This is a genomic window from Pseudanabaena sp. UWO310, assembly GCF_006861605.1.
GTDB lineage: Bacteria > Cyanobacteriota > Cyanobacteriia > Pseudanabaenales > Pseudanabaenaceae > Pseudanabaena.
The window spans coordinates 1-55,138 of record NZ_SELU01000036.1; the positions used below are offsets into that span (position 1 = coordinate 1).

The following is a 55,138-nucleotide window of genomic DNA, read 5'->3' on the forward strand; positions in this document are numbered from 1 at the left end:
CTCTGGTGCAGGCTTCAAGTCTTCCTTTTTCTTCTGGTGTCATTTGCTTGGACGGGTTAATTTGTTACTATTTTACAGCTCTTTTCCCTTAAGTATTTATACTTAGTGCCTAATTGGGATGCTCCCATTGGCGATCGCTTGTTGGTTGTCATATTTGTAAAGGCGATCGCTTAAGTCTCAAGATTTATATTGGCGATCGCTTTTTAGTAATAATTAAGGCGATCGCTTCTTGGTTGTTATGCTTGTAAAAGCTAATACTAGTATTTAACAAGATCTGTCTGTAAATCTTTCCCAATCAATATTTTTATCGATCTATATTAGTCCTCCAATTGTAATACCTCAGTAATGGCACGTTACGCTAAAGCTAACGCATACTACTGGACTTTTACCAAACTTAAGGTTGATTATGTCAAAAGAATACATATTTTCTCATACACTTAGCGACAAGCTAGGATACCTTAGTCCAATTGCCATATCTAGTTGTGGTCAATTACTTGCAGTTGGTTGCTCTGATGGATTTGCTAGGGTTATAAATGTCGCAACATCAAAAATTATTATAGAAGTCTCGCCTTCTAATTTCTCAGCGCCACTTTTGGAAGTTATGCTCACTCCTAATGGCAAGACTTTTGTTACATCTCACGACAACATTAGAATTTGGGATGTTACCACAGGAGTAAAAGTAAAAGAATTTAAGATTCCGCGATCTGTTATTACTCATCTTGGAGTGAGTCATGATAGCAAATATCTTATTGGAGAAGGTGGTGGATACAAAGAGGTTATGATAATTTGGGATTTAATAAAGAAGAAGAAAATCTTCCAATCTGGCTATGGGTCTGGAGTTAAGCATCCTGTGATTTTACCTAATTTTACAAAAATTATTACAAGACGTTGGCAAAATCAGTGCTTGCAAATATTAGATTTTGTCACTGGAGAAAGACAAGTTACTTTTCCTGATAGCTTTGCCGCAGGAATTATTTCTGTAGACAATAATGCTGAATTCCTTGTTGCAGGTTGTACTGCTTCAATTAGAGTCTGGAATTTATCAACGGGAGAACAAATTCGAGTAATCCATAAAGCTCCTTTTACCGATCTTGTTATAGTTACTCCAAATGGTGCAACCATTCTGAGTAAAGGCTATCATGGGAAAGTAATTATTTGGGATATAAAAACAGGAGACAGATTATGTGAACTTCAAAATCATACTGGTGAATTACGCAACATTGTTACAAGTCAAGATGGTTCAACTATCATCACATCTTTTACCGATGGAATTGTTCAAGTATGGAAACAGAAAATCTCTTCAACAATTAATTGAGCAGATATTAACATAGAAAGAGTTCATGAAATGAAGCGCACCAAATAAATCTATTTGAAATACATCCTATTATTCCAGAGATCTCCATCCAAATAAGCCAGCTATTCTCTCAAACTAGTGAGCAATCCTCTGAACTATCGATTAAGTCACCTCAAGCATCCTTGAAATGATAAAATTCCGCAATGATCGACAACATCTGTAAATTCTTAGCGGAAACCTTCCCCACCGACTTTGCCAGTTGGCTGTTAGGGGAACCCATAGTAGTGTAGGATGCATTCATGAAATGAAATGCACTAAATAAATCTGCTTGGAATCTATCCTAATTACTCCAGAGATATTCATACAAGTAGGTACTAGTTATCTAAAGCGCGATCGACATATTTGCGCTTTTTTTGTTAGCATGAAATAGGCATTTCAGAATCTATCTCCCATTAGCCGACCATTATTGAAGTAGGGTAATGGAGGACTATAATAAAAAAATTATGGAAAATAGTATATATCTACAAACTTTTAAAGATAAGTTTGCTAACGAAAGCAAAATATTAATCCAATCAGGATTAATATTTGAGGAGGATGACATGGATTTATTCCCATGCAGTAAAGATGAAGTCCTTGAGCTTGAAAAAACACTCGGATTCTTTTTGCCTCTAGCGTATAAAGAGTTTCTCCTTTGGGGAGGACATCAATCTGCTTGGTTTCTTGTAGGTGAAGATTGTTTTTTTAAAAATATTCTCGACAACCAAGAGTTAGCTCTTGAACTATTGGAAGAGAACAAATTCCCTAAAGAGCTACCAAAAGATGCTTTTATATTCACTTCACACCACGGGTATGAGTTCGATTTTTTTGAGGTTTCTCAAGGAGACAATCCACCCATATATTGTTACTCAGAGAGTTCCAATGAATCTTTCTTCAAATTAATATATCCTAGCTTTACAGATTATCTTATTGAGATTCTTGAACTTTCGGTAAAATCAATCAGATCCTACGGTGGTTCTCCCTTTATGAAAAATATCATACTATCCCCTGACGAAGAATTTAATGTCTTTGATGAAATAAAGTAGCGTAGGGTGCGTTTATGAAATGCAACACACCAAATAAATCTACTTGGAATCTATCCTAATTACTCCAGAAAGATTTTGAAACTGTCTAAAGTATTGAGTTGAGTAACTAGAATAAGATCTCTTCAGACAACTTCTTATTCATTGACTCTGGAACAATTAAATTATCAGCCATTTCTTTTTTTACTTGCTTTCTAACTTCTAGAGGACTTAATGAAAACAGATAATTAAATATATCCAATCCCCCCCAGATGGCAGCGCACATTAATGCACATTTCCCATCTGCTCTAACAACATTAATATCCGCACCTTTCTCAACTAAGAATTTTACAATATTGAGGTTACCGCTAAGAATAGCGCTTATTAAAAAAGTGAATCCATCTTCTAGTTCGTAATTAAGATCTATACCTGCATCAATAAAAGCTGACATTATATCTATTCTTAATATTCTTATTGCATCTTGAAATGGGGTACTTCCTACTCCACAATACATATCTACACCTGCATCTAGTAGGATTTTTACAATTTCAATATTGCCAACCTCAACAGCATGTTCTAGGGGAGTTTTAGCCCAATCACCTATATGGTGTATATCTACACCACTTTCAATAAGTATTTCAACTTCTCGAATTTGTCCAGTATGTATCGCATTATGAATTGTTGACATTTTTAAAACCCAAATTTAACGTGAGTTTGACGGAGTAATAGCGTAGGATACGCTCATGAAATGACCCGCAGCAAATAAATCTACTTGGAGTCTATCCTAATTACTCCAGAGATGTTCATACAGGTATAGGAATGATGCTCGCAATCTGCTCTAAGAGCTTTTGAACTAAGGCTTGAGTCGTTCTCAATTGCCTATGAGGATGATAAAATTCCGCAATGATCGACAACATTTGTAAATTCTTAGCAGAAACCTTCCCCACCGACTTTGCCAGTTGGCTATTAGGGGAGCCCATTGCCTTTACCAAACTCGAACCGTCGGAACTATCCGTCCAACCAATTCGGGCAGATTCAGTTATATTTCTGAAATCATTAAGAATGATACTCCATATAGAGTTTCAGACCGATCCAAACAAAAATATCCCCTTCCGCATGACCGATTACCTATTGAGATTGCATCGTCAATTTCCAGACAGGGACATCTATCAAGTTGTGATTTATCTCACACCCAGCGAATCAAACCTTGTTTACAAAACCACATTTAACCTTGGCGGACTAAGCCATCAATTTAACGTCATCAGGCTTTGGGAACAACCCACAGAAATATTTCAGCAATACCAAGGACTACTACCCTTTGCCACCCTCTCACAAACCGATAACCCCGAAGAAACCTTAAGACAAGTTGCTCAGCAAATCGAACAAATTAGCGATAAACAAGTACAGGGCAACATCGCCGCATCGACCGCTATAATATCAGGTATAGCCCTGAATAAAGAAATCATCCAAAGACTTTTAAGGAGCGAAATCATGAAAGAATCAGTAATTTATCAAGAAATATTGCTAGAAGGTGAAGCAAAAGGTTTAGCCAAGGGCAAAGCTGAAACTGCACGACAAATCGCTATAAACATGATTCGCTCCAACATTTCTGTGGATTTAGTTGCCCAATTCACAGGACTAAGCCTCAAAGAAGTCCAAAAGCTTCAAAAATTTTCAGCAAAAAAAGCTCAACTACCAAAGTCAGCTAAAACAAAGCGATCGCCTAAACCATAATCATTGTTAATCAAGGATTTATCAATGCCAAAGGACTTCAACTATCCTGTTCAATACCAACGCGCTTGGCTATGATAAATGGCAAAATTTAATTATTACGATCGCATTGCTCAGAACTACGACCAAATGCTCTGGTTAACAGAATCAGTTACTACAGAGATCGCCGATTTTATGGTGAATTTAGTTGAGTCAAATCCTGACACTTCTTTTTTGGAAGTAGGAGTTGGTACTGGCGTGAATGTTTTACCACTGTCAAGCGTGGCTATGCGGTGACAGGAATTAATGTTTCTCAAGAAATGCTCAATCAGTTTCGTCAAAAATTGCCAGAAGTGCAATCACATCTAAAATGGTAGGGAGTGTTGGCTTTGCGACACCAGTTCCCTGAATCCCACCTTTAGATCCCGATTTTCTTCCTAAATAAAAATAGACTCTAACTCTCTTACATAATCTACAACTATAGTATTTTGATGCTAATCACCGAATTTTCCTCGTTATTTAAGACAAATCCTTTGGTTTTTACTTTATTCTTTCTTGTTCTAGGATTCACGCTGTTTGTTCCACTTTTTTTGCACCTTTACAGAACGGTGAATTTTATTATTCCAAGTGAGGTTCTCTCTTTCCCATTCACAGTTTGCGAAGAAGAGGAGCTTCAACAAATTCAGAACAAGGTGAAAGATTTTATGGAATCTTTATTAGAGAATAATCAGACTAATGAACTTACATTAAGTGAATATGAGTTAAATTCTTTGGCTGATAAAGGTCAAGGCTTTAAAGCTATGGCTCCTAAAAGCAAAACATATAGACACTATACCTTAGAAAGCAATTCCATCACTCTGAAAGATTTAACTTACCCTGATCCTACGCTATATAAGGGATATATGATTACGATCAATTCAATTAAAATCTCAATAGAAGATGGAGAACTGAATGGATCTTTAACTCGTATTTCTCAGAACGACAGGAAAATCTTTTTTGGAATAAGTGAGAAATGGAATGGTTCGCGGATATTTCGTGACATTTTTTATACCAACGGATTAGATGAGATTGATAAAATTGTCAGCAAACTTGAAAGTATTCAAATAGAAGAAAAGTGTATTAGATTTATCCCCAAACGGCTTGCTCCACAATCGCCAGAATAAAGGTTAGGTGCGTTACATTAATTAAGGAACACAACCCAACCTACAAGATCGGCGATCGCACTATTGAGTTTCTTTACATTACAATCCTATGGATGCTGTTGGCGCATATCTGAAGAGATCTTTGAACAGGCGATCGCTGAATTGGAAATTTTTTGCATCGAGCGCTATGGTTCCCTAGATCTAGAACAATCGTCCACTGCTAAGTTTGAAATATGGGTGTACAGAAGACTTTAACTTCACCTTCAAGGATAAGATACAGTGCTTTGCCTTTAGCAATACTCCCATGTGTTGTCTAATTGATAATGATAATAGAGTTTTCGGAATAATTCATTAGCAATATCAAATCGATACAAAATATCTTTTTTATTCAAATAAATCTTTGTTATTCAGGAGACATCATCACAGAAAAGTTATATGTAATAATCATTACATCAAATCTACGGTAATTCGACAAACAAACCGTAGTATATTTGCATAACATTTACCATACGCTAAAAATCTTCTATGACTGCTTTACACCTTTATTTCGCCAAAGCTTCTACCTTTGCTCAGCGCACTCGCGTAGTTCTCTTAGAAAAAGGTATCGAATTCACCTCAACTGACGTTGATTTCCAGAATAAATCCGCCGAATTCCTCAAGGTTTCTCGCTATGGTAAAGTCCCTGCTATTGTCCATAACGGATTTGAGATTTATGAATCGGCAATCATCAATGAATATTTAGAAGAAGTATTCCCCGAACCTGCTCTATTACCTAAAGATGCTGGTCAAAAGGCGATCGCGAGAATTTGGATTGACTATGCAAATTCTCGCTTTGCCCCTGCCTTTGTGAAGCTATTGCGCGGTAAAACCGTAGAAGAGCAAGAGCAAGGACGGAGAGAATTTATTGAAGCCTTACTGTACATTGAGCAAGAAGGTTTTGGTAAATTCTCAGGGGATGGAGATTACTTCTTTGGTGAGCAGTTGAGCTTAGTTGATATCAGCTTCTATCCTTGGTTTGAGCGTTTACCAGTCATCGAACATTTCCGCAAATTTGAACTTCCCGCCGAAACTCCTCGAATTCAAAAATGGTGGACAGCTCTCCGCGATCGCGAATCAATCAAAGCAGTTGCTAATTCCCAAGAGTTCTATTTAGAGCGTTTTGCAAAAGCTCTTGGTGAACCTGCTCCTGCTGCCAAGTAATACCAATTTCCAAAATGGCAACGCCATTTTGGAAATCTCAAAACTTTACTGGGGTTGTTTTTTAATTCACTGAAGTGTTGGCTCATTTCAGTGAATTGGTATAAAAAAGAGAAAGGAAAAATGAGTTTAGAATTACATCTCACTGGTAAAACGGCGATCGTTACTGGCGGTAGTGCAGGTATCGGATTAGCGACGGCAAAGGGACTATTTAAAGAAGGTGTGAATGTGGCGATCGCCGCCCGTAATCCCGAAAAGTTAGACAAAGCGGTTCAGGAAATTAGCGCACTTTCTGATGCTGGCAATAAAGTCATTGCGATCGCTGCTGACATCAGCCTAGCCGAAGGTGTGGATAAAGTCGTTGCCACTACGCTCGAAACCTTTGGGCAAATCGATATCTTGATTAACAATGCAGGTTCTGCAAAGGCAGGAAATTTGCTAGACATTGGTGATGATGTCTTTCTAGATGCATGGAATCTCAAATTACTGGGATATATCCGCCTTGTGAGAGCCGTGATTCCCGATCAGATTAAGCGCCGTGATGGTCGGATCGTCAATATCATCGGCGGAGCAGGTCGGACGGCTCGTCCAAATTTTCTTCCTGGTGGCACAACTAATGCGGCTTTGCTCAACTTCACCCGTGGCATTTCTAAGGAACTAGCTCAGCATAATATCCGCATCAATGCCATCTCCCCCGGATTAACGGAAACCGATCGTGCCAAGGATCTCGCGGAACAGCACGCCAAACTCGCTAATATTTCCGTTGAAGAATATCGAGCGCAAGCTGTGAAGTCAATTCCTTTAGGTCGCATCGCCCAACCAGAGGATATTGCGAACTTAGCTTTATTCCTAGTATCAGATTTAGCTGCTTCGATTACAGGTACAGAAATTCTAGTTGATGGTGGACAAACATCAGGAGTTTAGTCATCGAGCCAAAAAGTAGGGAACTGCTCCACTTCCTTACTTTTTATACCAATTTCCAGAAGTGTAGTCACACTTCTGGAAATTAAAAAAACTTGCTGGTTGATCTTTTCTAAAATCCATGTTAGCTTAAACCTCATAAGCCAATCGACTTACCGTAGTTTTATTAAAAGACCCATTATTTACAAGGGTTTTGGGCTGACAGTAATTAGATTAGTTTTTTAATTTCTTTCAAACTAGATAGATTGTTCTATTTAAATATCACTTAAAATTTATGACTGAAACATTAACTATCACTCAAAACGCCCTACGCCCAGTCAGCAAAACGGGATTAGAAAATTTGGCAGCAAATGCTAAAGCGAACCCAAATGTCATTAAATCGATCAAGGTTAAAACCGTTTGTGAAGGTCAATTTCGCAATTTAACCTATGTGCGCGACTTGCCCGAACATGTAATCGATGAACCACCTAGTTTACTTGGTCAAGATACTGCCCCTAATCCATCAGAAGCAGTTCTAGCCGCGCTAGGATCTTGTTTGTCAGTGGGAATTCATGCCAATGCGATCGTGCGGGGAATTACTCTCACCAAATTGGAATTGGAACTCGAAGGCGATATTAATATCACGGGAGTTTGGGGCATTGGCGATCTTAGCGAAAAGCGCTTGGGATTCACCGATATCCGCGCCAAGGTGATTCTGGAAGGGAATGCCAGTCGTGCTGAATTAGAAGATTTGGTTGCCCATTCTAATCTCTGGTCGCCAGTTGCCAACACACTCCGTAATCCCGTCAATCTTGATGTAGCTCTAGCTGAATAGAACTTACTATTAAGAACTTGCAGCCAAGAACTTGCTGTCGATCGCCATATTTCATCCCAAATTCTTCTCCAAATATTTGACCTATGCAGGCTACTTTACCGCTAGCGTTTGAAAAGGTTTCCAGTCCACCCAGCTTTTCCGAAAACATAGCCCCCAGTCCTTTGCTTACGGAACTGCAAGCAATCATCACCCAAGAACTTGCTCCATTGGTACAGCGTATCGATCAAGAAGGATTATATCCTCGCGAGTTTATGCACCATGTCGGCGCGTTGCAAGGATTTGGGCAGGCTGTTTCGACCAAGTTTGGAGGAACAGGGCATGGATTGAAATCAGCAATTCAAGTCATCGAGGCTATTTCCGCAGAATGCCTCTGTACAGGATTTATGGCTTGGTGTCAGATTGCCTGTACTTGGTATATGCAAAACAGCAATAATTCCTATTTGCAGACTCAAATTCTACCGAAAGTAGCGAAGGGAGAAATATTGGGTGGTACAGGGCTATCCAATCCGATGAAGCACTTTGCAGATATTGAGAAAATTGCCCTGACAGCAGAACGAAAATCGGGTGGTTATGTTCTCAATGGGCTATTGCCTTGGGTTTCTAATATTGGCTCTGGGCATCCCTTTGGCATTGCCGCGAAGTTAGCCAATCGCGATGATTATTTAATGGCGATCGCCTCCGATCAATTTGCAGGATTAACCCTGCGGCAGAATGCCCACTTCATTGCTTTAGAAGGCAGTGGTACATTTAGCTGTCATTTCCACGATGTGTTTATTCCCGATGAATGGATTTTGGCAGCACCTTGTGAAGAATATGTAAATAGAATTCGCCCAGCCTTTATTTTGACACAAGTAGGTATGGGCTTAGGTTTAATCGCTGACTGCATCAATACCATTGAGCGCTATCAATCGCGATTAGGTCATGTGAATGTTTTTCTCGACGATCAAGCCGAGGATCTTGCTGCCAAATTAGCGATCGCTCGTCGTCAGACCTATGCTTTAGCAGATGAACTAAGTCAGCCCGATGTCCAGATTACCCCTGATTTATTAAGAGAAGTCATCAAGCTCAGAATCGCAGGTTCAGAATTATCCCTCAAAGCGGCTAATGCTGCCATGCTCCATGCGGGAGCGAGGGCATATCTGCATGGTTCGCGTCCTGCGAGACGATTACGGGAAGCTTATTTTGTGGCGATTGTCACCCCTGCAATTAAACAACTCAAAAAGATGTTGCATCGTTTGGAGCAGGGAAATTTACAAGTTGCTGGCAAATTGCTGGAGATGCCCTATGAGTAATGCTTTTACCGCATCATTAAGTAATGGAACATTGAGTAATGGAAATTTAACAGGTTCCGATCTGCCGCTTCTCTCAGTACAAAATTTGCATAAGCAATATCAGACGCGGCGCGGCTCCTTAACTGCTTTTGCTGATATTAGCTTAAATGTGGGATTGGGTGAGGTGGTCTGTTTACTGGGAGCCAGTGGTTGCGGCAAGTCATCTCTGCTAGCAGCGATCGCAGGTTTACAGCCAGCCGATCGCGGTGAAATTTACTTGCAAGGTGATCGCTTAAATAGCAGCCATCCGCAAGTGGGCATAGTTTTCCAAGATCCTTGTCTCCTGCCTTGGTTGAATGTGGCTCAGAATATTGCCTTTGGGCTAAAGCTGAAGCAGATGCCAAAAATGACGAAACCTGAGCTAAGGAACCGTATTTCCGAAGCGATCGCTCAAGTTGGTTTGCAAGGTTTTGAGCGGAGCTATCCCCATCAACTTTCAGGCGGGATGGCGCAGCGGGTTTCCTTAGCCAGAACCCTCGCCCGTCGTCCTCAATTATTGCTGCTCGATGAACCCTTCAGCGCCCTTGATGCGATTACCCGCCTCGATATGCAGAATTTGCTGCTATCCATCATTTCTCAACAACAAACAACGGTGCTAATGGTCACCCATGATATTGATGAAGCGCTTTTAGTAGGCGATCGCGTGTTATTGATGGCGCGTCACCAGATCCATCGGGAATGGTCGATTATTCAACCAAAGCCCCGTGTGCAGCAAGCGCATCTTCTTTCAGAAATTCGCTTCGAGATTTTAGAATCCCTATCCACAGTAATGGGTAGTCCATATTTGTAACTTTCATAGGAGATTTAACGATGACTTGGAATAACATTTGCGATTGCTGCGGTATGAGTCGGCGCGACTTCTTGAAACTGACAGGTTTATTCTCTACTTCCTTAGGTGTCACCCTAGCCACCAGTGGCTGTCAGTCTAACCCCACTCCCACCGCTTCCACACCCACTTCTAGCAAAGTTTCTGCTAGTCCTGTCAGTGCTAGCGGAAGCGATCAACCCGTCAAGATTGGCTATTTACCAATTACCGATGCTTCGCCTTTACTGATTGCCCATGCGCGTAAACTCTATGAAGCCGAAGGTTTAACGGTCGAGCAACCTCGCCTCTTCCGTTCTTGGGCGCAAGTAGTGGAAGCATTTCTCGCCCGTCAGGTGAATGTGATTCATGTGTTATCACCAATTCCCATATCCCTCCGTTATGGACGTAAATTCCCCACCAAAGTCGTAGCTTGGAATCATACCAATGGTTCGGCGCTAACCGTCTTACCAGAAATCGAAACCGTCAAGAATTTAGGTGGACGTACTATCGCCGTTCCCTTTTGGTATTCTATTCATAACGTGGTATTGCAACAGATACTCAAAAAGGAAGGATTGAAAATTACTCGCAAAGCACAGGATGCGGCGATCGCTGAAGATGAAGTAAATCTCGTAGTACTGCCGCCTTCGGATATGGTATCGGCTCTAGCGAATAAGTCCATTGGCGGCTATATCGTCGCTGAGCCATTTAATGCTGCTGCCGAAAATCTCAAGACTGGTAAAATCCTGCGATTTACGGGGGATGTATGGCAAGATCATGCTTGCTGCGTAGTGGCTTTTCATGAAGAGGACACGACCCAAAAGAAAGAATGGTCGCAAAAAGTAGTCAATGCAATCGTCAAAGCACAACTCTGGATTCGGGATAATCGTGAAGAAACCGCCCAGATTTTATCGAAGGAAGGAACTGGTAAATATACGCCCCATCCATTGCCCGCGCTCAAGCGTACCCTTACCTACTACGACAAAGAAGTCTATGGCAAACAAGGCGCAATTAAACATCCCGATTGGCAGAACAGTCGCATCGATTTCCAGCCCTATCCCTTCCCATCCTATACGGAAGAATTAGTACGCTTGTTAAAGGATACGCAAGTGGAAGGAGATATCGCCTTTTTGCAAAACCTCGATCCCAAGGAAGTTGCCAAGGAATTAGTCGATGATTCCTTCGTCAAAAATGTGCTGCAACAGGTCGGCGGCTTAAAAGCCTTCGGTTTAAAGGAAGATTTCTCGCGTTTAGAAACTATTTCTATTTAGAAACTATTTACTATTTAAGAATTTCTTTCAGTTTTCAAAAGCCCTAAGAGATCCCCCCCAGCCCCCCTTGTAAAGGCGGGGAGAATTTTCTTCTTCCCCCTTTACAAGGGGGATTGAGGGGGATCTAGATAATCTCTGCAAGGTTCCTAGATTCTCCTCCTTTTTTCTACCTATGACATCCACAATTCAACTTACAAAACCTGCATTGCGGGTTAAATTACCCTTGCCGCTCTTGGGTTTAGCGATCGCCTCCTTAGTCTGGTGGCTATGGACAACTCCCCTTTGGCATAGCGATCCGACCCTCGCTGATTTCTCCCCCGAACGCACCTTTGCCGCTTTAGTCCAGTTATTCAGCAAAGGAACAATCATTCCCCATATTCTTACCAGTCTGCGGCGAGTATTTGTGGGCTTAGCTGTAGCGATCGCTGTTGGCGTACCGTTAGGAATCTTAGTGGGTGTGTCCCGTCCCTTAGAAGAAACCACTTCCGCCCTATTCCAATTCATTCGGATGATCTCGCCATTGTCTTGGATGCCTGTAGCGGTGATGGTTTTAGGCATTGGCGATCTGCCTGTATATTTCCTGCTATCGATCGCGGCGGTATGGCCTTTAGTTTTAAATGCTTCCGCAGGTGTACTTGCCGTCAATCAGCGCTGGTTGCTCCTGTCTCAAAGTCTCTGTGCGACAAGATGGGAAACCCTGACACAGATCATTATTCCTGCAATTATCCCCCATTTGTTAACAGGAGTACGTTTAGCGATCGGGATTATCTGGCTGGTGCTGGTTCCTGCCGAAATGCTAGGAGTGAGTGCAGGTTTGGGCTATTACATTCTTGATACTCGTGATCGCCTATCCTATTCCGAACTAGTTGCTGTGATCTTAATTATTGGACTGATTGGCTATGCCCTAGATAGTGTGCTACGGTTTGCTTATCAACAATGGACTCATCGCAACTAAAATATCTACTAATTTAATAGACAAGGGGCTTAAGCCCCTTGTCTATTGCTAGCCACTTAAATCTATAGAAAAATCTTGTATTTTATGGTGAATCTAAAACGTACCCGTGAAGATGTTCTTTATAACGTAATTGATTTAGTTCACCGTCAAGGTTTTCACTCCACAGGATTAAAAGAATTACTCTCTAGTAGCGGCGTTTCATCGGGAAGTTTTTATAATTACTTTCACTCGAAAGATGAATTAGGTCACGCCCTGATTGACTTTAAGTGGCATAAACTCAAAGCATTACTATTTGGAACTCCACAGCCCAATGCGATCGCCCAGCTTTTTGCCATGATTGACCAACTCGAAAAAATCCATCAAGCGGAACAACCCTGTGCAGGTTGTTTTCTCGGTAATCTAATCGTGGAATTAGTGGAGCATGATTCGAGCTTTCGTCCCCATTTAATCGAAGTATTTGATGAATGGCAGCAGGAAATTGCGCGATTACTCCATGCGGGTAGCTCGCAGCTTAAAACAAAAGTTGATCCTGATCGCTTAGCGCAACAATTACTCAGTGCGATCGAGGGAGCATTACTGCTTGGGCGTTTATATAATAATCCTGAACGTTTACAGCATTGTCTTGATGGCTGCCGCGATCTATTAACAGCATCCCTCCGATAATGATTTTGTGAAATGATTTTGTGAAAATCCATGATTATCAAAGCTGTTTCTTATCTATCACCAAATCTATTTTGGTATTACCAAGCGATTACCGAGGCTATTTTCCGCAACTGTGGTCTGAAAATCGAATTAATGGAAGCAACAACCGATCCACTGGATGACCAATTACTACAGCATGATCACTGGGATCTCATGTTTATCTGCGGATTGCCCCTAATCCGCCATAATCGCATAGCAGTAAAACCATTGCAGTTATTAGCTGCGCCTGTCATGTTAGGCGATCGCTATGAAAATCAGCCCATTTACTTCGCAGATATCGTTGTGAATGCAGCTAGTAATTTTAAGCGGTTTGAGGATTTGGCAGGAACGAGATTTTGTTATAACGATCGCGGTTCTAATAGTGGATATAATCTGTTGCGTTATCGCTTATTATCACACTCACATCACCAAGAAACAGCCTATTTTAGCGATGTTCAGCAATCTGGTTCCCATCAGCGATCGCTTCAGTGGATTGTGTCAGGATTAGCGGACTGTGCCGCTATTGATAGCGTGGTAATGGAGGCAGAATTACGCCAATTCCCAGAATTAGCCAAATCCTTGCGAGTTATTGAATCAATGCGATCGCCCATGCCTCCGATCGCTGTATCATCGCGCTTGGCTCCCAGTTTAATCGAACAGATGCAAAATACTTTATTCAATCCCGATCCAGATTTGCAAGCAGCCATGACAATGGCTCAAGTAAAGCGCTATGCAAAAGTAACAGCACAGGATTATGAACCTATTGCTGTTACTTTTGATGCAGCTATGCAGTTGGGCTATGAGGCGATCGCTTGAGAATGGTGATAGCGCGAGTAGCGATCCTGCTGGATCAAGGCTTCGCGATGAGCATCCTCATAAATCTGCACAAATAACTTTCTTTGTGTATTACTACCGCCCACCTCATGCAAGCGATGGAGAAGGGGCTTTAATTCTTTGGTAGTTTTTTTCCAGTCATAGAGCGCATAGGCAATGAGTCCCCTAGCCGCAGGTAGAGCCACTTCTTGCCAAGTCGTTTGTAAATAGGGTTGAACTCTATGGGCATAGGCTTCCATGCTAAAGAGCATTTCTCTCGCAAAGTCCAGACGATTAGCACGGGCTAGGGCATAGATATAGTGCAAATCTTGAAATGGAAGTGCATGTTCATGGAGGCGATCGCGTAAATAAGGAGCAATTTGTTGCCAACGCTCACCAACATCAATTCCTAATAGTTCTAAACGCAGCAATAGGGAAATTGCTCCTACTTGATCCTTAGGAGTCGATTTACGCGCCTTACCCCAAATATGATGATCATAAATGGATAGAACCCGATTAATCTCGCCTCGTGATAGATAGAAGAGTGCAATATGCCACCAATTATGGGTATAAAGCATCGAATTGCAATTTTCCCAAGTATCAGCAAAACTTTCCATCCATTCAATGCCCTCTTGATAACGTCCGCGAGTTTCCATCACATGGGCAACGGCATGTTGAGCCCAAGGATCATGGCGATTGATATCTAGGGCAAATCTGGCAAGGCGTTCTGCTTCGTCAAGGCGATCGCTTTGTTCAAGCCCAAAGGCAAGCATTCCCATTAGATAATGATTGCCCGCATTGGCATTGAGTACGCTACCAGCAATGCAAGTTAAACCCGATTTGTCACCCACATAAAAGTAATGATATTGTCCCTGTTGTACAGCTAACAAATCTTGAGGATAGCGAGTGACTATTTCTTCGCAATAGGCGATCGCCCGATCTATTTTTTTCTGAGCCCATGCTTCCGTTGCTAAAAAATGTAATCTTTCCCGTTCGTTGGCATTGCCAATATTATTTCTAGCCTGTTCTAAATAGGGAATTGCTTGCTGAGCATCACTCGCATTTTCTTGGGTGAGATAATACGCCGCTGCGAAGGTATTTGCCAAAACAGATCGCGAATCTGCGTCCAATGCTGCCAAGATGCTCGACTCAGCTTGATTGCCATAGCATAAACATTGTTCTGTATATTGATTAATTGCAGCGATCGCTATTTCAGAAACAGTGGTTATATCAAGTCCTTGAGCATCTTTAAACATAAGTATTGTCAACCTCTAAGGTTGCAGTCACGATTAAATATATTTACCAAAATAATCTACGGTATTTTGACGTGTTTGCAGTAGATTAAAGTAAGTCAATAATGAAAGTCAAGTAACGTAGAAGACATAAGCAAATTTGCGACAAATTATCACTTATCCCAATTCACTGAATTGAGCCAATAAGTCAGGACATCAAACCCAATAGAGAGTGGCGGCGCGAAGCGCCGCCACTCTCTATTGGGTTTGATGTTTGTCTGAATATAGATATCGCCAAATGTACTGGGACATCAACCCCAAGAATTAATTGGCGGCGCTTCGCGCCGCCAATTAATTCTTGGGGTTTGATTTGTCCTAATTCAAGTGACTGTAGCTATAAAAAACAAACCCAGCAAGGTTTTGAGATGCCCAAAATGGCGTTGCCATTTTGGGCATTGGTAAGTAATTCGGCATCAGTAAACTTAAAACCTAGAAGAGCGTAACGCCCACTTAGCGGACGTTACGCTCTCTGGTTTTGGGTTTTAATTATGCTCAACTGTTTATTACTCTCGGCAACCCGTGAATTTTGTTTGTAATGAATTAGAAAGTATTGTATCGTATTAAATACGGTATCTTGGTAGGGATACCGTATTTAATATTTTAGTTTACTAAATACTCCTTAAACGATCGCCATCCAGCCTTTGCTCCCAGCCTGCATAGCCATATCGTTCACTGCTGTTACCTACCTGCAATTAACTAAATTTATGTGGAATACCCTTGTCACTGACTTTCAAGTTATCTTTGAACGCGATCCTGCGGCTCGTAACTGGTTGGAGGTTTTTCTCTGTTATCCTGGTTGGCACGCCCTAGTTTTTCATCGGATCGCCCATAGCCTCCAACAGATCAAACTTCCCTTCTTACCACGCTTGATCTCTAATCTTGCCCGTCTGTTTACAGGGGTTGAAATTCATCCCAGCGCTCAAATTGGTAGCGGGGTATTTATCGATCATGGCATGGGTGTAGTCATCGGCGAGACGGCAATCATCGGTGATTATGTCACGATTTATCAAGGGGTTACCCTCGGTGGGACAGGAAAAGAAACAGGAAAAAGACATCCCACGCTCGGTCGCGAGATTGTTGTAGGAGCAGGGGCAAAAATCTTAGGAAATATATCCATTGGCGATCGCGTCAATATTGGAGCTGGCTCAATTGTGTTACGAGATGTCCCCGATGACTGCACGGTTGTGGGCATTCCCGCGAGAATCGTACGCCATCGCGGTCAATCTATCAAAGATACGGAACAGCAATCTAATCGCGAACATTTGCCCGATCCTGAAGCAGAGGCAATTAAAGCTTTATTTGAAAGGATTAAGTCCTTAGAAGATGAAATTGATCGGATTAGACATAGCACCGCTGTTTACGAACCTCTAAGTACATCAATGCGCTTATCCGAAGTATCTCATGCCAATTCTCATATTAATCTCCAAGATTTAGAACGACACAACTCTATTTACTCGTCCAACTATCTCATTCAAGAATTCCTTGATGGAGCAGGGATTTAATAGAAATTTCCTGTAAGGTTGATTACTACTGTGGGAGTTGATCATCAACAAAGATAACTCAAAAAAGATAACTAATGTCTCACAGTATACTTACATCCACCTTATCTTTCTTGCTACTGTTAGTTTACAGCGCTTTGTACTCAAACTTGAACCAAGAAATTTTTTGAAAGTGTTGCTTTGCAACACTTTCAAAAAATTTCTTGTCGTTCGTTTGATCGGAAATTGCTGCAAGTTAAGGGCTAATTGCTCCAGTGTGAGGAACAAAAAATTTATATGTCGAAACTGAATAGAATGAATGCGAGAAAATTATTTTTTCTTGCTCCAAAAGTAATTACTGCGAGTTTTGCTGCGTCTACTTTTCTATGTGGTAGTGCCAATGCTGAGACAAAAACTATTGCCATTCAACGCGATCCACTAAGCGATCGCATTGTGTCAGATGCAGATATAGCAAGCGCTACCAGTAATCCTAGCTTAATTGAAAGGGGAGAATTGCACCCCAATGTATTGTCCCAAAATGTCACTTCAGTATCTCAACTTAGCGATGTTCGTTCGACAGATTGGGCTTTTATCGCATTGCAATCTTTAGTAGAACGTTATGGCGTAATCGCGGGCTATCCCGATCGCACTTTTCGCGGTAAGCAAGCCCTTTCCCGCTATGAATTTGCGGCAGGGCTCAACTCGGCTCTAGACAAAATCAATGAAATCATTTCCGCAGGTTTAGCTGATAAGGTAAGTAAAGAAGACCTTGCAACTCTCCAAAAACTTCAAACTGAGTTTGCCGCAGAACTCGCCACGCTGCGGGGTCGCGTTGATGCCCTTGATGCCAAAACAGTCAAGTTAGAAGCACAACAATTCTCTACGACAACTAAGTTACGTGGAGAAGCAATTTTCAGCCTTGCCGCTGCTTCTGATGGTAGCAATGTTCCTGCGGGTAGCGATCGCACCAATACCGTATTCAGCTATCGGGCTCGACTCAATCTCGACACTAGTTTTACGGGCAAAGATTTATTGAGAACTCGCCTGCAAGCTAGTAATACTCAAAACTTGATTGCTCCTGCCTTAGCCAGTGGCAATACTACTCGCCTCTCCTTTGATACGGGTGGTACTACCAATCAGTTCGATCTAAATCGTTTGTATTATCGCTTCCCGATTGGTGATAACTTTACTGCCTATGTTGCGCCAATTGGACAGACAGAGGATATTATCGATCAGCTCAATCCTCTCACCAATGACGGTCAAGGAACAGTTTCACGGTTTGGTCGGCTGAGTCCATTATTGCGAATTGGTAGTGGTGGCAGTGCTAATGCTGATGGCTCGACAGGAAGTGTGGCAGTTTTAGGGTTTGATTGGAAAATCTCACCTCAGGGCAACTTACAAGTTGCCTATTCCGCCAACAATGCTGCCGCCGCTTCAGCAGGTGGTGCGGGTGGTTTGTTTGGGGGATCGACTGTGGCGATCGCTCAATTGGTATGGAAGCCGAGCGAAGCTCTAAAATTAGGAATTGCCTATGCTAATAGCTATCACCAAACCGCTAGCCTCAACTCTGGACTCAATCAGGATTCAATTACTGGTGGCACAATCACTGGTACGAGAGCAAATACGGTTGTTGGTAGTCTTGTTTGGGATATTACCAATAAGATTACTTTCAACACATGGGGTTCTTACGTCTTTGCTGATGCTGTGGGATCTTCTGGGTCGACTACTTTTACAAGCTGGGCGACTGCATTGTCATTCAAAGATGTATTTAATGAAGGCGATCTTGCTGCGATTATTTTCGGTCAACCTCTCTACAAAAATAGTGTAAGCGGCACGGCAACTAAAGGTGTACTTGCGGCTAATGATGCTACTCCTTACCATTTGGAAGCTCTCTATCGTTTCCGCGTTACTAAGAATATTAGTATTACTCCCGCAGTGTATTTTGTATTTAATCCCAACAGTGATAAAACTAATGGTACTGCCACAGTCGGTATAATTCGTACTACCTTCACTTTCTAAGTAATACCAAATCACAAAATGGCGTAGCCATTTTCTGATTTTAAAACCCTTACTGGGTTTGGTTTTCAATTCCCACAAGTGTAGCCACACTTGTGGGAATTGGTATAACGTCAATTCGGGTTAAGCTGGCAAATTTTAAAATCCCAAGAGTAAAAGCCTTGCATAGCAAGGCTTTTACTCTTGGGATTTGAGGAATGGTTTGCTACGCAAACCCTTTCTCAAATCCCACTGCAAATTATCCCGAACTCACGCTAAAACTAGAGAGCGTAACGCTCTCTAGTTTTAAGTTTACTCTTAGCTACTTAGAGTCTCGGAAAAACCCAAGCAGCTTTTTGAAAGTGTTGCTTTGCAACACTTTCAAAAAGCTGCTTGGGTTGGATTTGAGCGCAAAGCGTTGTAAGTTTACTTACGCAATGCGACCACTAAAGCATTAGCAATTTTTGTAAAAACTTGACTGGCTAGAAAATTCCGATCGCTTAAAGTCACAGGCAATCCGCGATCTCCACCTTCACAAATACAGGCATGAATCGGAATTTGTCCTAATAAAGGTGCTTGTAGTTCTGTCGATAATTGCTGACCACCTCCCTTACCAAAAATAAATTGTGAATCCTTTCCATCTTCCGTAAGCAAATAGCTCATATTCTCGACAATTCCCAACACAGGCACGCCCACCTGACGGAACATATGGACACTACGGCGCACATCCGCGATCGCTACCTGTTGCGGTGTCGTCACAAGAATCACGCCACAGATCGGACTTTCTTGCACAATCGTGATTTGAGCATCGCCAGTGCCGGGGGGCAAATCAATCAATAGATAATCTAGCTCCCCCCATTCCACTTGATGAATGAATTGGGTGATGATCTTATGCAAGACTGGTCCCCGCCAAGCAAGGGGATGATCGGGTTCGGCTAATAAACCTACAGACATCACTTTGATGCCATGAGCCTCTAAGGGAATGAAGCGCTGACCATTGGTAGTTTCAATCACTTGAATGTCAGAATGTCCTAATCCCAGCATTTGCGGCACATTTGGCCCATAAACATCGGCATCTAGTAGACCGACCTTTGCCCCTGTAAGGCTGAGGGCTGCTGCGAGGTTGACGGCAACTGTCGATTTACCCACACCGCCTTTACCACTGGAAACAGCTAAGGTTGTGCGAACTTTAGGAATTGTACAGAGTTCAACATAGGTTTTCTTGCACCAGTTTAAATTAGAGAGAGTTGCTATAACTTGCTCTTTTAATTCCAGTTGATGGGAACCGACATAGAGACGTAAATAGACATAATCATCAACGATTCGCAGATTTCGCACCATACCTAAACTTACAATATCATTTTTGAGAATAGGTACGATTATCCGTTTCAATAATTGCGTAACCTCCACTTTACGAAAGTCAGCCAAATCAGTAGACGCAATATTTGCAGAAGTTTCAATCATGAGTTATATGCCTTTAAACGTTGATTGAGAGTACCTGTATGCAACTCAAAAAGATGATTATCGTAGTCGTAAAAATATAGAGAATTACCTTCACCTTCGATACGGCTGCGGCTTTCGCGCATTTCTAAACCTAGAGAATTTATTCGCAACCGATATTTCTCAAAATCGCGATCGCTGATTTTAAAAGCGATATGATTGTAGGTTTTCTCGATTAGTGATTTTCCTTCCATAATTGCAACCCAAATACCATTAATTAGAAAAAACTTTTCTTGGGAAATTGAAAAAGTCTTGTCACCACTGGCATAGACCTCTTCAGCATCAAAAATAGTTGATAAAAAGATGGACATCTTTTCTAAATCGCTAACTATAAAAGTAATGTGACTAATCCCTTCAATCATAAATGTGAACTAGGTTGAGATTTGCGTATCAGCCCCAATTTGCTCAATCTTACTCATAGCGCGTGCCGCCCGAATACTAACTTCGCGATCGGGATCGTCGAGAGCTTGGCGCAGGGCTTGCAATGCATCAGGACTAGCCAGATCGCCAAGGGCGATCGCGGCATCTTTCCGCACATCCGCATATTCATCGGTAAGCGCCTTAACTAGAGCAGGAATCGCGGCTTCACTTTTGTTAGTTTGGTGATCATTCTGGAAAATCTGCTGCAAAGCCTGCGCCGCAAAGCGTCTGACTTGCCAATGCTCATCGGCGATCGCTTCAATGAGTACTGGAATCGCGACACTATCGCCATGAATCGCTAAAGCCTTAGTGGCGTTGCGCCGCACTTGCCAATCGGGATCTTCCCTTAAAGCTTTACTCAAGCTAGGAATGACTTCCTCATCAGCGAGATGTCCCAAGGTCAGGGCCGCTTCACGGCGCACAAAATCAACGGGATCTTGCAGCAGAGGTAAAGCGGTGGGGCTAGTTTTGACTTGATTGAGATAGCGCAAAGTCGTAATCGCGGCTTCCCTCAATTCGGGATGTTCTGATTCCAAAAATGGCAATAAATAGGGTAAAGATTGCGCGTCATGGATCTTGCGTAACAGGATGAGAATATTTCGCTGAAGAGGTCGATTATCTTGGTGTAAAGCATCCAGCAATAATAAGAGTGAATCTTGAGAAACTAGTTCACCTAAAGCCGATAAAGCTACTGCACGAATTTCTTCATCAGGGGAGCCAAGGCTAGGAATTAAGTTAGGAATTACTTTAGGATTAGCAAATTCCCAGAGCGTGGCGATCGCTATTTTTTGGACAGCAGGGCTTTCATCGTTAAGGGCTGTCAGAACCACATCAAGCGCATCTTCATCGCCCAAATGTTGCAAGCTTTTGATCGCAACTAGGCGATCGCTCAGATCGTCAGACTGTAGTAATTCTATCCATTCTTGTAATTCGGGATCGGTTGTAGTCATGGATTTATCTCAATAAAAAGGGAATCTGTACCGTAATCGCACCAGTTGGACATTCTTTTTCGCAAGGCAAGCAGAACCAGCACTCGTCATATTTCATATACGCTTTGCCTGTTTCAGGATTTTTAGCTAAGACATCGAGGGGACAAACTTCAATGCAAGCAACACATTTTTCTAAACACTTCGATTCATCGACAATTACAGGAACATCAATACGTTGTTTAATTAAAGCCATGATTTTTGTTATAGTTTTTTAGAGAGGTTTCCGATTAATTGGATTTTGATCCATGAGCATAGATGAAATAGTTTTCTGTCACGCGCACATCTGCGGTAAACCCCGTATTAACCAGTAGAGTTCGCAGTTCATCTGGTTGATAGAAAATTTTGGCGATCTGGAATTCCCTGCCATCATTAAGTTTGCGAGTTTGATAAATTCCATTTTGGTCATTGACAAGATGATCCTTAGCGCGAGAAGTATAATCATTGCGGGAATCAATGACAAAAATCTGTCCTCCTTTACGAGTGGCAAGATAAACTTTATTTAAAAAGGATTGAAGCAAATCTGGTGGAACGTGGGAAATCCAAAAAGAGAAGAACACTAAATCGTATTCTTGCTCTGGTTCCCATGCGAAAATATCTCGATGTTGATAGGTAACTTTATCTGAATTTAATTTATTCTGATTGATGGCGATCGTTTCCGCAGAAGCATCGATCACCACAATTTTTGTACCAATTTGTAAAAGTTGCTCTGTCCAAATACCTGTCCCAGAAGCCAATTCTAAAACTTGATTGACTTGACCAATTTCCCGTAAAGCTTTCTGAACAATTTCAACTTCAGCAAACCAGCGATCATTAAGTTCCTGTCCGCGATCGTAGCGTCCAATGCGATAAAACCACTCATCATATTCACTGGATCGCGATCGATAGTATTCGATCTGATCGCGAATTAGTTTAGTAGTATCAATTGATATGTTCATTATTTGAATTATAGTGATTTATAAAAATTTATAAAAAGTTAATAATTGTTTGATAGAGAATTGCAGGAGTTTGAATTACTAGCGAATCACAAATATCTAATTATAACTTGATTGCTTATGGAAACATTACTTGTCATAGATTTAAATAAATTTAATCGATAAAATTATTTGTTAATTATCAAGCGTTGCTCGGAGAAACCGATAACCAATATCAAGCTCAGTTAAATTTTTGATTTCACGATATTTTCTCAACCACGCTCCACTATTTAAGTCTTTCTCTAATAAATTTACTCCTTGTACGATTAAATTTTGATCGGATTTTGCAAACGAAGAAATACCAGAACGTACTATGGGATCGAGATACAATTCTGGACGTTTCCAAGCGGCGGCGGCAAACAAATCTAATAAGTCATCAGGTAATAAAAAAGGAATTGCTTCAACTTTTCTCTTGGTATTCTGTTGAATTAAATCTATTTGTTGGTCAAGCGCTAAAAATTGCGAAGCATCATCCCACAAAAATGGAAAATAATCATAAAGCCATATCTTTGGAGCCAATCTAATATCAAAAGTTAGCAATACGATCGCGCCATTTTTAACCACTCGATGCATTTCTTGAAATGCTTTTGGCAGATTAGTAAAGTGATGAATGGCTAAGGTACTAATTGCACCATCAACAGAGCGATCGCTTAGCGGTAAATTTTCAGCATGACCAGTAAACCATTGAAGTTGTGGATGCGCGATCGCTTGCTGTTGCATCACGACAGAAGGTTCGATCGCCTTCACCCAAAATCCTTGATTGGCTAAAGCATAACTATAGTTACCTGTTCCCGCACCAATATCGGCGATCGCACTGCCGTTCGGTAAATCGAGTAGATCGATTAACTGATTGACAATGCGGCGATCGGGAACTCGCGTTTTTGCATATTGCTTACCAATGGAATTGTAAATCGTCATAATCTACCTCACTGCGACATCATAAACTTCTTGACGCACATCTACAGGAATGATATAGGGAGAAACATCGCGTTTAAAGAGAGTCATTTGTCCCGACTCATCCTTCTTTAAATTGACATGACAGAACCATTCATCATTATTCTTCTCTGGATAATCCAACCGATAATGATACAGACCCCATCTTGTTTCCTTACGGAACAGTGAAGCCCTTGCCGCCATCTCTGCACAATCGCGGATGAAATGTACCTCCATACAGCGCATTAATTCATGGGGATCTTGAGCTCCCATAATATCGAGGGTTTCTTGATAGCGATCGAATAGCCCTAAGCCAATCTCCATCTTATTTGTAGACTTTGGCGGTTGCAGATAATCATTCACCAAACGGCGTAATTTATATTCCACTTGGGTATGGGGAACGCCATTAGGTCGCGTTAATGGTGCATAAATCCTTGCCTTTTCTGCTTCGAGAAATTCAGCGTTTGGTTCAAGATGTTCTAAATCCTCGCTGTAATTCATCCCCTCGATTCCTGCAATTCTGCCATACACAAATGCGCCAATCATGTAATTGTGCGGCACACTCGCCATGTCACCCGCCGCGTATAGCCCTGCTACAGTGGTTTCGGCGCGTTCATTCACCCAAACTCCCGAAGCACTATGACCACTGCATAGTCCAATTTCGGAAATATTCATCTCAATTCCGTGAGTGCGATAGTCCTCACCCCGTCCCGCATGGAAGCGCTCACGACTGGGACGCTCATTTGACCACATGATCGATTCAATTTCCGAAATCGTATCGGGATCGAGATGGGTCATTTTTAGCTGCACAGGACCTTTACCAGAGTTCAGTTCTTTCCATACCTCTAGCATCATCTGACCGCTCCAATAGTCACAATTAATGAAGCGATGTCCTTCGGCATTGACCGTATGTGCGCCGAAAGGACCTGCAACATAGGCACAGGCGGGTCCATTGTAATCTTTGATCAGAGGATTGATTTGGAAGCATTCGATATTCGAGAGTTCTGCGCCTGCGTGGTATGCCATCGAGTAGCCATCGCCTGCGTTGGTGGGATTTTCGTAGGTTCCGTAGAGATAGCCCGAAGCAGGTAAGCCCAATCTGCCAGAGGCTCCTGTACAGAGAATCACCGCTTTCGCTTGAATGATCACGAAATCACCGTTACGTACATCAAAACCCACCGCCCCGATCGCTCGACCATTTTCTACTAAGACCCGCGTTGCCATCACCCGATTCGTGACCCGCACCTTATGCCGCTTCACCTGCCGCGCCAAAATTGTTTTTAGATCTTTCCCTTCAGGCATCGGTAACACATATTTCCCAATGCGATGCACCTGCTTGAGATCGTATTCCCCTTGAGCATCTTTTTGGAACTTCACACCCCAACTTTCTAATTCCTGAATTACCTCAAAACCCAGTTTACCTGTCTGATAAACCGTGGCCTGTTCCACAATGCCATCATTAGCGATCGTTACTTCGCGCACATACTGCTCAGGCGTGGAGTTTCCGGGGATGACTGCCGTATTGACTCCATCCATACCCATCGCGATCGCACCACTACGACGGATATTTGCCTTTTCGAGAATCAAGACATCGCGATCGGGATTCGCTTGTTTTGCCTTAATTCCTGCCATAGTGCCAGCCGTACCGCCACCAATGACGAGGACATCAGTGATGAGGCGTTGGGTGTTGATGTTGAGATTGGAGATAGACATGGTGATTGGGAATTGGTGATTGGGGATTTGTCTTATGATTTAGGTTTTCGATCCCCCTCAATCCCCCTTAAAAAGGGGGAAGAAGATTAAAAATTATATTCTCCCCCCTTTTTAAGGGGGGCTGGGGGGGATCTCTGGATATCTTATACAACTGCGATCTTGATACCTCCTTTAGGGGAAAGCGTGACTCCTTTCCGTTGGGGTTTAACGGGTTTGTCTTCGCGTAGTTCCAGATTGTAATGGGAGATAATTGTCGCTAAGACAATCTTCATCTCAAACTGGGCTAGAGCTTCACCGACACAGCGCCTTGCGCCGCCGCCGAAGGGCATAAACTCGTAGGGGGAAAACTGGCGATCGAGAAAACGTTCGGGTTGGAACTGATCGGCATTAGGATATAAATCTTCGCGATGATGTAAGAGATAGATACAGGCTTGTACTACCGTATGCGTATCTAATTTATGTCCCAATAGTGCTATCGGCTCTTCCGTCAATCTGGGAAATGTCAGCATCGCTACGGGATGAATTCGCAAAGTTTCATTACATACTGCTGTTAAATAGGGAAGTTTAAAAATGGCTGTCCAATCGGTGGGATTGTTGACGGTTTTTAATTCTGCCAATAACTTCTCTTTAACTTCAGGCGATCGCTGAATCCAGTACAAAGCCCAAGCCATTGCGGTAGCCGTAGTTTCGTGTCCCGCCACCAACAAGCCCAAAAGCTCATCGCGCAATTCCTGATCGGTCATGCCCTGCCCATCTTCGTCCACTGAAGATAGCAACATTGATAAAATATCGGTGCGGTTAGGATCATGATTTGCCCTGCGATCGGCTATTTCCGCATAGAGAATTTTATCCACCTGTTCCCGCTTCCGTAGAAACTTGCCCCAAGGACTCCATGCACCGAGATCCCTTTGCAGAGCAGGAAAGAAGAGATAGATAGCCCCCAAAGGAGTGGTGGTATTATCGAGCATTGTCGTCAAAAGCTGCTGGAGTTTCTGACGGCGATCGCCTTCGTATAAACCAAATACCGCTTGCAGAATTACCTCTAGGGAAATCTCTTGGGTGATATTTCGGGCTAAAAAAGTCTGCTGAGGCTTAAGGTTATCAAATACCTTCTTAGTGAGGTCAAAAATTAGCTGTCCGTATGTCTGCAACCTTGCCCCATGAAAAGCAGGCATCACGATCTGGCGACGCTTGCGGTGGGGATCGCCATCTAGCCCAAATACCGAATAACTGCCAACGACTGGTTCTAAAATTCTATTTGCACCACCAGGGGCGCTCAATTGTTTGCGATCGCTAGTTAGCACTTGCTGAATTCCTTGCGGATCGACCACAAACACTGAATTTCTACTAAAAACATTAGCTGTAAAGATATCTGGATATTGCTGCCCTGCCTTTTCCAGATAGCCGATGGGGTCAAGCGCCCAGCGAACTTTCTGGATAAATGGCAAAGTTTGGATGGGGTTGATTAATCTGGACATATTTTGACCTCGCGATACAGCTAAAAAAGGGCAATCCTAACGTTTGCCCTTGCCTAATATTACTTCCCATCCCAAACAGCTTCTTTCACCACGATGGGTTGAGGAATTAGCTTGAGTTTGGCAAAGGTATCCGCGATATCTTGCTGCTTTGCAATCACTTCTTCAGTGAGTGGCAAGATGCCATAATCGCGACGTTTTTCTGCTTTTTCGAGAATGGCAGCATCAACGCCAAGGGCAGGAGAGAGAAACTTAGCGATTTCCGCAGGGTTATTCTTGGCATATTCGCTCTCTTTTTTGAGTTCTGCCAAAAATAGCTTCAGGGCTTCAGGATTCTTCTCAATGAATTCCTTAGAAGCTAGATAGTAACCACGATTGGGTGCTAAGCCCTTGGCGCTGGCGAGAACTCTTGCGCCTGTATCAACTTCCACTGCAGCAAGATAAGGATCCCAAACTGACCAAGCGTCAACATTCTTTTTCTCAAAGGCGGCGCGACCATCGGAGGGTTTCACAAAGGAGAATTCCACATCACTGACTTGTAAACCTGCGGATTCGACCGCTTTTACGGCTAGATAATGGGCATTAGCTCCTTTTTGTACAGCTAGCTTTTTACCCTTGAGATCGGCAAGGGTCTGAATTGGCGAATCCTTATGAACGACAATCCCTTCTGCCTCAACACCATAGGGATCGTAGGCAATGTAGCGCACCGTGGAACCCTTAGCGGCTTGAGCAAATACAGGAGGTGCTTCACCCACATAGGCAACATCGATCGCCCCAGCATTTAAAGCTTCTACCATCGGTAACCCCGCAGGAAACTCAGACCATGTGACGGTTCCACCAGTTGATTTAAAGACTGTCTCTAAAGTTCCTTTCCCCTTTAGAGAAAAGAGAACCGTGGCGGATTTTTGGAAGCCGATTCGCAGCTTGCCCCCCGTGGCGCTTGGGGCTGGACTATCAGTTTTTGCTGCTGCGGTTGGGCTTGCAGCGGTAGTAGAGGTAGAAGTGGTAGAAGTAGTATTTGTGTTGTTGCTAGCTTGGGGAGCGCAACCTGATGCAAATAGGCTAGCGCTAATGGCAAATGCTGAGAGTTTCGCAAGCGCTTGAATCGGCAATCGCTGAGATTGTTTAAAGGGAATGGTTTTGAACATTGAGACTCCTCACAACAGGACAGAAAGATTTAAATCAAAATCAATTAGGGAAAAAGGTAGTCCTCAACAAAAAAGGATTTATTTTGGTAAGGATAGACAGCGCAGAGCGTCACCCATCATTTACCTATTTATCACTACCGAAAAAATTAAGATAAAGCAACCATCACCCTCTTCAGGATGAAGCTTTCATTGAAATTTAATATTTTTAGACCAAAAAATACGGTAATTACAAGTATATACCGTAGAATGCCAAAAAGCTAGTTATACCAAATCACAAAATGGCTACGCCATTTTGTGATTTGGTATAATTCACAAAAGTGTTGTCACACATTCGGGAATTGGTATTAAGTATTTGTGCAAATATTTGTGCAAAATAAATTACCAAAACCCGTAAAGTTGCGCTCCATAGGGGCGCAACTTTACGGGTTTTGGTATAAAGCCTCTTTTGCTAGATATACATCGCAAAGTAGTCATTATAAATTTCGGTATTTTTCAAAATAGTGAGTTCTATTTCTTTTTCATCTTGACTAATTGCTAAATCAATCCCAAGATTTGCAACCCCATCTTGAGGAATGAAATCACCACAGTATTCATTAGCAGGAACCGCCTCATTCATCTTTTTCGGAAAAGCAAGATTGAGATTATTCATAATCGTGATGAACTGCTCACGGGTGCGATCGCTAAATCGAGGATTCAGTCGCTTCTCTTCGGCAATCGTCGAGACGGTGCGACCTTGATAATCATGGGCAGGATAGACCAGCGTTTCATCGGGCAATGTAAATAATTTCTCAGTGACGGCATCGTAGAGTGTGCCCGCATCGCCGCCTTGGAAGTCCGTGCGCCCGCAGCCGCGAATAAAGAGCGCATCACCCGTTAACAGGTGGGTATTATTTACCAAATAAGATAGATGGGCGTTAGTATGTCCATTGGTAGCGATCGCCTGAATCGTGACCGAGCCTATCGTCAAAATTTCGCCATCAGCAAGGGATAAATCGGCTTTGAGAACGGCTGCCTTTTCGGGAACTAGGACTTGAGCGCCACGCAGTTGTCGCAGCTTACCTGCACCCGTAACGTGATCGGCATGGATATGGGTTTCTAGGCAATAGCGCAAAGTTAAGCCCAAATCATCGATCGCTTGTAAATCCCGTTCCACTTGTTCTAAAACGGGATCGACCAGTACCGCTTCTCTGGTCTGGCGATCGGCGATGAGATAGGTATAGCTGCTAGTTTCAGGATCGCAGAATTGACGGAAGATTAGCGCTGAATTTACCTGCTGGAGAATATCGCCAATCAGTAGCGGCGTAGTGGGAATAGAACGCACTCGCAGAGGTAGCGATCGCAATAATGTTTCCGCTAGAGCTTGAGCCTGTCCGCGCAACTCAGGAACGGCGATCGTTTCCCAGAGATCACCTTTGCGTGGTGTACCAATGGTATAGAGAATATTTGAAGGTTTATGCGTGCCATTGAGTAAAGCACCATTGGCAGCGGATGCAAGCCCTAAACCAAGGAGATTTGGATGGATGAGATTTTGCGATCGCAAACTTTCCACTAATGGATGATTAGATTTGCGATAGTCGGCTGCGACACCTGTACAGTTAACCACACGATGAACTTGTAAAGTATAGCTGGGCTTGTTTTGAAATTTATTAGTCCTTGCTTGAATTGTAACGGCTACGCCATTTTCGTCTTGTTGCTGATTTTGAATTCGTCCTGCGGCGATCGTCAATTGCCCTGAGGCTAACAATCGGTCGAGAACTTCCGCGACCTGCTGAGCAATGCGATGACGATGCACATCCCAATAGGGAACCGCATGACGCAAAAATCGTTTCTGTTCCTGAAGTGGAAGCTGTTGCCAAACCTTCTGGGTAATTGGACGTAAAGAATCTATGACCGCACGCCAATCATAGCCCTCTGATTCCGCTTTCTTAACTTCCATTCTCAAACATTGCCATAGCCCTAGAGCAGTTTTCGGCGCATTTTCAACGGTCAAAAATGGAGGATAAGGCTTAGTAGCTTGATGTCTTTGTGGTGACAATCCGCGTCGTGATATCGCGTAGATTTTGCCCTTATGGTTCCGCTCATGCAACAACAAAACCATATCCACCATCGTTAAGCCCGTACCGATCAGCAATACATCATCATCAAGATGCAAATCTTCTAAAGCTGCGGTTGACCAAGCATTACGAATATGATCAGCGTCTTGGGGCAAGGCGTTGGGCGAATTTCCGAGCGCTAAGACCACCTTATCCGCAGCGATCGCCCCTTGATGCTTTAGGAAAACTCGCGCTCGTTCTGAACTCGCTGTTTGAATTTTCTCCACAGCAATTACTTCATCGGTTATTCTTTCTAGCTTGATATGATTTGGAGCCGTAGCAAGAGCTTCTTCTAAAACTGATTGAATATACAGTCCATAGACCTTGCGCGGGATAAAGGTACTTGCCGTAATTTCATGCGGAAGGAAGTCGGCTAGTTCGCTGTAATTGTAATAGAGCCAGCGCAAAAAATGTCCCGCATCATTGGGAAAAGCAGTCATATTTCCCGCCGATACATTGAGCAAATGACAGTCTGTATCTGTACTGTAGGCAATACCCTTGGCAATTTGTTCACGGCGCTCAATTAGTTTAATCGCCAATGGTTGCGTCGCCGTTTTTAAGAGATTTACTGCCACAAGTGTCCCGCTAAAGCCACCACCAATAATTGCGATCGTTGCAGATTTAAATTCATTGGGGTCTTTTTGAGTATTGTTTTGAGCCATATCGTTTAACTAGTCGATGATGAAGGTTTAGGAAGCTGCGATGAAATTTTGTGAATTTTTTTCGTAGAGTAGCTGATCAATTTGCCCTGCTGACGGGTATTTAAAAACCGTCTTTTAGCTAAAAAATGCTCTTTTTTTGTAAAAATTGCAAGTAAACCCCAGAATTTAGACGAATGAATCCTGTTTTGACTACGTTAAGTACAGTTAAGTACATAAGTATATAGATAATTACACAATGACAAAAAATCTACGGCTTATACACAACAATTTAGATGTTTATTGGCAAATCATTGACTATTAGTGGGTTTCAGGTCAATTTAATCGTCAAAAACTCATAGTTAAGGCGATCAAAAAGCTTGCTTTTGAGATGTCAAGGTGGTAGTTTTGACCTAGCAATCTACGGCAATTTTATCGGGTTATCGTAGTTTTAGTAAATAAGTAAATCTATCAAAAACTGAACAAGAGTAAAGACTAGGGGTATAAAGGCAATGAGCCAAATTTTGCAAGAGGTATTGTCGGCTAACCAAGCTTATGTAGAAAATTTCGGGGAGAAGGGATCACTACCTTTGCCCCCAAGTCGGCACTTTGCAATTTTGACCTGTATGGATGCGCGGCTCGATCCTGCCAAATATGCAGGACTAGCTGAAGGAGATACCCATGTGATTCGTAATGCAGGCGGACGCGCTAGTGATGATGCCATCCGATCGCTAGTTATTTCTTATAAACTTCTTGGCACAAGGGAATGGTTTGTCATTCATCACACGGATTGCGGAATGCAGTTATTTACCGATCAGACCATTCGCCAGTTACTAGCCAGTAGCCTGAAAACTTCTTCCATTGATGAAAATGGCTGGCATGATTCGGGTGAAGGAGAAGGCTCTAGTGAAGCAGAATTTATCGATTGGCTAACTTTCCCAGACTTGGCGGAGAGTGTCGTCATTGATGTGAAGCGAATTCGCAATCATCCCCTTGTTCCCAAGGAAATTCCCATCTATGGCTTTATCTATGATGTTAAGACAGGTAAGTTGATCGAAGTGCCTGAAGCGACAACGATTGGTAAAGCATCGGTTTAAAAATCAAGAGGTAATCAGAAACATGGCACATAGTGAAGGATTTCAAAAACTAGCGGCTGATGCTAAAACTAGAATTAAGGAGATCTCCGTAGATGGATTAAAGAATCTAGAAGCATCTGAAAAGCCAGTAATCATCGATGTCCGCGAAGAAAGTGAATGGAATGCAGGTCACGCTGAAGGTGCAATCCATCTCAGTCGTGGCATCATCGAGCAGAAAATTGAAGAAGCGATCGCTGATCCCAATATACCGATTGTTTGTTACTGCGGTAGTGGTAATCGTTCGGCTTTAGTCGCAGATTCTTTACAAACAATTGGCTACACCAATGTATTTTCCCTTGAGGGTGGTTTTCGTGCTTGGAAAGAATCAGGACTACCAACCCAAGAGTAGCAAAGTTTTGCTTTGCCAAACTTTGCTACTCTTTACTTTTTTCAAATTCTTTTACTTATAGCTACCGCCAGTCTTGTTAGGACAAAATTAAAACCCAAAATAGTGTTGCCTCGCGGAGCGAGGCAACACTATTTTGGGTTTTATGTTCTGATACAGTGGACGGCAACTATAATTGGTGAGCATAACTATGCCTGAAAATCATCACTTTGAAGCATTACAAATTCGTGCTGGGCAAAAGCCTGACCCTGCTAACAATGCCCGTGCTGTTCCCATTTATCAAACTACTTCCTATGTATTTGATAGCGCCGATTCGCTCTAAGTTTGAGCATCTAGATACAGGCGAATAATCGACTTTCCAAATATCAAGCTCAAACAGTTGATTGTGATTATCTAAATTTAATTGAACGCATACAAGAACTTGATCTTCATCCAGAAACTCAGCTTCAGCCAATGTTTTACCAAGCTTTCTATTTGAATCATTGGTACAGGATATGAAGAGAAGACTGCCCATGCCACCATCATCCATATCCTCAACTAATATGGTATCTAGTGTTGGCACGATTATTTCAGCAATCTTAGAGTTGGTCATAAGTAGAGCTTTTATCAATGATACTTCTTCAACTTCTAGTAGCCGCATATTTCTTCATGTTAAATTTAAACTAATCTCTGAGAAAATGCTCTCAACTTAATCAGTGAGCGCTTTGGTTGATTGGATTTTTCTGCAAACTCATCTAGCATCTTTACTAAATCTATAACTGATTTTTGAACTTCTTCTATGAATTGGAATTTATTTAGAATAGTAGCTTGTTGAGTACCATACTGTATTTTAAGTAGGCTACCCTTGCAACAAAATACAATGTCGTTAGATTCAATAAGAGGATCTACTCTAACAACGTCTTCCAATTTCATACGTTCAATCCCTTCTACAAAAGCCTCAAAAAAAGCATCAAGATATGTGTACTCTTCTGCAACATCTCCCTCGTCACCCGAAATTTTCATATCTCCTATTGGATCATACAAATTTGCTCCTTCGTCTATATCAAGATTCCATTCTATGTATTTCATAACACTTCACTTAATATAGAATATAAAAAGGAATACAGTTTCAATTGCATTAGGAAATCCTGTCAAGCCATCAATGCAAACTATCAAAATATCTTTGCCCCCATGATTGCGAATTTCAGTCACTACTGACAACCAGAATTTTGCATCCTCATTGAGGGAAATCCACATACCGAGTAATGGTCAGGATCTCCTTCTTGAGTAATATCTATTGGCGGTAGCTATAGTTGTTAGCAAAACTTACCATAACTAGCCAATAATCCCAAAATCTATTATATATTTGATTAAATGAACTTACAGCAATTATCGATCAAACGAACTACAAGGAAATTCTTGAAAGCTTTGTAAAGCAAAGCTTTCAAGAATTTCCTTGGTTTGGGTTTGAGCGCAAAGCGTTGTAGATAAGTCCATCAACTATTATCTTAGACTGATATCTTAAGACTGATATCTTAGACTGATCGGGAAAAACTATGAAAATTCTACATGGTACTTGGATTTCTGACTATAGTTCCGATCATAGTAATGATTTTATCCAAACTGGTCATTTTTATATTTGGGTAGAGACGACGGAACCGAAAGCGATCGCCACAAACAAGCGCAAATCATCTAAGACGGCTCAAGCATCAGAGGCGATCGCCAAACATCCTACGAGCATGGATGAATCAGACTTAAAGTCCTTTCTCTATAAAGATCTAGCTATCAAAGATGAGCTTCTAGAGGAGCCAAATAATAAAAGATATGAAAAGAAAAAGATTATCTTTCCTCAATATTTTCTATTGCCAACTAGCGATAATCAACCATTACCATCCCTAGAATCGGCAAGATACTTAGAAATCGAAAGCCCTGAAGATTTTTACTTGCAATACTGGCAAATTGACTGTTATCAGGTGACTACTCCCGTCAAAACTGGTAGTTATCAATATAGCAGAGCGATTAATGTTATCAAGTTGCTGAATGATTTACATTTCATCGCGATCAATAATCTTGCGGAAGTACAACTAGGCTCCGACTTACTATTTTGGTATCACTATACCCAAGCCTTTAAACAGATTATTCTCAAGGAGCAATATATTCCTGCCTTGAAGTATCGAGATCTGGGGGTGAAAGCTACTAAAGGAACCAAAACTTCTGCTAAAACATCTGCAAAGTCCAAAAAAGAAGCAAGTCAAGCCCCAAAATTTGAAATATATCCCGCTTGGGAGATCGTTTCTGAAAAATATGAAGAAGAATTGGGGCAATATGTAGAATATATGCCCCTAGCTTGTGTCTCAGGTTTTAGCGAACCTAATTCTCAACCGTTATTTAGCGATCGCCGCACTCTATTACAACATTTCTCAGAATCATTGCTCCATAGCATTCTCACCAATACTCCATCGACAGCCCAATTTGATAAACAGGTATCTAATTCTTTATTACAGAAATGTCTTGATTTTTCCGATCATCATTTCACCGATCCGATGATTGCTGATGATGCAGCTTTGGAAGAATATCAACAATGGCAAGCATGGCGACAAAAAATTGTTCGTACACAATCGGATGCCGATTTTTATCTCTGCTTTCAACTCCAAGCTCCATTTAACGAAGGGGAGCCTTGGCAATTGCAATTTCAAGTTGCTCCTAAACAAGATCCTTCACTGAAATTGCCCCTAGCCGATTATTGGACAATGACTGCTGCTAAAAAGAAGATAACAGAAAAGCAATTTGGCAAAGAGTTTGAGCAAAATCTATTATTAAATCTTGGCTATGCCGCCAGAATCTACAATCCCATTTGGCAAGGCTTAGAAACCGATCGCCCGATTGGATTAAGTCTAGATCTCGATCAAGCCTTTGAATTCCTAAAAGAATCAGCATGGGTTTTAGAAGATGCTGGCTACAAAGTCGTTGTGCCTGCTTGGTGGACTCCTGCGGGAAGACGCAGGGCAAAAATGCGCCTGAAGGGTTCAGGCAAAAGCGCAGCAAGTTCTAAAACTCAAGCCAAGAGCTACTTTGGTTTTGATCAACTAGTGGAATATCAGTACGAATTAGCGATCGGAGATGAAAGCATCTCCGCCAAAGAATGGGAACAGCTAGTCAATGCGAAAACACCCTTAGTTAAGTTTCGTGGCGAATGGATTGAACTCGATCGCGACAAAATGCAGGAGATGCTCACCTTCTGGCAACAACAGGGACAAGGCACATCGGCAATGAGTCTGATTGAACTAATGAAGCTAACCGCCACTGATCCTGATTGGGAAGTTGATCGTAACAGTACCCTTGCCGAAATGCTATCAAAGTTGCAAAACAAGCAGCAATTTGAACCAATTGAAAATCCACCACAACTAAAGGGAACTCTGCGCGAATATCAAAAACGTGGCGTAGCATGGTTACAATATTTAGAAAATCTGGGCTTAAATGGTTGTCTAGCCGATGATATGGGCTTGGGTAAGACAGTGCAGATTATTGCCAGATTGGTGAATGAGCGAGCCGCAATTACAGAAATTGCCGAACCCACTAAAGCCAAAAAATCAACCAAAACAACAAAATCTAAAACAATTTCTCCTGCCTTTGCATCGATAAACGACATCCCGCCCACGTTATTGATTGCTCCCACATCCGTTGTTGGTAACTGGCAAAAGGAAATCGAGAAGTTTGCCCCCCATTTACGAGCGATCGTCCATCATGGTAGCGATCGCCTACAAGATGCGACCGCTTTTCAAAATATCTATCAAACCCATGATTTGATCATTACTTCCTTTACCCTCATTCGCAAAGATGAAGCTCTATTTAGTGCCGTCAACTGGCATCGGATCGTGATTGATGAAGCGCAAAATATTAAAAATCCCAAAGCCGCCCAAACTAAAGCAATTCTCAAATTAGAGTCCAAACATCGCCTCGCCCTCACAGGTACACCCGTTGAGAATCGCCTCTTAGATTTATGGTCAATTTTCAATTTCCTCAATCCCAACTACTTGGGCAAAGAAGCCCAGTTTAAAAAATCCTTTGAAACGCCAATTCAAAAGAATAACGATCAAATTCAAGCAAGTGTTCTCAAAAAGCTAGTCGAGCCATTCATTCTTAGGCGTGTCAAAACCGATCAATCCATCATCAAAGATCTACCTGATAAAATCGAACAAAAGCTCTATACTAACCTCACTAAAGAGCAAGCCTCTCTCTATGAAGTAGTAGTGAGGGACGTGGAAAAACAACTCAATGAAGTCGAAGGAATTCAGCGTAAGGGATTAATTCTCTCAACATTGCTCAAACTCAAACAAATTTGCAATCATCCGCGCCAGTTTTTGCAGGATGGCAGCGATTTTACGCCAGAGCGATCGCATAAGCTTAGCCGTTTGTCCGAGATGATGGAAGAAGTAATTGCGCAAGGAGAAAGCCTATTAATCTTTACGCAGTTTACCGAAATCGGTGATGCACTAGAAAAATACATCCGTCAAAAGCTGCATTACAACACCTACTACATTCACGGTGGCACAAATCGTGATAAACGCGAACGGATGATTACCGAGTTCCAAGATCCTGAAACGGAGCCTTCGATATTTATTCTTTCCCTCAAGGCTGGCGGTGTCGGCATTACGCTCACCAAAGCAAACCACGTTTTCCACTTCGATCGCTGGTGGAATCCCGCCGTTGAAGACCAAGCCACCGATCGCGCCTTTCGGATTGGACAAAAGAAAAATGTCTTTGTCCATAAATTTATCACCATCGGTTCCCTAGAGGAGCGTATCGATCAAATGATTGAGGACAAAAAGAAACTCGCAGGTGCGATCGTTGGTGCGGATGAGTCTTGGCTCACGGAGCTAGACAACGACAAGTTCAAGCAGCTTATTGCTCTCAATAGGAATGCAATTATGGAATAAGAACTATAATCCTGCTAATATCTAGTCAACCACAAGCAAACATTTATGACGTATTGTTTATGAGCTATGACCTCACATTTTTTAAGATTTCGGGACAAATGCCAAATGAAGAAGGATTTTGTGAAGACGACATTCAAATTATTGGTAGTCCAGAACAATTAAAAGGAGAACTATCCAGTATTCTCCCAGATCTTAACTGGGAATTAGCCTTAGCAGATCATGCCGACTATGCATTTTGGCAGAGTGTGATTACAGATGAGGATACTTGGTATCGTTTCCATATTTCAGCAACCGAACCAACTGTCAATTACTTTACGGTTAGGACTTCACACCGAACTCTATCCAGAAAGTTAATTCCTTTGATCTGTTCTCGGCTTGATCTTGTCGCTTTTGATATGCAAACCGAAGATGTGATCGAAGTAACTATTAAATAGAAATGCAATTATGGATTAGCAGTTGATCTGTAACAAATTATAATCAAAAACTCAAAAATAATATGATTTCACCACCAATAGCAGAACCAATACTTGAAAGCGAAGTTATCGAAACGGATGATAACACCTTGGAGGAAGATCCCCACGAAACGTTACTGGTACTTGGATAACTTTCATAAAAATCATCTTGAAGTATTTGATTCTACTGGCAAAAATCATCTTGGAATAGCCGACTTAGAAGCAAATATTGATGAAACGAAAAAAGATCCAAGTAGGTCAATTGAAATTTAAACAGGCAGAATAATTAATCTTAATTTTTAGTAATAAATCAAGAGAAGCAAAACAATGGCAAAACACAGTCGGACATGGTGGGGGCAAAAATTCATTAGCGCCCTCGAATCTTTCACCGATTCAGGTAGACTCCAACGCGGTCGCGCCTATTCTGGAGACAGTCGCATTCTCCATTTCGATATTACCAAAGGAATCGCCACCGCCACAATTCGCGGTAACGTCAATCCTTATTTTGGAGTTTATAAAGAGCCACACTATGATACTGAAGTAAAAATGACAGCGATCGCAGCGAAGGACTGGACAAAAATCATTGCCAATATGTCCTCCAAGGCAAGCGTAGTCGCTAGATTATTGCTCAATGAAGTTCCCGAAAATATTGAAGATAGTTTTGCCGCCGTTGGCAAACATCTACTTCCCTATAGCAGCAAAGACTTTCATACTGAGTGTTCTTGTCCCGATTACTCCAATCCTTGCAAACATATTGCAGGGCTATGTTACCGACTGTCAGGCGAAATGGATCAAGATCCGTTTTTGTTATTCGAGATGCGTGGTATATCTAAAGAAGATTTGCAAGCAGAACTCATCAAATCACCTCTGGGTAAAGCCCTAGCATCAGAATTAGGCGATCGCAATCTTGAACCAGAAGTAACAACCTCTTACTTCACCAAACCCCAAACTGTAGCTATCACAGAAACTCCTACCCTCAAACAATTTTGGCAGGGACAAAAGCGTCTACCACAGGCGATTCCCTTTGCGGCTCCCGTGAGCGTATCAGCGATCGTCATCAAAAAACAAGGCGATAATCCCGCATTTTGGCATAAAGATAATTCGTTTATCGAAACGATGGAAGAACTCTATGTTCGTGTCAGAACCAAGAATTCATCTTTGTTGTAGAAATTTTCAACCTAAAACTATCCATAAGCTCTAACTTATCATATAGTAATCTTAGAGCAAATAATTGTCTCTTATTTGCTATTAAATTTAAATGAATAAGTATAAATACTTATTCAAGTTAACGCATTTTAAAGGTTTGAGGCTTTTGCTTGGCGCGTTGCGATATATTGAAGGGGTATCTGCTTTGTTAGTTAGCTGTCGTTATGCAAAAATGGTTTAATACTGCGGCACTGGTTTCTAAAGAAGTGATAGATGCTTGTAAGGCTTATTCAGCAAGGATTTATGGCGATTGACTGCAAAACTGTGAAAAGCTTGACTAGCAATACTTTGAGCGACTTATCACTCTTTAACAGTCCAGTGCCAATACTGCTAGTCCCTGTAAGCCTGACATTCATTACATGGTGTCGACTACGGATCGGCTGCTTGAAATAATTGATCAAGAAAACGGCTTTGTTATTCACGCACCACGTCAGACTGAAAAAGCGGTAGTACTAGATAATTAGCGTGTTCAGGGATGATTTGTGAAATCAACGAGTAATTAAAACTAAATAATTACTCATTAAAAATGATTTTGTGTAAAAAATAACCAAAAACTACCTATAATTATTTTCGGAAATCACCAATTTATTGAATTTTAGATATTAATGACTGGTTCTTCAAAAGACTTTTTGCCTCAAGTGTCTGTGATCGCTGCAAGTGCTATTGCTGGGGGAATAGTCCTTGCTTCAGGAGGAAATATACTTCAGCTAAGTATGGCAACAATTGCAACGGGTACAGGGGGATATTTATCATCTAGCTTTGCTGGAAAGCGCCAAGATAAAGAGCGGGGCTTAATTGAGTCAGAACGAGATTGGCTGAAGAAAGAAGTAGAACGTCTCAAACGAAATTCGGGAATCAATGCTGAAGTAGAGTATTTGCAGGGTAAGCAAAAGTTATTGCAGCAAACTATTGGAGAGTTGCAGGCGAAAGAACAGGAATTACAGGAAAGAGTACAGCGCATTCATCAAAATCCACCTAATCTAGATGAACTAGAACAACGTCAGCAACAGATAGCTGCATTAAAGACTCAAATCAATGAAAATATTGGGCGATTAAATGCTATATCGTCAACTATTATAGAGCGAGAAAAACAGCGAGATAATCTTCAAGAAATATCAGCACAGGCAGTGCAGAAGCAAGTTGAGGTAAATCATTTAATGGAGCGAGTTAGTACGCTCAATCAACAAGCTGCGGAATTAGAGCTTTTTCGTAGTACTTATGATGCTCTTAAGCGAGAAGAAGTAAATCTAACCAACAAAAAGCAATCCTTAGAAACAGAAATGCCTCGATTACAGCAAGAGCGAGATCGCATTTTGGCAGATATTGAAAAAAATGCTAACCGAGCACAACAAGCTGACAATCTGCGTTTAGAGTTAGAAAAACTTGAAGATGAAATTCACAGTAAACTATCAGGCTTAAAAAGTTTTAAACGTCAAATCGAGCAATTGGAGGTAGAAAAAAATATTTTAGAAGATGAGATTGCGAGGAAAGATAGCGAAATTAAGGGACAAGATGCTAAGCTACGGCAAATTGAAGAGCAGATCCGCAAATCTAGATTAGATCTCATAGAGATTGAAAGTGGTACCAAGCAACCCTTTGAGTCTTTGCAATCGACAGTAGAAATTAAGGCAACTCAAGAGCGAATCTTTGGCAGTGAAGGAGAATTCTTAGCAGAGTTTAAGCAATACTTGGTGTCTAAAGGATTAGATTTTTCTGATCGTATTATTAAAGCTTTCCACACTTCTTTAAAGGTTCAGGATATTTCTGCACTGGTTGTTCTTGCAGGAATTAGTGGTACTGGTAAGAGCGAATTGCCTCAAGCCTATGCTGAATTTATTGGAGCGCCCCTAGTGTTTTTACCAGTGCAACCACGATGGGACTCACCACAAGATTTACAAGGATTCTACAATTATATCGAGAAGAAATATAAACCAACGGAATTAATGCACTACCTCTATCAACACCATCGTCAAAGAGACCTACAGGGGAGAATTGTGATGGTGTTATTAGATGAAATGAACTTGGCAAAAGTTGAGTATTACTTCAGTGATTTTCTTTCTAAACTAGAGACAAGGCGCAATAAGCCCACCTTTTTAGAAATTGATGCGGGTAGTTTGAATCTTAAACCTGAAGATAAAAAAGTACGGATACCCGAAGAGTTTCTATTTGTAGGAACGATGAATGAAGATGAAACTACTCAATCTCTGTCTGATAAAGTACTGGATCGAGCCAATGTGTTGACCTTTGGCAGACCGCCAGAGCTAAAATTGCGTGGTGATCAGCGATCTACATTCTCAATTCCGACTCAATATGTATCATGGGAATCTTTCAAAATATGGACAAAACAACCTAGTACCACTTTACAAATGACGGTAATTGTAAAGGAATATGTAGATCAAGCCAATGAAATTATGGAAGCTTTGGGTCGTCCATTTGCCCACCGAGTATTTCAAGCCTTTGCCAAATATGTAATTAACTATCCCAATTCTGAGAATGATGAAATAGCCTGTAAAGAGGCGATCGCCGATCAATTTGGTCAAAAACTCTTACCAAAGCTACGTGGTGTAATGGTTGATGAAAGCTCTGTTAAGGAAGAACTAGATAAAATGCAAAAACTTTTGGTAAGTTTGGGCGATCCAGATCTTAATGAAGCTTTTGCAAAAGCTAGAACTGGTCAATATGGACAATTTCAATGGAAAGGAGTGGTTTATAGGCAAGAGTAGATTCAATTTAAACTTCTCACTCAAACTAACTAAAACAAGAACTCATTATGCGGATCTATACTAGTCTTGGTAATTATTTAGAGGATAAACAATGTTTAAGCCATACACTGAAGGTGTATGGTAGCGATCGTCCTTTTTTAGTACTAGAGAATGGTGAACAACTATCTCGTGATTATGCCTTTTTGATGAAGCATCAGCCTGATACTTATGAGATTGGATTCCCATTAGTACAGATTGAAGAATACGAAGTGGACAAATCAATTTGCCAGCAGGTTGAAATAACTACTAAGAATGGATTTCAAAAAAGATTTACACTACAGGACGAGGTATTAGATGAAACGCAAATCACTAATGATGAAAACACTGTTGAGAGACTTCAACAAGAGCTAAAAGAGCAGTGCGATCGCAAAACAGCAGAAACAATTCGTCTATTTATTAGTTTATTTGATCAGCTATTTGGGGAACACAAAAACAAACCAAAGTCATCATGTGTGTTACTGAAAATACCTGATTACATCACTAAGCTTAGTGAAGAAGATGCCCGTCAGCCCCTTGTTATTGCTCTTGATCGCCGTTATGAACTGCGTCACAATCTAGAAAAAATCACCCCAAAACTAAGATCTCAGCTAAATCGTACTGCGGAAATGATGTCTATTGCCAGAATCCAAGAAATGGATGCCTATTGTCTGCGTGACTATGTGCGTCGCCCAGGTAACAATGCATCAGAAAAAGCAGGATCGCGGCAACAGTTGATGGGAATTCAGCGCTATCAAAACTTTAACACGCCAGAAAATCGTTTTCTCAAGGGCTTTTGTGACTTACTGCACTTAGACTGTCGAGAATATTCTCAAAATCTAGAAGCAGTATCTCTAGAAAGAGCGATCAATCGCTTTCGTCAAGAATCCAGTGTACAGTCGATCCCACGCACTAGTGTTTTTATTGGGAATCCGAACTATGTCTTACAGCAAAACCCCATCTACCGCAGCTTTTATCAAGCCTATCTTGACTATCTGAAGCGACGTACTGAAAAAGAAAGACTGTGGGGATATCGTCAAGGCTTGTTAGTGGATGTAGTGACAATTTTATTTACCGCCGCTTTGTTAAATCTAGAGGGAAGTTATGTGCCGCCTTTGAGGTCAATAAATGTGCTTGAAACTCCCAACTATGGTAGATATTTAGATAATTCTTCCAATTCTTCTCAATTTAACCTTGATTCAGGAAAATTGTCTCTTTCTGTGCAATGTATTCTCCAAACTTGTGTCTTTAACTTTAGCTTGATTCAGCACCATAATCCCAAACAGGCTGATTTGGAATTAAACATCAGGCAACAAGTTATATCACCAATATCTCAAAGAAATAGACCTATTAGCGTATGTATTTGGGTATTTTGGTATAGCCCTACAGAGCAGATGTTGCATGCTATTCAAAGTAAAAGTGAGAAGATTAATGTTTGTATTTATCTGTATGATAGAAATACCCATAATGATAATTCTCATGATACTCCAATAGATCCAAATCTTATTAAGAGAATAGTAATACTAAAACTTCCAGACCCTATACAAGGAAGTTTAGAGGAGAGTATGGAATTTTTATCTCATCAAATATGTCAATGGGTTGGGGAGACTGTATAATGAGTGAAGTTCTATCAATTCTCAAGACTGTATTTCAACAGACTAATCAGTATATTCATCAACGAACTTCTCTAGATTTACCTATCTACAATGATAATTTTCCATTTCGTCACAATCAGTGCGAAGCCCTAGAGTTAATTCTCTCAAATGCTCCATTAGTGGCGATTTCAGGTATCACTGGCAGTGGTAAGACAGAAGTTGCAAAGGCGGCAGTGAATCTAGCGATCACGCATCAGCGTTCAGTCTTGATTATTGCTCCCTTTCCCAGCACATTTGATGCCTATAAAAATCTCCGATTGCCTCCTCTTACCATTACTTTAAACCAAAACTATCGCCAATTGCTCAAATTCTGGCTCAGAGAACAATTTAGCAATCCTAAATTAACGTTTCTGCCCTCCTATTGGTTAGAAGATCAACTTTTTGAAGATATATTCACAAAATGTGATCGCCAATTTTGGTTACAACTATTTGAACTAGAACAAGGACATCCGAAAGAGTTGCAAAAAAAAGTAGCTTTTATTATTGAAGATCTACTGCCAACAATTTCTAGTCATAGACAGAAATTGTTGGCATATAAAATCTGTAAATCCCAAGACTTGTTAAAGCATCGGGAACAACTCTATCAAAACTATACTAACCTCTCAGACAATGCGCTTGACCAAATAACAGATGCTTTACTACCTAGCTCTCAAGCTCCCCTTTTATGTCAAGTTGACCATCTTTCTAATCTAGATACCTATTCTAAAGAGCTAAGTTTTGATTTGGTGATTGTTGAAGATAGTCATTATGTGAATGATCGGGAGCTTCAGAATATTGCAATGCTGTCCAAAAAACTGGTTTTATTAGGTGATCGCTCCAACAAAAGAACGCTTTTTGCTAAACTATGGTCAAATCTTTTGCCAGCCTATCGTTACGAACTAAATGATAATTATCGAATTCATCCTGAACTTGCCCGCTATATATTGCCAGCTATTTATCCACAGCATTCCTTTATCTATACACCAATAAAAAAACAATCTTGTTTCATACCTCAAGGAAATACTAGGTTAACTTGGATTAATATCAAACAATCAACACAATTTGTAGAAATACTACAAAGCATATTAGGTAATCAAGATCTGCAAACTAAACTTGCAGAATCACCAACCCTATTAACTTTTTCTCAAGAGATAATTCCTATAATTCAAAACTTATTATGTAGGATGAATAGAGACTCTCAAATAGGCGTTAGTCACGTTGATGATTGGCATGGTCAAGAATGTCAAAATCTTTGGATTTTTCTGGAACAGTCTGAAGCAAAACCAATAGTTCAATCTAAAATTCGTTTAGCTTTAACAAGATCTATTAATCAAATAACCTTCTTTGGCGATCGCGAATATTTTAAAGAACAGCAAATTTTTCAAGACATAATCCCTAAATGTCGAGTTATTCGAGAGTTAGCAATTAATAGAGAGGGATAAATCATGAAAATTATTCGTAAGTTAAAGGGTTACTATCAACGTATTAATCAAGATCAAGTTCTTGTAAATCATGTATCCAAAATATCACTTACCAATTTGTTAACTGACTTACAGTCAATTGCCACCCACCAAAAACAATTCCAAATCACGAATATTCAACAATCATTTGGGTTTAACTTTTTTCCTGTCCAAACAGTGACCCATTTAATTAAATATAGTTCAGGACAATCTGCTTTGATTAATGAACAAACTATTCGACCATTAATGCTAACTCCTGAAAATAAATCATTACAAAGATTTTCTTTTCAATTTATTACTACAGAATTAGAACAAAATTTGATTCTCAATCTATCCTTTGACGATCCTCAAATACCTGTAAATATCAGTAAAAAGCATGAAGGAATTTATCGAATAGAGATTAAAGATTCTGATCAATCCATTCAACCTATTAAGGATAAAATCACTGAAATTATTCAAAATAAACCAACCCAAATTTTACGGCTTGCTCTAGGTAGTAAGTATGGAGAGTTCACACTCTCTCTTCAAAATCAATATATTGCCTTAATAGATATAAGTGACTTAACTAAAGAGCTTCAAGAGGCATATAGATATTTAAAAAATATGCCATTATCTCAGTCACTGACTGAATATACTAAAAAAATAATCTTAGCTTATCGAGCAAAGTATCCAGAACAGGTCAATATAAATAATACAATATTAGACCTTTCTATTAATAGTAAAGTCAAAGGTAATCAAGCGGCGAATAATTTTATCGTTGGGAAAAAAGTTAATCGGCAAATAATCCATGATTTAATTTCTCAAGCTCAAAAGTTTCTCATTATTTGCAGCTATCGCATAGAAGATGTCGAACTAACCAATTTGGTTGCTAAAAAGTCTCAAGAAATTCCTGTTTGGATTCTGACCGACTTTAGCAATGATATGCAGGATCGCGTCGATGATCATGCGATCGCTGCGCGAAAAGTTGACCCAGAATACATCAACTCAGATCGGAAGAAAAAAGCATGTTTACTTGCTCTTAGAGATGTTGGACTTACCTTTAGGAGTGGAAAATTTCATCTTAAAAGTTATATTACCGAAAACTGTGCCTATTTAGGTTCTGCTAATTTGACTGGCGGTAGTCTTGAGCGCAATGGTGAGGCGGGGGTAATATTTTCTGGTAATGCTGAGCATCAGTTTTTGCTTGATTACTTGCGCCATCTTTGGATTAACCAAACTGATGCAGAAACAGTATCATCAGCAACTGGACTCCGTTATGAAAGCCGTGAAATCAATGATTTAGCTATCCCAAAAAGCGATCGTCTACTTAATCACGTTCAATATATGCAGGATTTAACAATTTCTCTACAAAAATACTCAAGTGAGAAAATCCAAGTTTATACGCGCAATCTGAACCCCTTACAAAATCAAATTAAGTTTCTCAATAAGCCTAGTAACCGTATATTTTATGGAAACTTTAATAATACTCGCATATCTGCTAAAAAAGTCCCTAATCTCCATGCAAAAGTAATCTTGATTGGATCACAAGTTGCTTATATTGGTTCTGAAGACTTGGCTTTTGGATATGATCCATTTCTAAATCTCACTTATCGAACTAATAATCCTGAAGAAATTTCTCAATTACAGAAGCAACTCCAAGCGCTTCATTAACCTAAAATATATACTCAGACTTTGAGTATTCAACTCACTTATAAATATTATAACTCTAAAAAATATGACTACCTTAGTTAACCTTGAATCTTATCTAGAATGCTGTCAGTATGCCCATTTATTTGAAGTACAACTAGAAAGTCTTATTCCATCTGCAAATACACTTCCATCAGCATATTTAATATTCTGTAAGAAATTTATTAATCATTCCTTTCTTCCTGTTGCATCCCTATCAATCCACCAACCTCAAAAGCTTGGTATTCGTAGTCAGTCAATATCGTACAACGCTAAAAATATTGGATTAAACATTGATGATCAAATTGACCAACAGATAGCGATCGTTAGAGAAACAGACTCACTCAAGATGCAATCATTTGATGTATCACAATATCTTTATATTAATGTTTATCGTTATTGGAACTATGCTCCGCAATTGATAGATTTAGCTAATTCTTCTAAATATCTGGTAATTTACGATCTTGATAGCTTTACTCCAGACCAAATATTTCCTCTCACTTTTGAGAATCGTTCTAATTCTCGTTATCGTATTCCGATTATTGATACTCGCACTATCAAACAATATGGTGATCTGAATTTATCCATATCTAATGAAAGTATTTACGACAATATCTGTAATGATATGGCAGCTAAGATATTAGTTGATTTAAACCTAGATAATTTTCATTTACAGTCAGTAGTTGCTTATATTCAAAAAATCAATTTCTTTCAAAATCTAAGCGTCTTTTTATCTGATGTATTGGATGAACATATCTCTTTGATTTTTGAAATAGATAGTATTTTTTATATTTACAATCTTAGTCTCAAAGATTTAGAGGCTATTATTTACCAAAATTTGCCTATTCGAGAATTGCAAGATACTATTAATAAAAACTCTCAATTTAATTTTGTGTTATTAAGTAGTTATACACAGTTACCAAGTATGAGAGATGTTTTAACTCGTCATTTTTCTACATCTTTATTGATAATAAATAATTCTCAGAACGTTTTTAAAGATATTTGGCGAGAAAAATTAAATTCTCAATTTCCACTATATGGACAACATTTAGACAGGATAAGCTTTTTTGTTAAAAAAGATCGAGAAGTTATAGAAATTAGCTTGCCTCCTAAAGTATGTTATGAAGGTGACCAAGAATTAACTGTTTATGCTGCCTATGATAAAAATGGAATCGAAGAAGAAGAATTTACAATCAAGAAAGATTCTGTTGTATTACAATTTAAGATTAATGATGAACCATTTATTAACAGAGAAACATTAAAAGAACAATGCTATAAAATTGGAAATCAGTATTTTGATGAAGCTATTAGTTCTGAAACTAAAATTAAAGTTCGCTTTCGTATTAAGCCTGGAATTATTCCCAAGTTAGAAATTTTAGATCACCAAGGGCGTATTCTTAATTCATCTCTAGTTGACTTTGAAGAGCCAACACCTAATCTATCTCTGACATCAGGTTTCTTACCTTTGTATGAAATATTGTTATCTCGTCACAACAAATCAAATAGGCTCATAGACACACTTAATCAAGAATGGAGTAGTTTTTCTATCCAATTGAAAGATGACTTTACAGATTTTGCGAATCTATTCGATAACTATCATCAGAACCCAAGTCTAATTAATCAAATATCCCAAAAATCAAGCAATCTCGTTAAGTTAATTAATCAATACGGCAGAATAGATGAAAACGATAGAGGCAAACGGGGGCTTGAATTATATCTCAACATTGATATCAGTCAAGATAATAGCCAAGGGGCTTATATAATAAAGCAAACCTATGAAAAAATAGGCTTGAAAATAGCTTCTTTTTTGGCAACTGCAAAATTACTAGGATTTACAACAAACAATAAGAGTTCAAAAGAACATAATATCGCTTACAAAAAAATCTTAGAAATTGCTGGAAAGGGCTATGCATTTACTAAGAATGTAGAGCTAAACTTCTTATATGAACTGCAATCTATAAATTATGGAAATATTTATAACTTGCCTCATCATGACAAGTATATATATAGCATCCATTTACATAATATTGCTAGAATGTCTTGTTCGTCTGATAGACAACTCAAGTATGTTAGTTTATTTAATTCTAGTTTTCCTTTTTCCCATCAGAAGTTCTATCATAACAATGATTATATCTGGGGATATGCACGTATTTTAATGTGGTATGTAGACTTTAATAACCAATTAATTAAAAATGTATACAAGCAACATTTTGGAACTATTGTAAACCACTGCTGTAGTTTAGATATAACTATTAAAAGTAATCGTGATTACACTAGAGATGCTTTAATTGCTTTAATTTATTTACTCTCTTTCCGTGAATCAGATCCTGAATTTATTCAAATTGACTCTCCACTTTATAATCAAGCCAAAAAACTTTGTAATCAGTTGTCTCTAAATCCTATTCGTTCACAGAGAGCAAATATTGAAGAACCACTTAATTCATTTCTAGATCGATTACTAGATGGAATTGTTACTCAAGATCAAATGCTCCAAATGATTGAAATTGATTAAGCGATCGATATCTGAATTACTTAGACTTATCAACATGAGTAACGGGAGTATCTCAATTAGGCACTGAGTAAAAATATCTAAGAGAAGAGAAATAGCCCTTGAGATAAGCGCACCGATGTTTCAAAACTTGAGCAACATTTTGCTGATTCCACTGAGCACCCGAAATCTTGACCCGACGACCAATCTGCTTAACCGTCGATTCAACAGAGCCAGAACCATTGGTTAGCCCCTGGTTCTGTAGATAAGGTATACGATGACGGGGATTGTGTAAATAAGCCAGAAAATTTATAGCTCGTTTAAATTTATATCCTGTAAAGGCTCAATAGGTGTTTCGGGGAGGTAAAGAAATGAAGAGATTGCTAAAATTGTAGCGAAATCCAGAAGCAGCGAAAACTATGCTGAGTGTGAACTTAGCCCATCTAATTGATAATGCAAAATGGTACGAAACAGTGCGTCAGATGCGATGGACAACAGGAGTATGCTGTCCCAAATGTAAAAGCTCAGAGGTGATCAAGCGCGGCAAAGGTGAAACGCAACCAGCTTGTCAACGATACCAGTGTAAAACTTGCAACACCAACTTTGACGATCTAGACGACACAATATTCGCAGGACATCATCAACCCCTACGGATGTGGATATTGTGTCTGTACTTGATGGGATTAAATCTCTCGAATCGACAAATTGCCCAAGAACAAGACCTAGACAAAGATGTAAGTAGCTAAGCATAAGTAAACTTAAAACCTAGAAGAGCATACCGCCCGCTATGCGGGCGGTATGCTCTTTGGTTTTGGGTTTTAATTATGCCGAACTACTTAATGTAAGATATGACCACTCAATTGCGAGAAGGTATTGACCAAAGCAAGCCAGAAGTAAATTTATCTAGTGCGGTTGAGTGCGATGAGGTGTATGTGGCGGCAGGACACAAGGGCAAACCCGAAGAAGTTAAAAAAAAGGTCGCAAGAGCACGCGTAATCGCCTGTAAGAACTAGTTAATAATGACAGTTATCAGGAATCACAAAATTCTTGACTCTGACTCTTGACATTCCTCGAATTCCCCATGGATAGTCGATCGCATTCAGAGCAGTATTATGTTGTGGGACTTCCCAGAACTTTGAAAGGGAAAGTCCTGTGAGGCGACATAGTAGTAAGCGATTGACTCCTTCATGGGCGACAACAAGAACATTACGAAATTTGAGTTGAGATTGACTTGAATTTAGGAGATTGTGCCATTCTGTCCAGACCCGATCGCTAGCTGATTGTAATGTCTCGCCTGAATAGTTTTGTAAGCGATGGGGATGTTTGCGCCATAGGTTAAACTGCTCTCGATATTGGATTTCAATTTCCTCTAGAGTCATTCCTTGCCAATGACCGCGATGGATTTCGGCAAGAGCGGGACGAGTTTCCAGTGCAATGTTGTGGTGCTGCAAAATAATTGACGCTGTATCTTTAGCGCGAAGCAGTGAACTAGAGAAGGCTTGATGAATTGGTACATTTTTGAGAAATGTAGAAACTTTTTCGGCTTGTAGTTTGCCTTTGTCATTAAGTGGAACATCCGTTGAACCTTGAAGGCGATTTTGGTTATTCCAGTCTGTTTCACCATGTCGAACTAAAATAATGCGAAGTTTGACTGGCTTCACTAAAAGTGATAAAACACTTTCATCTGTGGGAGCAGATTTGGCTGATATGGCGTTAAAAAAGTTTAATTTAAGCATCACAAGCTTCTCCTAAAAAGATGATTGTGGTTAGTTCTCAAAATGCCAATAATCTGTTTGAGAATCAATCACATTTATCTATCACTCAAGCGACTAATAATTTTGCAAAATTTCCATAGGAGAAATGGTCTCAGTGGGACTGACTCACTGAGACCATTTCTCTAGGTTCGTTGGCGATCGCTTAACTATTCTCTGACTGTTTGCAGTTCAGCGATCGCAGGGGCTTGAGTTGCAGGTATTAATTGGTGGAAGAGATGTAGCACACCTGTTTGATGATGGAGTGAATTGTAGATGGGATCTGCCATCAAGATTTGATGAGCTTTTTTCATCTGCCAGAGAGGAAGTCGTGGATAGAGGTGGTGAATGAGATGGTATCCTTCGTTATGGGTTCCGATGAAGAAGTTAATCAGAGGGTTGAGAATGCGATTGCGGCTAACATAAATGTCGTATTCGTAATTAGATTCCATCAGTGGATAGTGCTCAGCTAGCTGAATAATAATGCCAACCCAAATGGCACTGGTGAAGAGGGGGACAATCCAGTAGAGCAGAACTGGTATGCCTAAACCTCCCCAGAGCAGGACAGAGAGTAGTACTGTCAAATAGGATAAACGAATCACCCGCTCGGTGCTTTTTTCGTAGGGATTCCAGACACGATTTTTGAGTAGAAAGGTGACGTAACCGAAAGTCTTGAAGGGAATCATCCATAGAAACTGTTGAGCATTTTCGGGAGAGCAGCCTTCACCATATAGCCCCTGTTCAACGATCGCCATGTGGTCAACGTCGCGTTCTGTACCGAGGTTAGGATGATGACCATTTTGCAGGGAATTATGAGTGTTGTCATAGCCACTAGCGCTTTCAAGAACTAGCCATGAGGCAAATATAGTCGAAAGGATGTAATTGAGTTGGGGATTTTTGGCGATCGCATTGTGGGTTGCCATGTGGTTGATCACTCGCAATCCCCGTTGTTTTGCACCAATGACTAAAACTGAGAGCATGTAGGCTAAAATCGCAAGAATCAAGGGTAGATTTTGCCAAGCCCACAGGGATATGCCGATCGCGCCTGTGATGCAGATCCAGTCTTCAAGTAGCATCAGGATGCCATGCCAGTTATCCAGTTTGTGTAATTTCTGAATCTCTGAGATTAAGGCTTTGTCAAAGCGATGGCGTTTGAACTTAGATTTGGAATGCATTGGCTACTCCTAGAGATATAGATACATAATCAAATTTGAGAAAATCAGCGATGAAACTGATTTATTGCTGTTTATCTATCTGTCTAGAGAAAGCTAATTTTGCACGTTTTAGATCGAAAATGCGCGCCATAGAAATCTAAAGCAACCCAAAATCAATAAAGGCGGCACAATGTGCCGCCTTTATTGATTTTATTCTCTATAAGCGCGAATTATGGCGTGGGTTCCTTGTTCACTGCCTTGACCATCATCCATGGCTTTAACGAGATTGAAGAGTTGGGATGTGAATTCAAAGGCAGGTAAGGGTTTGCTATTCTCTCCCAAAGCTTCTTTAGCGAGACGGAGGTCTTTGCTCATATGTTTGATCGCAAATCCAGGAGCAAAGTCACCGTCGATGATTTTGTTCCCGAGATTGGCTAGTTGCCATGAACCTGCTGCACCTGTGCTACAGACTTCGACAACTAATTTGGGATCGACTCCTTGATTAATCGCAAATTCGATCGCTTCACAGACACTGGCGAGGTTAACGGCGCAGAGTAGTTGATTGCAGAGTTTGATGGCTTGTCCGTTTCCTGATTCACCGCAGTAGGTGATGGATTTACCCATAGCTTGAAAGATTGGTAGCGCTTCTTCAAAATCTAGGCGATCGCCGCCGACCATGATCGTGAGGGTGGCGTTTTGTGCGCCGATGTCGCCGCCTGAGACGGGGGCATCAAGGAAGCGTAATCCTTTAGCTTGTAATTCCTTGGCAATTTCACGGGCGGCTTGGGAGCCGATGGTACTCATATCAATGATCAGGGTTCCTTGTTTGGCATGGGTGGCGACGCTATTTTCACCTAGGAGGATTGAGCGCACGTCTTGGACATCGGAGACGCAGGTGATCGCGATGTCGGCATTGGTAACGGCTTGCTCGATGGTTTCAGCGATTTTGACTCCTGCGGCGGCGGCGATCGCGGCGATGGGGCGACCTGCGGTGCGATTCCATGCGGTGACGGCTAAATTATGTTTGGCAATATTGATTGCCATTGATCCGCCCATTATGCCGAGTCCGAGAAAAGCAATGTTTGTCATAGTTTAGATAGTTGGAAGGTTGAGAGGTTTGATGATTGAAGGTTACGTTGTTATAAGTAGCTAGCTAGGCATAATTAAAAACTAAAACCAGAGAGCGTACCGCCCGCTTAGCGGGCGGTACGCTCTTCTAGGGTTTAAGTTTGCTTATGCCTAGCTACTTATCAACTGTGATGTTTCTTTTTTTGCAAATTTTTTAAGGTTTTGCTCCATTTGCACCGTGCTTATCGCGGCGCAAATGGCTATATAGAACTCACATTGAATGAAAAAGAGAACCCTGTCACAGCAGGCAACGCCTAAGCCGTTGCCTGCTATGTTGTTAGCCTAGTCCTTGGCAAGTGAAGGCTGCCCAGTAGGTGGGATTCTCAAAGGGGCGAGGATGGACAAATACTGAAAATAGATTAGCTTCGAGACTGGGCTGGAATTTTCCGTTGTCGTATTTGCCATTTTTTGCTTCGTCTAGGGCTGTTTGGGCAGATTCCCTTGCGGCTGTGCCTTCGGGGAGGCTCAAGGTGTAGTCGCGCAGTTGGTTGATGTAATCTTGGATTGAGTTTTCTAAGGCATCGCCAAATTCTGCTTCGATTTCTGCGCCTGACATCTCGCGGAGTTGGGATTGGGCGATTTGGAGGGATTGGGCTTTGCGGTGGTGGGGATTTTTACTTCTGTCGCGGTAGTAGAGGACGCAGATGAGGGCGGCGGAGAGTTGCTCGACTGACCAGAGTGTGCCGAAGACGGTGCGTGCGCCGACACAGAGGAAGCCACTGGCGATCGCAAAGATATCATCGGTAAGTTTTTTACTCAGTCCTAGTCCTGTTTCGCAGCAGGAGAGGAAGATATCAGAGAGTTGGGGTAAGCGCCATGTGAGGATTTGGGCAAGGGTGATGTCGCCATCGGCGGCGGTGAGGCTGGCGTTAAGGGGTTCGCCAAAGTCGAAGTTGCCGTGATGATAGACATGGAAGATGTTGACTTGGTGGATCAGTTGTTTGTAGGCGGCTTTGGTGGCTTGCTCGATGCCTTTGAGGTGGTTGCTTGGGGGGATTTGGCAAAGTTTAGCAATTTCAGCTCCTTGGAATTGGGCATAGGGGACATCGAGGCTGGCTCCTGCGACCAGTCCATAGGTGAGAGGTTCGGGGATGGGGTCACGGACTTGGCAGAATTGCAGAACTTGGCAACTGGGAGCATAGCGGATGGTGAAATGGTCTCCGAGGTACGATCCCCCTAAATCCCCCTTGATAAGGGGGACTTGAGAGTTCTCTGTCCCCTTAGCAAGGGTGACTTGCTCTGCTTTCCCCTTGCTAAGGGGTGCTGTCTCTTCTCCCCCCTTCGATAAGGGGGGCTGGGGGGGATCAATAGGTAGGGCGATGAAGGGGATTTGATGGAGGTAGAGGTGGGGAATGAGGATGAGGTCGGTAATGCCTTGGAGGTATTCGGCGATCAGGTGGTTGAGTTGGAGTTTTTGGGAGAGTTCGGTGAGGAAGTTTGGGGCGTTGTTTGCCCATTGTTGAGGGTTGTTTTTAGTTTTGGGAATCCATAATTTGTTCCCTTCTTCATCTTTGCCAACTTCATCAGCAATCCATTCTTTCCAAATCCAATTTTGCAAAGTTTCGTCACTTGAGTTGGGGATAATATGGAGATCGATCTTCACCCCCTGCTCCCCTCCCAACTTGGGCGAGGGGAGATTGAGATCGTGGCGGATGATGAAGATGTAGGTGTTGGCGTTGGTGCTGAAGAAGTTGAGGATGGCGGTGGTGGTGCTGCCTTGGAGGAGTTGGGCGGCGGCAGTGAGGTCGATGGAGGCGACTCTGGCTCCTGCGGCGGCTAGGGGGTCGCGTTGGCGGACTTCTTGGTAGAGGCGATTGATTTCGCGGCGGTGGTGGTCGATTTTGGCTTGTTCGTTTTCTTTGGGGGTGCGGCGGAGGCTGTCGGCGGTGGCGAGGTTGTGATTTTGGTTGTAGGGGTGATAGATTTTGTCGATTTCGCTTTGGTGATCGTCGATTTGATCGAGGATTTCTTGGACTTCGGGGGGGATTTCACCGTTTTTGTAAAAGTCATGGACATGCATGAGGTCAAGTAAGCGCTTGGATCGGGAGCGTTCGACATAGCTAAAGGCTTGTGCGTACTCCTCAAGGTTGATATATGCCTGCACGATGTTGCTATAGATTTCAATAGAATTTGCCTGTACTTCTTCACGACGGGTTTCATCCCTTGACCAACTGCGTATATTTTCCACTGCTTCAATGGCGATGCTATAGCCCTCAATGGCAATTTCCCATAGTCCTTGTTTAAAGCCAAAATTGCCGAAATTTCTGGCAGTTTTGAGACAATCAGTAGATCTCATATCTGAAGTATAGACCCGCAAGGCGTTGCGATAGGAAGCGATCGCCCGTTCGATCTCTTGCTTGGGATTCTCGGAGAACGGTGCTAAATCGCTGTAGGCGTTGCCAAGATTATTTTGGGTCGTTGCGTATGCTT

Annotated in this window: 49 protein-coding genes and 3 pseudogenes; 31 read left to right on the top strand and 21 right to left on the bottom strand. The window is 41.2% G+C overall.

Going from position 1 to position 55,138, the window contains the following annotated elements; genetic code table 11:
- Positions 1 to 113: 113 nt before the first annotated feature.
- Positions 114 to 248 (top strand): hypothetical protein, encoded by a 135-nt coding sequence (locus tag PseudUWO310_RS23630; RefSeq protein WP_263363438.1) that lies wholly within the window; start codon positions 114 to 116, stop codon positions 246 to 248.
- A 158-nt stretch (positions 249 to 406) separates the two neighbouring features.
- The gene (locus PseudUWO310_RS13075) at positions 407 to 1,315 is read left to right on the top strand and encodes a WD40 repeat domain-containing protein (RefSeq protein ID WP_142601937.1); all 909 of its coding nucleotides are present in this window, start codon (positions 407 to 409) and stop codon (positions 1,313 to 1,315) included.
- A 151-nt stretch (positions 1,316 to 1,466) separates the two neighbouring features.
- Here PseudUWO310_RS13075 and PseudUWO310_RS23635 read toward each other — a convergent pair whose 3' ends face one another.
- Positions 1,467 to 1,595 (bottom strand): hypothetical protein, encoded by a 129-nt coding sequence (locus PseudUWO310_RS23635; RefSeq protein ID WP_263363439.1) that lies wholly within the window; start codon positions 1,593 to 1,595, stop codon positions 1,467 to 1,469.
- A 202-nt stretch (positions 1,596 to 1,797) separates the two neighbouring features.
- On the opposite strand from PseudUWO310_RS23635, the gene PseudUWO310_RS13080 reads away from it, so the two are divergent.
- Positions 1,798 to 2,376 carry an SMI1/KNR4 family protein gene (locus PseudUWO310_RS13080; protein WP_190316013.1) on the top strand — a complete coding sequence of 193 codons (579 nt, stop codon included), beginning with the start codon at positions 1,798 to 1,800 and terminating at the stop codon, positions 2,374 to 2,376.
- A gap of 106 nt (positions 2,377 to 2,482) precedes the next feature.
- Here PseudUWO310_RS13080 and PseudUWO310_RS13085 read toward each other — a convergent pair whose 3' ends face one another.
- Entirely contained in the window at positions 2,483 to 3,040 is a 558-nt protein-coding gene (locus tag PseudUWO310_RS13085; RefSeq protein WP_142601942.1) for an ankyrin repeat domain-containing protein, read from the bottom strand.
- Positions 3,041 to 3,255: 215 nt separating this feature from the next.
- On the opposite strand from PseudUWO310_RS13085, the gene PseudUWO310_RS13090 reads away from it, so the two are divergent.
- The 13 genes from PseudUWO310_RS13090 to PseudUWO310_RS13150 all read left to right on the top strand — a co-directional run bounded on the left by PseudUWO310_RS13090 (position 3,256) and on the right by PseudUWO310_RS13150 (position 13,992).
- Entirely contained in the window at positions 3,256 to 4,086 is an 831-nt protein-coding gene (locus tag PseudUWO310_RS13090) for an Rpn family recombination-promoting nuclease/putative transposase (RefSeq protein WP_142601945.1), read from the top strand.
- Between the two features lie 78 nt (positions 4,087 to 4,164).
- Positions 4,165 to 4,359 (top strand): hypothetical protein, encoded by a 195-nt coding sequence (locus tag PseudUWO310_RS13095; protein WP_190316014.1) that lies wholly within the window; start codon positions 4,165 to 4,167, stop codon positions 4,357 to 4,359.
- Between the two features lie 311 nt (positions 4,360 to 4,670).
- On the top strand, positions 4,671 to 5,225 hold the full coding sequence (locus tag PseudUWO310_RS13100) for a hypothetical protein (RefSeq protein WP_142601947.1): 555 nt from the start codon (positions 4,671 to 4,673) through the stop codon (positions 5,223 to 5,225).
- Positions 5,226 to 5,288: 63 nt separating this feature from the next.
- Positions 5,289 to 5,459, top strand: coding sequence for a hypothetical protein (locus tag PseudUWO310_RS13105; RefSeq protein ID WP_190316016.1), 171 nt, complete (start codon positions 5,289 to 5,291; stop codon positions 5,457 to 5,459).
- Between the two features lie 270 nt (positions 5,460 to 5,729).
- Positions 5,730 to 6,404 (top strand): glutathione S-transferase family protein, encoded by a 675-nt coding sequence (locus PseudUWO310_RS13110; RefSeq protein WP_142601949.1) that lies wholly within the window; start codon positions 5,730 to 5,732, stop codon positions 6,402 to 6,404.
- 120 nt (positions 6,405 to 6,524) lie between these two features.
- A complete protein-coding gene (locus PseudUWO310_RS13115) occupies positions 6,525 to 7,325 on the top strand; it encodes an SDR family oxidoreductase (protein WP_142601951.1) in 801 nt (266 codons plus the stop codon).
- Positions 7,326 to 7,596: 271 nt separating this feature from the next.
- Positions 7,597 to 8,136, top strand: coding sequence for an OsmC family protein (locus tag PseudUWO310_RS13120; RefSeq protein WP_142601953.1), 540 nt, complete (start codon positions 7,597 to 7,599; stop codon positions 8,134 to 8,136).
- Between the two features lie 83 nt (positions 8,137 to 8,219).
- Positions 8,220 to 9,428: an acyl-CoA dehydrogenase family protein gene (locus PseudUWO310_RS13125; protein WP_142601955.1), complete on the top strand. Its 1,209-nt coding sequence runs from the start codon at positions 8,220 to 8,222 to the stop codon at positions 9,426 to 9,428.
- Complete coding sequence (locus PseudUWO310_RS13130) at positions 9,421 to 10,257, top strand: ABC transporter ATP-binding protein (RefSeq protein WP_223805652.1); 837 nt, start codon at positions 9,421 to 9,423, stop codon at positions 10,255 to 10,257. Before PseudUWO310_RS13125 ends, PseudUWO310_RS13130 begins: the two co-directional genes overlap by 8 nt.
- A 20-nt stretch (positions 10,258 to 10,277) precedes the next feature.
- Positions 10,278 to 11,540: an ABC transporter substrate-binding protein gene (locus tag PseudUWO310_RS13135; protein ID WP_142601957.1), complete on the top strand. Its 1,263-nt coding sequence runs from the start codon at positions 10,278 to 10,280 to the stop codon at positions 11,538 to 11,540.
- Positions 11,541 to 11,712: 172 nt separating this feature from the next.
- On the top strand, positions 11,713 to 12,495 hold the full coding sequence (locus PseudUWO310_RS13140; protein WP_142601959.1) for an ABC transporter permease: 783 nt from the start codon (positions 11,713 to 11,715) through the stop codon (positions 12,493 to 12,495).
- An 84-nt stretch (positions 12,496 to 12,579) separates the two neighbouring features.
- Positions 12,580 to 13,158 carry a TetR/AcrR family transcriptional regulator gene (locus PseudUWO310_RS13145; protein ID WP_142601962.1) on the top strand — a complete coding sequence of 193 codons (579 nt, stop codon included), beginning with the start codon at positions 12,580 to 12,582 and terminating at the stop codon, positions 13,156 to 13,158.
- A gap of 30 nt (positions 13,159 to 13,188) precedes the next feature.
- Positions 13,189 to 13,992, top strand: a complete 804-nt coding sequence (locus tag PseudUWO310_RS13150; RefSeq protein ID WP_142601964.1) for a phosphate/phosphite/phosphonate ABC transporter substrate-binding protein — start codon at positions 13,189 to 13,191, stop codon at positions 13,990 to 13,992.
- Here the strand turns inward: PseudUWO310_RS13150 and PseudUWO310_RS13155 are convergent.
- Positions 13,974 to 15,245, bottom strand: coding sequence for a tetratricopeptide repeat protein (locus PseudUWO310_RS13155; protein WP_142601967.1), 1,272 nt, complete (start codon positions 15,243 to 15,245; stop codon positions 13,974 to 13,976). The genes PseudUWO310_RS13150 and PseudUWO310_RS13155 overlap by 19 nt on opposite strands.
- A gap of 740 nt (positions 15,246 to 15,985) precedes the next feature.
- On the opposite strand from PseudUWO310_RS13155, the gene cysE reads away from it, so the two are divergent.
- A complete protein-coding gene (gene cysE / locus PseudUWO310_RS13160) occupies positions 15,986 to 16,783 on the top strand; it encodes a serine O-acetyltransferase (protein WP_142601969.1) in 798 nt (265 codons plus the stop codon).
- Between the two features lie 273 nt (positions 16,784 to 17,056).
- Positions 17,057 to 18,778, top strand: a complete 1,722-nt coding sequence (locus PseudUWO310_RS13165) for an iron uptake porin (protein WP_223805653.1) — start codon at positions 17,057 to 17,059, stop codon at positions 18,776 to 18,778.
- 402 nt (positions 18,779 to 19,180) lie between these two features.
- Here PseudUWO310_RS13165 and PseudUWO310_RS13170 read toward each other — a convergent pair whose 3' ends face one another.
- The 10 genes from PseudUWO310_RS13170 to PseudUWO310_RS23785 form a co-directional block, all read right to left on the bottom strand.
- Positions 19,181 to 20,218, bottom strand: a complete 1,038-nt coding sequence (locus tag PseudUWO310_RS13170) for an Mrp/NBP35 family ATP-binding protein (RefSeq protein WP_142601971.1) — start codon at positions 20,216 to 20,218, stop codon at positions 19,181 to 19,183.
- Positions 20,215 to 20,616, bottom strand: coding sequence for a FosX/FosE/FosI family fosfomycin resistance hydrolase (gene fosX / locus PseudUWO310_RS13175; RefSeq protein ID WP_142601974.1), 402 nt, complete (start codon positions 20,614 to 20,616; stop codon positions 20,215 to 20,217). The genes PseudUWO310_RS13170 and fosX overlap by 4 nt, the downstream gene beginning before the upstream one ends.
- Before the next feature lie 9 nt (positions 20,617 to 20,625).
- Entirely contained in the window at positions 20,626 to 21,624 is a 999-nt protein-coding gene (locus PseudUWO310_RS13180; protein ID WP_142601976.1) for a HEAT repeat domain-containing protein, read from the bottom strand.
- A 4-nt stretch (positions 21,625 to 21,628) separates the two neighbouring features.
- Positions 21,629 to 21,856 (bottom strand): ferredoxin family protein, encoded by a 228-nt coding sequence (locus tag PseudUWO310_RS13185; protein WP_009626391.1) that lies wholly within the window; start codon positions 21,854 to 21,856, stop codon positions 21,629 to 21,631.
- 34 nt (positions 21,857 to 21,890) lie between these two features.
- Positions 21,891 to 22,598: a class I SAM-dependent methyltransferase gene (locus tag PseudUWO310_RS13190; RefSeq protein WP_223805654.1), complete on the bottom strand. Its 708-nt coding sequence runs from the start codon at positions 22,596 to 22,598 to the stop codon at positions 21,891 to 21,893.
- 171 nt (positions 22,599 to 22,769) lie between these two features.
- Complete coding sequence (locus tag PseudUWO310_RS13195) at positions 22,770 to 23,552, bottom strand: class I SAM-dependent methyltransferase (RefSeq protein ID WP_142601979.1); 783 nt, start codon at positions 23,550 to 23,552, stop codon at positions 22,770 to 22,772.
- A gap of 3 nt (positions 23,553 to 23,555) precedes the next feature.
- A complete protein-coding gene (locus tag PseudUWO310_RS13200) occupies positions 23,556 to 25,280 on the bottom strand; it encodes a fumarate reductase/succinate dehydrogenase flavoprotein subunit (protein WP_142601982.1) in 1,725 nt (574 codons plus the stop codon).
- 143 nt (positions 25,281 to 25,423) lie between these two features.
- A complete protein-coding gene (locus PseudUWO310_RS13205; RefSeq protein ID WP_142601985.1) occupies positions 25,424 to 26,758 on the bottom strand; it encodes a cytochrome P450 in 1,335 nt (444 codons plus the stop codon).
- Between the two features lie 59 nt (positions 26,759 to 26,817).
- On the bottom strand, positions 26,818 to 27,903 hold the full coding sequence (locus PseudUWO310_RS13210) for a sulfonate ABC transporter substrate-binding protein (RefSeq protein ID WP_142601988.1): 1,086 nt from the start codon (positions 27,901 to 27,903) through the stop codon (positions 26,818 to 26,820).
- 448 nt (positions 27,904 to 28,351) lie between these two features.
- A complete protein-coding gene (locus tag PseudUWO310_RS23785) occupies positions 28,352 to 30,658 on the bottom strand; it encodes an FAD/NAD(P)-binding protein (protein ID WP_142601991.1) in 2,307 nt (768 codons plus the stop codon).
- Positions 30,659 to 31,146: 488 nt separating this feature from the next.
- On the opposite strand from PseudUWO310_RS23785, the gene PseudUWO310_RS13220 reads away from it, so the two are divergent.
- From PseudUWO310_RS13220 to PseudUWO310_RS13230, 3 genes are all read left to right on the top strand, one after another.
- Entirely contained in the window at positions 31,147 to 31,731 is a 585-nt protein-coding gene (locus PseudUWO310_RS13220) for a beta-class carbonic anhydrase (protein ID WP_142601993.1), read from the top strand.
- A 22-nt stretch (positions 31,732 to 31,753) separates the two neighbouring features.
- Positions 31,754 to 32,119, top strand: coding sequence for a rhodanese-like domain-containing protein (locus tag PseudUWO310_RS13225; protein WP_142601995.1), 366 nt, complete (start codon positions 31,754 to 31,756; stop codon positions 32,117 to 32,119).
- A gap of 187 nt (positions 32,120 to 32,306) precedes the next feature.
- Positions 32,307 to 32,438 carry a PLP-dependent transferase gene (locus PseudUWO310_RS13230; RefSeq protein WP_142601998.1) on the top strand — a complete coding sequence of 44 codons (132 nt, stop codon included), beginning with the start codon at positions 32,307 to 32,309 and terminating at the stop codon, positions 32,436 to 32,438.
- Between the two features lie 21 nt (positions 32,439 to 32,459).
- On the opposite strand, the pseudogene PseudUWO310_RS23945 reads toward PseudUWO310_RS13230, so the two are convergent.
- The 3 genes and pseudogenes from PseudUWO310_RS23945 to PseudUWO310_RS13240 all read right to left on the bottom strand — a co-directional run.
- Positions 32,460 to 32,756, bottom strand: a pseudogene (locus PseudUWO310_RS23945) (DUF6984 family protein); the annotation flags it as partial.
- A 17-nt stretch (positions 32,757 to 32,773) separates the two neighbouring features.
- Complete coding sequence (locus PseudUWO310_RS13235; protein ID WP_142602000.1) at positions 32,774 to 33,184, bottom strand: hypothetical protein; 411 nt, start codon at positions 33,182 to 33,184, stop codon at positions 32,774 to 32,776.
- Between the two features lie 30 nt (positions 33,185 to 33,214).
- Positions 33,215 to 33,361 (bottom strand): annotated as a pseudogene (locus tag PseudUWO310_RS13240) (transposase); the annotation flags it as partial.
- 290 nt (positions 33,362 to 33,651) lie between these two features.
- On the opposite strand from PseudUWO310_RS13240, the gene PseudUWO310_RS13245 reads away from it, so the two are divergent.
- From PseudUWO310_RS13245 to PseudUWO310_RS13280, 8 genes are all read left to right on the top strand, one after another.
- Positions 33,652 to 37,032, top strand: a complete 3,381-nt coding sequence (locus PseudUWO310_RS13245; protein ID WP_142602002.1) for a DEAD/DEAH box helicase — start codon at positions 33,652 to 33,654, stop codon at positions 37,030 to 37,032.
- Between the two features lie 59 nt (positions 37,033 to 37,091).
- The gene (locus PseudUWO310_RS13250; RefSeq protein WP_142602004.1) at positions 37,092 to 37,466 is read left to right on the top strand and encodes a hypothetical protein; all 375 of its coding nucleotides are present in this window, start codon (positions 37,092 to 37,094) and stop codon (positions 37,464 to 37,466) included.
- Between the two features lie 345 nt (positions 37,467 to 37,811).
- Entirely contained in the window at positions 37,812 to 38,651 is an 840-nt protein-coding gene (locus tag PseudUWO310_RS13255; RefSeq protein WP_142602007.1) for an SWIM zinc finger family protein, read from the top strand.
- 644 nt (positions 38,652 to 39,295) lie between these two features.
- Positions 39,296 to 41,413, top strand: a complete 2,118-nt coding sequence (locus tag PseudUWO310_RS13260) for an AAA family ATPase (protein WP_142602009.1) — start codon at positions 39,296 to 39,298, stop codon at positions 41,411 to 41,413.
- A gap of 47 nt (positions 41,414 to 41,460) precedes the next feature.
- Positions 41,461 to 43,044, top strand: coding sequence for a DUF2357 domain-containing protein (locus tag PseudUWO310_RS13265; protein ID WP_142602011.1), 1,584 nt, complete (start codon positions 41,461 to 41,463; stop codon positions 43,042 to 43,044).
- Positions 43,044 to 44,504 carry a hypothetical protein gene (locus PseudUWO310_RS13270; protein WP_142602014.1) on the top strand — a complete coding sequence of 487 codons (1,461 nt, stop codon included), beginning with the start codon at positions 43,044 to 43,046 and terminating at the stop codon, positions 44,502 to 44,504. The genes PseudUWO310_RS13265 and PseudUWO310_RS13270 overlap by 1 nt, the downstream gene beginning before the upstream one ends.
- Positions 44,505 to 44,507: 3 nt before the next feature.
- Positions 44,508 to 46,172, top strand: a complete 1,665-nt coding sequence (locus PseudUWO310_RS13275; protein WP_142602016.1) for a phospholipase D-like domain-containing protein — start codon at positions 44,508 to 44,510, stop codon at positions 46,170 to 46,172.
- A gap of 64 nt (positions 46,173 to 46,236) precedes the next feature.
- On the top strand, positions 46,237 to 48,699 hold the full coding sequence (locus tag PseudUWO310_RS13280; RefSeq protein ID WP_142602019.1) for a hypothetical protein: 2,463 nt from the start codon (positions 46,237 to 46,239) through the stop codon (positions 48,697 to 48,699).
- Between the two features lie 52 nt (positions 48,700 to 48,751).
- Here the strand turns inward: PseudUWO310_RS13280 and PseudUWO310_RS23330 are convergent.
- Positions 48,752 to 49,003: pseudogene (locus tag PseudUWO310_RS23330) on the bottom strand (hypothetical protein); the annotation flags it as partial.
- A gap of 91 nt (positions 49,004 to 49,094) precedes the next feature.
- Here PseudUWO310_RS23330 and PseudUWO310_RS13285 point away from each other — a divergent pair.
- Both PseudUWO310_RS13285 and PseudUWO310_RS22950 read left to right on the top strand, forming a co-directional pair.
- On the top strand, positions 49,095 to 49,421 hold the full coding sequence (locus tag PseudUWO310_RS13285; protein WP_142602021.1) for a transposase: 327 nt from the start codon (positions 49,095 to 49,097) through the stop codon (positions 49,419 to 49,421).
- Between the two features lie 102 nt (positions 49,422 to 49,523).
- A complete protein-coding gene (locus PseudUWO310_RS22950) occupies positions 49,524 to 49,688 on the top strand; it encodes a hypothetical protein (RefSeq protein ID WP_190316017.1) in 165 nt (54 codons plus the stop codon).
- On the opposite strand, the gene PseudUWO310_RS13290 is transcribed toward PseudUWO310_RS22950, so the two are convergent.
- From PseudUWO310_RS13290 to PseudUWO310_RS13305, 4 genes are all read right to left on the bottom strand, one after another.
- A complete protein-coding gene (locus PseudUWO310_RS13290) occupies positions 49,689 to 50,411 on the bottom strand; it encodes a histidine phosphatase family protein (RefSeq protein WP_223805655.1) in 723 nt (240 codons plus the stop codon).
- Between the two features lie 185 nt (positions 50,412 to 50,596).
- Positions 50,597 to 51,601 (bottom strand): fatty acid desaturase, encoded by a 1,005-nt coding sequence (locus PseudUWO310_RS13295; protein ID WP_142602026.1) that lies wholly within the window; start codon positions 51,599 to 51,601, stop codon positions 50,597 to 50,599.
- A 189-nt stretch (positions 51,602 to 51,790) separates the two neighbouring features.
- Complete coding sequence (locus PseudUWO310_RS13300) at positions 51,791 to 52,669, bottom strand: NAD(P)-dependent oxidoreductase (protein WP_142602028.1); 879 nt, start codon at positions 52,667 to 52,669, stop codon at positions 51,791 to 51,793.
- A gap of 316 nt (positions 52,670 to 52,985) precedes the next feature.
- The coding region (locus PseudUWO310_RS13305) for a CHAT domain-containing protein (protein WP_142602030.1) at positions 52,986 to 55,138 on the bottom strand (2,153 nt) is incomplete at its 5' end.

Coding starts and splice junctions, on each gene's coding strand:
- PseudUWO310_RS13075 (WP_142601937.1), top strand. CDS start 407: ATGTCAAAAGAATACATATTTTCTCATACACTTAGCGACAAGCTAGGA.
- PseudUWO310_RS13230 (WP_142601998.1), top strand. CDS start 32,307: ATGCCTGAAAATCATCACTTTGAAGCATTACAAATTCGTGCTGGGCAA.
- PseudUWO310_RS13140 (WP_142601959.1), top strand. CDS start 11,713: ATGACATCCACAATTCAACTTACAAAACCTGCATTGCGGGTTAAATTA.
- PseudUWO310_RS13090 (WP_142601945.1), top strand. CDS start 3,256: ATGATCGACAACATTTGTAAATTCTTAGCAGAAACCTTCCCCACCGAC.
- PseudUWO310_RS13110 (WP_142601949.1), top strand. CDS start 5,730: ATGACTGCTTTACACCTTTATTTCGCCAAAGCTTCTACCTTTGCTCAG.
- PseudUWO310_RS13275 (WP_142602016.1), top strand. CDS start 44,508: ATGAAAATTATTCGTAAGTTAAAGGGTTACTATCAACGTATTAATCAA.
- PseudUWO310_RS13250 (WP_142602004.1), top strand. CDS start 37,092: ATGAGCTATGACCTCACATTTTTTAAGATTTCGGGACAAATGCCAAAT.
- PseudUWO310_RS13180 (WP_142601976.1), bottom strand. CDS start 21,624: ATGACTACAACCGATCCCGAATTACAAGAATGGATAGAATTACTACAG.
- PseudUWO310_RS13235 (WP_142602000.1), bottom strand. CDS start 33,184: ATGAAATACATAGAATGGAATCTTGATATAGACGAAGGAGCAAATTTG.
- PseudUWO310_RS13150 (WP_142601964.1), top strand. CDS start 13,189: ATGATTATCAAAGCTGTTTCTTATCTATCACCAAATCTATTTTGGTAT.
- PseudUWO310_RS13300 (WP_142602028.1), bottom strand. CDS start 52,669: ATGACAAACATTGCTTTTCTCGGACTCGGCATAATGGGCGGATCAATG.
- PseudUWO310_RS13155 (WP_142601967.1), bottom strand. CDS start 15,245: ATGTTTAAAGATGCTCAAGGACTTGATATAACCACTGTTTCTGAAATA.
- PseudUWO310_RS13170 (WP_142601971.1), bottom strand. CDS start 20,218: ATGATTGAAACTTCTGCAAATATTGCGTCTACTGATTTGGCTGACTTT.
- PseudUWO310_RS13165 (WP_223805653.1), top strand. CDS start 17,057: ATGTCGAAACTGAATAGAATGAATGCGAGAAAATTATTTTTTCTTGCT.
- PseudUWO310_RS23635 (WP_263363439.1), bottom strand. CDS start 1,595: ATGAATGCATCCTACACTACTATGGGTTCCCCTAACAGCCAACTGGCA.
- PseudUWO310_RS13130 (WP_223805652.1), top strand. CDS start 9,421: ATGAGTAATGCTTTTACCGCATCATTAAGTAATGGAACATTGAGTAAT.
- fosX (WP_142601974.1), bottom strand. CDS start 20,616: ATGATTGAAGGGATTAGTCACATTACTTTTATAGTTAGCGATTTAGAA.
- PseudUWO310_RS13210 (WP_142601988.1), bottom strand. CDS start 27,903: ATGTTCAAAACCATTCCCTTTAAACAATCTCAGCGATTGCCGATTCAA.
- PseudUWO310_RS13225 (WP_142601995.1), top strand. CDS start 31,754: ATGGCACATAGTGAAGGATTTCAAAAACTAGCGGCTGATGCTAAAACT.
- PseudUWO310_RS13245 (WP_142602002.1), top strand. CDS start 33,652: ATGAAAATTCTACATGGTACTTGGATTTCTGACTATAGTTCCGATCAT.
- PseudUWO310_RS13115 (WP_142601951.1), top strand. CDS start 6,525: ATGAGTTTAGAATTACATCTCACTGGTAAAACGGCGATCGTTACTGGC.
- cysE (WP_142601969.1), top strand. CDS start 15,986: ATGTGGAATACCCTTGTCACTGACTTTCAAGTTATCTTTGAACGCGAT.
- PseudUWO310_RS13265 (WP_142602011.1), top strand. CDS start 41,461: ATGCGGATCTATACTAGTCTTGGTAATTATTTAGAGGATAAACAATGT.
- PseudUWO310_RS13260 (WP_142602009.1), top strand. CDS start 39,296: ATGACTGGTTCTTCAAAAGACTTTTTGCCTCAAGTGTCTGTGATCGCT.
- PseudUWO310_RS13205 (WP_142601985.1), bottom strand. CDS start 26,758: ATGTCCAGATTAATCAACCCCATCCAAACTTTGCCATTTATCCAGAAA.
- PseudUWO310_RS13200 (WP_142601982.1), bottom strand. CDS start 25,280: ATGTCTATCTCCAATCTCAACATCAACACCCAACGCCTCATCACTGAT.
- PseudUWO310_RS13220 (WP_142601993.1), top strand. CDS start 31,147: ATGAGCCAAATTTTGCAAGAGGTATTGTCGGCTAACCAAGCTTATGTA.
- PseudUWO310_RS13185 (WP_009626391.1), bottom strand. CDS start 21,856: ATGGCTTTAATTAAACAACGTATTGATGTTCCTGTAATTGTCGATGAA.
- PseudUWO310_RS13085 (WP_142601942.1), bottom strand. CDS start 3,040: ATGTCAACAATTCATAATGCGATACATACTGGACAAATTCGAGAAGTT.
- PseudUWO310_RS13145 (WP_142601962.1), top strand. CDS start 12,580: ATGGTGAATCTAAAACGTACCCGTGAAGATGTTCTTTATAACGTAATT.
- PseudUWO310_RS13270 (WP_142602014.1), top strand. CDS start 43,044: ATGAGTGAAGTTCTATCAATTCTCAAGACTGTATTTCAACAGACTAAT.
- PseudUWO310_RS13190 (WP_223805654.1), bottom strand. CDS start 22,598: ATGAACATATCAATTGATACTACTAAACTAATTCGCGATCAGATCGAA.
- PseudUWO310_RS13255 (WP_142602007.1), top strand. CDS start 37,812: ATGGCAAAACACAGTCGGACATGGTGGGGGCAAAAATTCATTAGCGCC.
- PseudUWO310_RS13125 (WP_142601955.1), top strand. CDS start 8,220: ATGCAGGCTACTTTACCGCTAGCGTTTGAAAAGGTTTCCAGTCCACCC.
- PseudUWO310_RS13280 (WP_142602019.1), top strand. CDS start 46,237: ATGACTACCTTAGTTAACCTTGAATCTTATCTAGAATGCTGTCAGTAT.
- PseudUWO310_RS13295 (WP_142602026.1), bottom strand. CDS start 51,601: ATGCATTCCAAATCTAAGTTCAAACGCCATCGCTTTGACAAAGCCTTA.
- PseudUWO310_RS13095 (WP_190316014.1), top strand. CDS start 4,165: ATGGCAAAATTTAATTATTACGATCGCATTGCTCAGAACTACGACCAA.
- PseudUWO310_RS13135 (WP_142601957.1), top strand. CDS start 10,278: ATGACTTGGAATAACATTTGCGATTGCTGCGGTATGAGTCGGCGCGAC.
- PseudUWO310_RS13120 (WP_142601953.1), top strand. CDS start 7,597: ATGACTGAAACATTAACTATCACTCAAAACGCCCTACGCCCAGTCAGC.
- PseudUWO310_RS13290 (WP_223805655.1), bottom strand. CDS start 50,411: ATGCTTAAATTAAACTTTTTTAACGCCATATCAGCCAAATCTGCTCCC.
- PseudUWO310_RS22950 (WP_190316017.1), top strand. CDS start 49,524: ATGACCACTCAATTGCGAGAAGGTATTGACCAAAGCAAGCCAGAAGTA.
- PseudUWO310_RS13080 (WP_190316013.1), top strand. CDS start 1,798: ATGGAAAATAGTATATATCTACAAACTTTTAAAGATAAGTTTGCTAAC.
- PseudUWO310_RS13195 (WP_142601979.1), bottom strand. CDS start 23,552: ATGACGATTTACAATTCCATTGGTAAGCAATATGCAAAAACGCGAGTT.
- PseudUWO310_RS23785 (WP_142601991.1), bottom strand. CDS start 30,658: ATGGCTCAAAACAATACTCAAAAAGACCCCAATGAATTTAAATCTGCA.
- PseudUWO310_RS13285 (WP_142602021.1), top strand. CDS start 49,095: ATGCTGAGTGTGAACTTAGCCCATCTAATTGATAATGCAAAATGGTAC.